Origin of the sequence: Noviherbaspirillum sp., assembly GCF_035944575.1 — a bacterium.
Classification (GTDB): Bacteria; Pseudomonadota; Gammaproteobacteria; order Burkholderiales; family Burkholderiaceae_D; genus Noviherbaspirillum.
In genome coordinates this window covers 1-49,218 of the sequence record NZ_DASZBA010000153.1, presented here as the reverse complement: position 1 = coordinate 49,218, position 49,218 = coordinate 1, and the positions used below count along the sequence as shown (strand labels likewise).

The window sequence follows — 49,218 nt, the reverse complement described above, 5'->3', positions numbered from 1 at the left end:
GCGATGCCGTCGATGACGCCGATGATGTCGACGATCTTCTTTGCCGACTCATTGATCGAACCCATCGTATCGACCACCTGCGACACCACCGCGCCGCCTTTCGTCGCCACCTCCGATGCCGACGTGGCGAGGCCGTTGGCCTGGCGCGCATTCTCCGCATTTTGCTTGACCGTCGATGTCAGTTCCTCCATCGATGAGGCGGTTTCCTCGAGCGAACTGGCTTGCTCCTCGGTGCGCGACGACAGGTCATGGTTGCCGGCGGCAATCTGACTCGACGCGGTCGCGATGGTCTCGGTGCCGGTGCGCACCTGGCCGACGATGTTGGCAAGGCTATCCCGCATCGCTTTCATCGCGTAGAGCATGCTGGATTGGTCACCCGCCTTGGTCTCGACCGCGACGGTCAGATCGCCGGTGGCAATCTGTGTCGCGATGGCGGCAGCGTAATCCGGTTCTCCGCCGAGTTGTTTCACCAGCGAACGGGCGATGAACAGGGCAAGACACACACCGATTACCACTGCACCGATCAGAAGCGTGATGATCCAGAAACGCGAGCTGTCATACAGTGTATCGCCGCGCCGGCTTGCTTCCTTGCCGCCCTCGATGTTCAGATCCATGATTTTCTGGAGGTTGACTTGCGAACCATCGAACAATTTTTGCGATTCGCCGCGGATCAATGCCTTGGCTTCATCGTTGCGGTTGGCGCGCGACAGGGAAAGTACCTGGGCATGCTGCGTCAGATACTGTTCCCAGTTCTTTCTGAAGTCGTCATACAGCGCACGCTCTTCGGGAGAGGAGATAAGTTTTCCGTATTCGTCCCGGCTTTTCTCCAGTTGCGCCAATACGTCTTTCAAGTCCTTTTCATATTTGGCGAACTCGGCTTCCTGCGTCGACAGGATGTGCTGCAATTCCTTGACCCGGAAGGTCGACATACCGGTATTGATCTCGCCGGCGAACCGAGTGCTCGGCAACCAGTTTTCTTCCATCTCCGTGGATGTTCCGTTGACCTTGTCCAGCTGTACGACGGAAAAGATGCCTAATACCGTGGTCAGTATCAGTACGGCGAAAAACGCCACCAGTAATCTAGTGGCAAGCTTGAGGTGGTTGAACCATTGCATATCGTGTCCCCTATTTCTTAGTTATGTTGTATGGCTGAATTCATTCGGACATGCTTGCGGCTTTATTCCTTTCGACCAAGGACATAGGGCGGAAGCAAACACATGAAACCTGCATCGTCGTCGGTGCGACCGCTGACGCAGTAAGGCGCGGGACATCGGCATTGCTATCGCTTTCCCTGGCGTGCCGTACGGTAGAGATAGCGTGATGAAAACCCTGCTCGCCTGTATGCGAAACGCAGCGGGAAACGCTGGGGGGATGGGACGGGAAAAGAACCGTATCGCTTGACTAACCGGCCTCATGGATACCTTCCGAACCTTGATGAGAGTGTCTGCTCAATCTAACACTCACCCAAAAATTGAACGATCGGAAGATTTTGAGTCAAGCCATATTGCTAAAAAAGCTTGGGTGGTTTGTCCAAAGCAAAGCCGGGTGGATATGGTCTCTTTCTAGGGGAAGGCCCCATGCTACGTCCATGACATCCGTAGCAATGTAGGACAAAGTCGGTACTGAAATATATAAAAAAGGAAGAGGGCAGTACGCAACAGTCTGACGAAATCAGGAACGCCCCGCCTTCGGCAAGCTTCGCACCGACGCATGTTTTTTGCGCCATTGCACCACCAGCTGCTCCAGTTCGGTCAGGGAGTCGATGGCCTGTACGCCTTCCGGCAGGTCCTTCAGGCGGCTGACACCGCTGCCGCCTATCCAGAGCGTCACCGACGGCGGCAGGGCAGCACGCAGGTCCGCGATCGTTTCGGCAATCTCCTGCGGCGGGTACGCTGCGGTAAACGACAAGGCGACCACGTCGGCGGCGGCATCGCGCGCCGCGTCGACGACGTCCTTGGCGGGTGTATTCGTGCCGAGCTGGAGGCATTTGACCTGATGTGCGCTCAGTACCGCCTCCACCATGAGAATGCCGATATGATGGGACTCGCCGGTCAGCGTGGCGGCGACAACCTTCGGGGCTTGAGGTGTATAACGCAATGCGGCCAGCGCGCCGTACAACACCAGATTGACCTGATGCGTGAACAGATGCTCGCCCGCCACCGATAGTTCACCCCTCTGCCAGGCATCGCCGACCGCCTGGGTCAGCGGCGCCAGCACTTCCTTGGCGAAGCGCGGCAATCCGAGGGTATGTAGCCGATGCTGCAAAATATCGCGGAATTCGTCGACTCGCTGCCGGCGCAGCAGGTTCAGCATCGACTCGTACCGGTTCAGCCGCACCAGGACGCCATCGTCGGATGGATGATGCAATTGAAGCTGCGCTTCGCCGCCGCTGAAAATTTTGCCGGGGCGCATGCCCGCATCGAGCATTTCCCGGACAATGCGCAGTTTTTCCACTTGGTGCAATGGATAAACCCGGTCGCCATGCTGGTCCCGCAACGGGCGTGGAAAGCCGTAACGCTTCTCCCAAACGCGCAATGTTTCCTTAAGAATGCCGGTTTCCTGCTCAACGACGCTGATAGGCACCAATTTGTCTTGTTGTAACGCCATATCGATATTCCGGTCTGTGTCGGACATAATGTTCCTCTGATAGCAGACTGACATTCTCTCCGATTATGATGGCAATTTGCGAGACCGGTTCTGACAAATTGCCACAAAACGGTGCTTAAAAAAACGCCCGTGACGAGCACGGGCGCATAAAGGGAGACGTGAAGGTCAGCCGGCCGGTGCCGGCATTTCCATCATGAAACTTGCTGAATGCCTGCCAGCACCCAGCCGCCGGAGCCGGACTGCGGCTTCGACAGATTCCATACTTCGACAAACTGCTCCGCAGGGGCACCTTCCGCCTCCCGAATCAGGCCGCTGAACCTGACGCTGGCAAGATACTCGCCATCGGTGGTCTCGATGCCAAGCAGCTCGGCATCCAGCGAAACCACATCGGTGTGGTTGCCCGAAGCGCCGCGTTCCTGCAACTGCAACCTCATCTCCGCGAACATTTCCGGCGAGGTAAATTCGCGTAGGTCATTGATATCTGCCTTGTCCCAGGCGGCCTGCAGGCGGATGAAGTAGGTTTTCGCATGACGCAGGAAACCTGCGGTATCGAAATCCGCCGGCACGCCGAACGGTGCGGCAGCCGCCCCGGAAGCGTAAGACGCCGACTGCAGTCCGGACGGCTGAGAGAACGATCCCGATCCAGCCGGTGCAGCGGGGCTCACCGGCTCAACCCGCGAACCGATTTCCGGTGTGCGCGCTGCGGGGCCGGCGAAGGCCGGTTCCATGCCACGGCGAGCCATGCCGGCATCACCGTTCTTGCGCCGCATGATCATCCGGTAGATGAAGAACGCCGCTCCTGCGAGCAGGGCGACCATCAGAATGGTGCTGATCATGCTTGCCAGTGCGCCGCCGATACCAAGGTGGGACAGCAACGCACCAAGGCCGAGGCCGAGTAGTGCGCCGCCCAGGATGCCTTTCCATGGGCTGGGCGGTTTGACGGCCGGCGCGGCAGCCGGCGCCTTCTGCGCGGCAGCAGGTGCTGCAGCCTGGTTCTGCTGCATCGGCGCCTGCGGCTGGCGGTTCACGCTCTGCGACTGCTTGCCGAACGATCCGCCGCCGCCAACGCGCTTGGCTTCCGCCTGCGGCACGGCGATGACCGACAGGGCGCTGACTGCGATCATCAATGTGACCAACATCTTCTTCATATTTCCTCCAGTGGTGGGTATGCGTGTGACCGGGATCGGACACGAGCGGTCCGGCCGATTCACAACGGCACCATCATACGCGCGCGCGTCAATTTGAAAAAGCGAAAACGTACGCTTATTCACTTCGTAAAAACCGAAGTTGAAATTTTCTACAGGCCGGGCGTACAGTCGGCGCAACGCTCGATTTCCGGCAATCCGTGGACCAGCTTGTCCTGCAGGTCGCGCAGGGCGGTGCGCAAGCCTTCCTCGATCACGGGATGATAAAACGGCATGTCGAGCATGGACGCGACCGTCATCCGGTTCTGCGCCGCCCATGCCAGCAGATGGGCGAGGTGTTCGGCGCGCGGGCCGACCATTTCGGCGCCGAGAAAGCGGTCGGTTCCGTATTCGCCGTAGACTCGCAGCACTCCCCTGTTCTGCCGCATGACCCGGCTGCGTCCCTGCGACGCGAACCGTACCTCGCCGATCGCAAAGCAGCCCGGCTTCAGCGTGCCGAATGCGCTTCCGGCAATCGCTAGCTGCGGATCGGTAAAACCGATGCCCAGTGGCGCGCGGCGCAAGCCGGGAATCACCTCGGGATACCGGCCGGCATTGTCGCCGGCGATGCGGCCCTGATCGGTGGCTTCATGCAGCAGCGGGCGCTCGTTGTTGACGTCGCCGGCGATGAAGACGGCGCTATCGCCGCAACGCATGGTGAAGGGATCGAAGAGCGGCATGCCGCGCGTATCGAGCTGCAGGCCGCTGTGTTTCAGGTTGAGGTGGTGCAGGTTGGGCGTGCGGCCGGTCGCCGCCAGCACGAAATCGAAGCGCTCGACGCGTTCCACGCCGTCGGCGCCCATGCTCGTGAGGGAAGCCGCATCGCCGTCCGGCGTGGCGGAAACCACCCTGGTCTGCACGCGAAGATCGAGCTCTTCCTTGATGCATTCCACCGCCTCGCTCACGACCGCCGGGTCCGACATATGCGCGATACCGCTGCCGCGGCCGAACACGGTCACGCGCACGCCCAGCCGGTGCAACGCCTGCCCGAGTTCCAGCCCGATCACGCCGCTGCCGACGACTGCGACCGACGCCGGCAGGTCATTCCAGTCGAACACCTCGTCGCTGGTCACCAGCCGCTTTCCGAGCCGGCTCAGCTCCGGCGGCACGTACGGCGTAGACCCGGTGGCGATGACGATGGTGGCGGCATTCACCAGAGTATGGTCGTCGACCTGCAGCCGGCCCTCGGCCACGAACCGCGCATATCCGTGCAACCTGTGTTCGTCGGGAATGCGATGGACGTTATCGACGACGAAGCCGACGAAGCGGTCGCGCTCCGACTGCACCCACGCCATCACGGCCTTGCCGTCGACGCGCACCGGTCCGGGATGGACCCCGAAGCCGGGCGCTTCGGCAACGGCGTGCGCGGCTTCGGCGGCGGCGATCAGCAGCTTGCTCGGCATGCAGCCTACCCGCGCGCAGGTGGTGCCGTAGGGCCCGCCTTCGATCAGAACCACATGCTTGCCGTGCGACTGCGCGGCGCGAAAGGCGGTCATGCCGGCACTGCCGGCACCGATGACTGCAACGTCAACATTGATGGACTTCATGGCTGCTCCAAAGCGGATAAGATGTGCGCGGGGCGCTCGCGATTGTTGGACCGGCTTCCATGGTAGAACAATCCGATACCGCATTTCCTGTTGACGTCATGAAAGCGAAAACAACATGAGCGACATCCTTCCCGACGGCGCATTGTCGACCGTCATCGTTCCTCCGACCCGCGACCTGGGCGACAACTTCACCGTGCGACGCGCGCTGCCGTCCGCACAGCGCCGCATGGTGGGGCCATTCATCTTCTTCGACCAGATGGGCCCGACCGTGCTTGCCGCCGGCAACGGGCTCGATGTCAGGCCGCATCCGCATATCGGCCTGGCAACGGTCACCTATCTGTTCGAGGGCGAGATCATGCATCGCGACAGCCTCGGCAGCCTGCAGCCGATCCGTCCCGGCGAAGTCAACTGGATGACGGCCGGGCGCGGCATCGTGCATTCGGAACGCACGGCGCCGGAATTGCGCAGGCAGGAGGTGCGGCTTTCCGGCCTGCAATGCTGGGTTGCGCTGCCGCGTGAGCATGAAGAGGCCGAGCCGGCATTCGCCCATATCGGCGCGGAGGAATTGCCGGTGGAACAGGGCGAGGGCATCGAGGCGCGCGTCATTGCCGGCAGTTTCTTCGGCAAGACATCGCCGGTGCACACTCTGTCGCCACTGTTCTATGTTGACGTGCAGTTGCAGCCCGGTGCAAGCCTGCCGGTATCGGTCGAGTACAGCGAACGCGCAATCTATCTCGTCAGCGGGCAAATCGACCTCGGCCGTGACGGCGTGTTCGACCCCGGAAGAATGATGGTGCTGAAGGAAGGCGCGCAACTCGTCGTCAGGAATGCCGGCAACGTCACTGCACGCCTGATGCTGCTCGGCGGCGAGCCGATGTCGGAAGCACGTTACATCACCTGGAACTTCGTCTCCAGTTCAGCGGAACGTATCGAGCAGGCAAAAGAGGATTGGCGCAAACGCAGGTTTCCTGAAGTGCCTGACGAAACCGAGTTCATTCCGCTGCCCGAGATCCAGGGAAAGCCGGTGCACTATCCCTGAATCGGCGCGCCGATACTCATTTTTTATGATCCAGCGTTTTCTCGCCGGGGTCTTTTCCTTGCGTCGAATTGTGTTCGATGACGGCATTGATCTCGGCCCCGAACAACAGCACCGCCGCTGATATGAAAAAGTAGGTGAGCAGCACGATGATGGTGCCGATGCTGCCGTAGGTGGCGTTGTAGTCGGCGAAGCTGGTGACGTAATAGTTGAACGCCAGCGAGGCAAGGATCCAGACGATCACGCACAGGGCTGCGCCCGGGCTGATGAAACGGAAGTCCTGTTCGACGTCCGGCGCGACGTAGTACACCACTGCCACTGCCAGTGTCAGCAACACCAGCACCACCGGCCAGCGCAGCCATGTCCACAAGGTCACGAACAGCTGTTCCATGCCAACCTGATGCGCCAGCCATTGCATGGCTTGCGGGCCGATCAGCAGGAAGGCTGCTGCTGCGATCAGCATGGCGGCAATGCCGAGGGTGTACAGGATGGAGAGCGGATACAGTTTCCAGGCGGGACGCCCTTCCTTCACATCATACGCAACGTTCAGCGCATTCATGATCGCGCGTATGCCGGCCGACGCCGTCCATAGTGCGACGATGACGCCGATGGACATCAGGCCTCCCTGCGGCTGTTGCAGCGTATTGATCACATCATTCACGGGACCCATTGCCTGCTGCGGAACGACCGCCTCCGCCTGCTGACGTAACCAATCGAAGAAGTCCGGCAGATGCAGGAAGCCAAGCAGTGCGACCAGGAAAATAATGAAGGGAAAAATTGAAAAAAATACCTGGTAGGACAGCGCCGCTGCGTACGTTGTCATATCGTCGTCAAGGAAGTCCTTGACCGCCTGTTTGAGAATTGTAAGCACGCTTAGTCCGCGCAAACCAGGAATATTCATTGGTATCTCCTTCTTGTTGAACTTCGCAAAGCTGCAAGAAGAATGCCAAATCGTTAAGTCCTGTCTTAGGCAAGTGCAAAAGAGATGGCGCAAGGTGCGACGCATGGAATGCGTTTACCATTTTGCGGTTGTCTTGCGGCCATTACTGCCGCGGGATCGGATCTTTTCCAGGAGGAAATGCATGAAGCAAATTCTGTGGCGTCGCCCGCTGTTGGCGGCAACCTTGTTCTCGATCTTGCCTTCGCTACTGTTGCCGGCGGTGGCGCAGACCACCAAGCTGCGCACGGAAGTCGTTGCGGACGGCCTTGAGAATCCATGGGCGGTGGCTTTCATTGGCGATGGGCGCATGCTCGTTACCGAACGTGCGGGACGCATGCGCGTGGTGGACGCCGGCGGCAAAGTCGGCCCGGCTCTCTCCGGCTTGCCGAAAGTGGATGTCGGCGGACAGGGTGGTTTGCTCGATGTCGTGGTCGACAGCGGCTTCGCGCGTAATCGCACCGTCTATTTCTGCTATTCCGAGCCGTCCGCCGTCGACGGCCAGCCGGGCAATTCCACTGCGCTCGCATCGGCGCGCCTGTCGCGTGATGCAAAGAAGCTGGAGGAGGTCAAGGTGATCTTCAGCCAGAAGCCGAAGTTCAGCAGCAATGCGCACTTCGGCTGCCGTATCGTCGAGAACACCGACGGCACGCTGTTCCTGACGCTCGGCGACCGCTACCAGCGCATGCAGGATGCGCAGACGCTGGATAACCATCACGGCAAAATAGTGCGCGTGAACAAGGATGGCACGGTGCCGGCGGACAATCCATTTGCCCGGAAAAGCCTGGCTCATCGTGGCGCACTGCCGGAGATCTGGAGCTACGGTCACCGGAATTCGCAGGGGGCGACCCTCGGTCCTGACGGCAAGCTCTGGACGCATGAACATGGCGCGCAGGGCGGCGATGAAGTGAACCGTCCGGAAGCAGGAAAAAATTACGGCTGGCCGGTGATCTCGCATGGACAGGACTACGGCGGCGGCAAAATCGGCGAAGGGCTCACCGCCAAGCAAGGCATGGAGCAGCCGGTGCATTTCTGGACGCCGTCGATCGCGCCATCCGGCATGGTGTTTCTGGGCAGCGACCGCTACGGCAAGGATTGGCAGGGAAACCTGTTCGTCGGCGCACTGAAGTTCCGCTATCTCGCGCGGCTTGAACTGAAAGACGGCAAGGTCGTGCGCGAGGAAAAGCTGCTGCAGGACGTCGATCAGCGCATTCGCGATGTGCGGGAGGGGCCGGATGGTTTGCTGTATGTACTGACCGATAACCGCAAGGGCCAATTGCTGCGGCTGCTGCCGAAGTAAGGGAGAACTCGCCCGGACGGGGCATGTCATATCGATAAGGTTTCCGTTACACCATATTGATACGAGGACGGCCATGCACCTGTCGATGCAGCAAAAGAAAGCGGTCAGGACGCCGCTGCTACACAACCGGGTGGAGGCGGTGACGATCACCCATCCGGAGCGCGTCATCGATGCGGCGAGCGGATTGACCAAGCTGGACCTGGCACAGTATTACGCTTCTGTCGCACCGCATATCCTGCCTTTCCTGCGCAACCGCCCGGTGTACCTGCTGCGAGCGCCGGAAGGCATCGATGGCGAGCGGTTTTTCCAGAAGCATCGCGGCCGCATGTCGATTCCCGGCATACGGGTATTTGATCGTTCTCTCGACCCGGAACACGCGCCGCTGATGGCCGTGGAATCGGCCCATGCGCTGGCGGGCGTCGCGCAAATGGGCGGCATCGAACTGCATGTCTGCAGCGCAACCGCCGACCGTATCGACCGGCCCGACTGCATGGTGTTCGATCTCGACCCGGACGCCGATCTTCCATGGAGCGCGATCGCGGAGGGCGCTCGGCACACCAGGGCGCTGCTGGATGAACTCGGCCTGCGAAGCTTTCTGAAGACCAGCGGCGGAAAGGGGTTGCATCTCGTCGTACCGCTGGCGCGCAGGCACGACTGGGATGCGGCGACGGATTTCTCCAGGGCGGTCGCGCAGCATCTGGCGAGCACTCTGCCCGACCGGTTCACCGCGACCATGGGCAATGACAACCGCGACGGAAAAATCTATATCGACTACCTGCGCAACCAGCGGCATGCCAGTACCGTCGCGCCCTACTCGGTGCGTGCGCGGCCGGGACTGCCGGTGGCGACGCCGCTCGCCTGGGAGGAACTGGACAAGGTCCGGAACGCGTCGATGTGGAATATCAGCACCCTGCCGGATCGTCTCGCCGGTCTGACGCACGATCCGTGGGAGGACTACTTCAGCACGCGGCAACAATTGACCGCGTCGATGAAAAAGAAAATCGGCATGAAGAAAAAATAGTACGCCGCAATGCAGTGAATGCATGGCGGCGCAATGGCCCGATCCGAATGGGAGAGAGTAATTTCCGTCTATGTGGCCCGCTGCGGATCAGCTGCCACCAGCAGGCTGCAGCGCACCTTTTCCACCAGCAGCGAATCGGTCGACCCGCGCCACCAGCGCAGCGAGAAGGGCTTGTGACGGGAGTGGCCGAGAATCACGAGATCGATGCCGGCGCGATTGACCATGTCGGCGATCACGGTGACCGGTTCGCCCACTTCGAGATGCGTGATGACCCTCAGGCCGGCTTCCATCAGCAGCTCCCTTCCGGTCGCGAGCACCGATTCCATTGCCTTGCGCTCGGCCTGCTCCTCCTCCACATTGAGGACCGCCGCTGCCACGAATTCGCCCGCCAGCAGCACCGGCTGCGGCATCACGACCGCAAGCAGATGAATCTCGGCCGACGGGCCCGGCGACAGGCGGATGCACTCCTGCAGGGCGAAGCGGCTTTCGGGCGTGCCGTTATATGCAACCAGGATTTTGCGGTACATGGTTTCCTCCTTATCAGCGATGAAACAGCGACGACACCTTCAAATAACTCACCCTACCTGGACAGCGCCTTTTCGATATCGGCCGCCATGCCTTTGTCATCCGGGGTCACGCGACTCGGATAATGGCCGGCAACCTTCCCGTTGCGGTCGATCAGGTACTTGTGAAAATTCCATTTCGGCGCCGTGCCGGTTTCCTTCGCCAGCGTGGCATGCAGCGGATTGGCGGCCGGACCGGTGACGGAGGTCTTGGAAAACATCGGGAACTTGACGCCGTAGGTATTGAAGCAGAGGTTGGCAATGTCCTTGCTGTTGCCGGGTTCCTGGTTGCCAAAGTCGTTGGAGGGAAATCCCAGCACCACCAGCCCTTTCGGGCCGTACTTCGCATACAGTTTTTCGAGGCCTTCGTACTGGCTGGTGAAGCCGCAGTAACTCGCGGTATTGACTACCAGCAGCACCTTGCCCGCGTACTGGCACAGGTGCTGCGGTGCTTCATCCTGCAGCCGGTTGAAGCGCTGGTCCAGCAATGCCGGGCAGGCGGCTTGCGCATGGGCCATGCCGCCGAGACCGGCCAACAGCGCAAGCATGACGACGTGCTTTTTCATGATCAGTTCCATCGCCCCGACGCGCCCGCGACGCTGTAGCGTCCCGCGCCGAGCAGCGCCACCGCAATGGCGGAAGCGAGGTAGAAGCCTTGCAGCTCCAGTGCCCAGCCGCCGGTCTTTGTCATGCTGAATAATTCGCCGGTATGCACGAGCAGGATGGCGACCACCATATTGATCGCAACGACGAGGGCAGCCGGCCTGGTCCAGACGCCGAAGAGGATAAGTAGCGGCGCGATAACTTCGCCGACGTACACGAGATAGCCGAGTTCCGCCGGCAAACCTGCCTTGGCGAGCATTCCGGTGATGAAACCGACGCCGCCGAAGATTTTGGAGACGCCGTGGAACAGCAGCAATACCGCCAGCACCACCCGCAGAATCAACTTGCCCAGATCGTCCGAGGAACCGGAACTGCCGTATGTCCTTGCCACCATGAGAAGCTCCTGTGTAGGTTGGGTTGCCGTATGGTTGAGTCAGCCGCTATCTTAGAGTGTGTGTTGATACTTCTGCAAGCCGCACCGCCGCATACGGACATAGATCAAACCGGCGCGGTTTTTCCTGTCATCCCCTGCCGATGTAAGGCATTTTCGTCGCCATGACCGTCATGAACTGCACATTGGCGTCCAGCGGCAGGCTGGCCATGTACAGCACCGCGCGGGCGACATGGTCGACATGCATCGTCGGCTCCGGCTCGATGCTGCCGTTGGCCTGCAGGATGCCGCGCCCCATTCTTGCCGTCATGTCGGTCGATGCATTGCCGATATCGATCTGTCCGCAGGCGATGTCGTACTTGCGGCCATCGAGGGACGTGGCTTTCGTCAGGCCGGTGACGGCGTGCTTGGTTGCAGTATAGGCGGAGGAATGCGGACGCGGCGCATGGGCGGAAATCGACCCGTTGTTGATGATGCGCCCGCCGCGCGGTTGCTGATCCTTCATCAGCCGGAATGCCTCCTGGGTACACAGGAAGACGCCGGAGAGGTTGATGTCGACCGCCGCCTTCCATTGCTCGTAGGGCAGTTCCTCCAGCGACACCGGCGCGGCGAACACGCCGGCGTTATTGAACAGCAGGTCGAGCCGACCGTAGGCATCCCGCGTGGCGGCGAACAGCGCTTTCACCGATGCCGGATCGCTGACGTCGGTCGGCACCACCAGTGTGCGTTCACCGGCAGGGTCGCCCTGCTGCGCGGTTTGTTCCAGCGCATCCCTGCGCCGGCCGGCCAGCACGACCGAATAGCCTTCCTTCATCAGTGCAAGCGCCACATGCCTGCCGATGCCCGACCCGGCGCCGGTGACCAGCGCGATATTGTTCGAAGCCATTGATGTCTCCTTGAAGAATTATGTGCGACGGATGTTGACCAGGATCACGCCGGTCATCACCAGCGCCGCGCCGGCCGCGAAACGGGCGTCGATCGGATCGTTCAGCAGCAGCACGCCGAAGCCGACGCCGAACAGCGGCGTCATGAACGAAAACACGGTCAGGCGCGACGCCAGGTAGCGGCGCAGCATCCAGAACCATAGCAGGAAGCTGAGGAAAGCGATGATCACCGACTGGAAAAACAGGCTGGCCCAGACCACGCCGGTCATGGTGACGGAAGCACCCTGGCCGAGGGCGAGCGCCACGCCGGTCATCACGATGCCGCAGACGCCGAGCTGGTAAAGCAGGGTTGCAGTCGGCGGCGCTTCCGACAGCGCGGAGCGGCGTATCCATACGGTGGTGGCGCCCCAGAACGCGCCGCCCATGACACCCAATGCGTCGCCGATCAGCATGTGTGTCCAGTCCCGCCCCTGGACTGCAAAACCGCCGGAGAACGCCACCGCGATGCCGGCGAACGCCGCCAGCACTCCGGCCCATTGCACCGGGCCGAGACGCTCGCCCGGCACCAGCCAGTGCAACCCCAGCACGGTGAAGACCGGCGCGGTGTAGAGGAATACCGACATGTGCGAGGCGGTCGTGAATTCCAGTCCGGCGGCAACGCAGATGAACTCGATTGCGAACAGCATGCCCGCGATGATGCCGGGGCGCAATGTGGCGGCTTTTAACGAGCCGCCGCCGTGCCACCAGATGACGACGCACACGAGCAAGGCCGCAATGGCTGAGCGCAAGCCGATCTGCATGATCGCGCCCATGTGCGGCAAGGCAAGTTTGACCGCGACCTGCTGCAATCCCCAGAACACGCAAAGGCCCAGCATCAAGGCAACAGCGGAGGCATCGAGCGGCTTGCGTTCCATCATCGTTCTTCCATGTAAAGGTGAGCGGCTATTGTAAGCGGTGGCGACGATTTGCATTTCCCGTCGGATACGCGCAAGCAGAAAGCCGATTTAGTTATGAACCAGTGGGCAAGCCCGGTCTCTAACCTTGGTATTTCGACATATAAATCCGGAGAAAAAGTGATGAGTGAAAAAAGTATCGATGCCGTCGAACTGCTTGTTTCCCAGCACCGCGCCATGGAGGCGCTGCTGAAGAAAGTTGCGGAAAGCGACAATCGTGAAGAGAAAAAGACGCTGTTTGCCGAAGCCGGCGATCATCTCGCAACGCATATCAAGTCGGAAGAAGAGCTGTTCTATCCGGCCGTCAAGGCAGCCCGCAACGAGGACCGCCTGCTTGAATCGCTGGAGGAACATCTGTCGCTGAAGCGGCTGCTGGCCGACCTGGTGGCGTTGGATCCGGACGATAAAACCTTCGAGGCCAAGCTGCAGGTGCTGACCGAGCAGGCGGAACATCATCACAAGGAAGAGGAAGAGCACCTGTTTCCGGAAGTGCCGAAGCTGATGAGCCAGGAGCAGCGCGAAGCGCTCGGACGTGAAATGCTGGCCTTGCAGAATAACCTCGATCGACAGGGCGATCCGCGGGAAGCGGTGGTCAATGAGACCGGTTCCGCGGCACCGCTCGACTAGGATGCGGGCGCGCATGCGCCTGATGCATCGAAAGGAGCAATGATGAAACCTCTACTGCTCAGCGTGATTGCGGCATGTTTTGCCGTCACGGCCCATGCGCAGACCGGCATGCCGGCCAAACCTCCCGGTTCGTCGCTGCCGACACCCTCCGAACCGGGCATGCGCAGCGCGCCGGATTCCTCGATGTCATCGGGAGGGAAGTCGGGCATGGTGGTGGAGCCGCCAAGCACCGGCACCGCCAAGGACATGGTGAAAACGCCGACAGCGCGCATCGATCCGGAAATCAACGAGGCAACCGGCGACATCGACCGGAAGAGGCGCGAGGAATTGCAGGAAAAGCGCAGGCAGGACAAATCGAAAATGCCTGCGCAATAAGGCTACGGAAACAGGACCATGCGTTGCGCCTTTTTCTGCCTGCTGATGTCGCTTTCGGCAGCAGCCCATGCGTGGCCGCCACACCAGGCGCTTTCCCCTGCCGCGCCAAGCGTGCGGCCGGTGAATGACATGGCGCTCGAGGCCGAGCCGCCGGCGGCCGGTGCGCCGGTCAGCCCGGAAATGGAAAAGAAAGTGCGGATGTTTCTGGATCGATTCGTCGATCCCGACAAGACGCCCGCCGAGCAGGCCGCATTGTTTGCCGAGGAAGCGGAGTACTACGAGCAGGGCGTGGTCGGCAAGAACGCGATCCGCCGAGATGTCGAACGCTATGTGAAGCACTGGCCGCACCGCAATTACCAGGTGTCGGAAATCTCGTACATCAACCCGGACCCGATGTCGAAGGACCGGGTATTCGTCGCCTACACCATCGATTTCGAAGTCGCCAACCGCACCCGCACGATCAGGGGAAAGGCGAACTACGGCGCGGTGATCAACAATCTGAGCGATGAACCCAAGGTCGAAGCGATCAAGGAGAGGGTCACCCGGAGAAAGTCGGGAACGTCGGAGTAGGTTGGCTCGGTATGCTGCTGAAAAGCGACTGCGAGCGCCGATGTGGACACGCTGCTACGACAGTGTCCTTGTATTTATCGCCACCCGCTCGACCAGCATCTGCCCCAAATCCGCAGTGAGCTTGGACGCGACACGATCAAGCGCAGACTGAATCCGGGCCAGCAATGCATCCAGATATCGATCAGCTTCTTCCGGATCGAGGAAACCGAAGCGAATGGCGTCGCCCAGAATCGCTGCGCGTGTAATGACGTTCGCGCCTGATGACAATTGCAGGGTCAGAGACTTTGGCGTTTCCTCCAGGTTCGGCACCACGTCGAAAGCCGGCGACAGCCGCCATCGCTGTTCGCGCGGATTGAATACGACTGCATGATTCCTGGGATGGTCGTCATCGTTTCCAATGACGGCATTGAACACCATCCGGCCGAACAATTCCTTGCGGTCCTCGTCCGGCGCGCCGATCCGGCGGAGTTCCTCCGCAAGCCGCGGGTAACTCCAGCGACTCGCCTCTGCCTGGGATGCTGCGGGATATTCAGTCTGCAGCAGTGACGCGCCACTCACTGCCATCCGGCGCCGGTCGCCGTCTCTGTCAAAGCGCAATATGCGAACCACGCTCAGGCCATCGCCCAGGCGATGAAGCACTGTTTTAGCGAAGTTAAGTCCTGCCAGTTCGCCGCACTCATGCGAGACATGTTCAAGCAGCGGGATATCAGCAATATCCGTGGGCAGGTAAGGCTTGACGAGCCAGAATGTTTCCCCGTCTTGAATTGTGGCCTTGGGACGCGCGCCACCTAGGCTCGGCGTGGCGACCAGACGCTTTCGCAGTTTCGCATCGATCGGCGGACGACGTTCGGCGATGGCAAGCAATTCTTGCGATAGTGCTTCAAGTTGTGGCAGGCGAGGGCTCTTCAACTTGTCGACCGACGGGGTCTTCGATGTGCCGAAAGCCAGGGCACCCCACCGGTCCGCATTGCTTGCCAGGAGCAGGTAACGCGATTCATGTGCGTCGGTTGGCAGTTGATGCGCCTTTTGAAGAAGCGATTTTCCCCATGCGTCGGGATTGGCATCCCGCAGCACATCATGCAGGCCGCCATAGCGCGGTGCGACGTAATCATGCCCGGCAATAAGAGGCAGATTGACCGGATCGACTGACCACGACAATCCGGCCTCGACATAGCTTGGCGCATAAAGAAAGGTGCCGATACCGCCTTCCCTGTCCAGGCGATACCGGCCGACAGTCACCCACTCGCCATTGTCAGGCCGCTGCAAATAAACGTAGATGGGTTTAGAAATGATCGTCGATGTCATGCGCATGCCTGATGCGAACCCGCTTGTTTGTGTTTGGCGAATGCAGCAAATGGCCGGGAAGCGAAGGCGCTGCCATTTCCAGCGCGCCCAGTATCATCAGGGCCGAAAGATACAGGCCTGCCCCTGCACCCGGATCGCCTTTTTCAAGCCGACGCAGCGTGGTATGCGTTATGCCCATCCGCGCACAGAGATCGCTGACGCGAACTTTTTGCTCAAGGCGCAAGGTTCTGATGCACGCTCCCCAGGTTTGGAGGCGCTCGGTGACGAGCGAGGGGACTTCATCGGCCTGCAAGCCCTTGTTGGGCATGATCGTCTCCCGGCGAGGTTAAATATAGATGCTCGATTATGGGGTCTAACGGAGCATCCATCAACCAAAATCCAGGGTAAATACCTAACATAGATGCTCTTTTATGCGATTTAAAAGAGCATCTATGTTAGGTATTGGGTCCCCGGCCGTTTCTGGCAAATGCGACGTCTGGAGATTTATGAGGCGTGGAACCAATGCGTCAGGCGACGTATTCGGTCGTCATGTCACCCACCTTCGGGGCGGAAGCGCACTGCATTCGTGCGCTTCCGTCCGGATTGTATTTACTGCGCCACCCGCTCGGAAATATAGGCCAGCGCTTCATCGATCTGGTCGATCAGTACCAGGCACAAATCGCCCGGCGCCAGGCTGGCGAGCGCCGTGTCGATGGCCTTGAACTCGCCCTGGATTTCCTTGATCGACGTCGTGCGCGATGCATGGCTAAGCCCTTCGCGCAGCAGGCCGATCACTTCACCGTCGGCGCGGCCGCGCTGGCATTGGTCTTCATACAGGATCACTTCATCGAATGCATCGCCGAGAATTTCGGTCTGGCGGGTCAGGTCGATATCGCGCCGGTCGCCGGCGCCGCTGATGACGACCGAGCGGCGGTGGGCGGGCACGCTGTCGATGGCCCGCACCAGCGCTTCGATCGCGTCCGGGTTATGCCCGTAGTCGGCGATCACGGTGGCGCCGCGATAGGAAAAGAGATTGAACCTGCCCGGCGCGCTGCGCACATCGCTGACGAACGTCGCCAATCCTGCGCGTATGGTTTCCCATGGAATGCCGAGCGCCCACGCCGCTCCGATGGCCGCCATCACATTCTCGACCTGGAAGCCGATCGCACCGTTGTGGGTGATGGGAATGTCGGCCAGCGCCACGCGATGCTCGCGCCTGCCAACCGATGCGACGATCACGTTGCCGTCGACGTACAGCACGCGGCGTCCCTGCGCCTGCTGGGTGAAGATGACCGGATGATGCCGGTCGCGGGCAAAGAAGGTGATGGAACCGGGACAGGATGGCGCCATATCGACCACCATCGGATCGGCCGCATTGAGCACCGCCATGCCTTTCGGCGCGACGTTGTGCACCACCACCCGCTTCAGCACGGCGAGGTCTTCGACGGTGTTGATGTAATTCAGTCCGAGATGATCGCCCACGCCGATGTTCGTCACCACCGCGACATCGCAGCGGTCGAAGCCGAGGCCTTCGCGCAGGATGCCGCCGCGCGCGGTTTCGAATACCGCCGCGTCGACGTCCGGGTGCAGCAGCACATTGCGTGCGCTGCGCGGGCCGCTGCAATCGCCGGTGTCGATACGCTGATGATTGACATAGACGCCGTCCGTGCTGGTCAGGCCGACGCGGTACTTGTTCTTTTCGAGGATATGGGCAATCAGTCTCGCGGTGGTCGTCTTGCCGTTCGTGCCGGTGACCGCCACCACGGGAATGCGGCCATCGTCGCCGTCGGCGAACATGTTGGCGATGATCGCTTCACCCACCGGGCGTCCCTTGCCGTAGGACGGCTGCAAGTGCATGCGCAGGCCGGGTGCGGCGTTGACTTCAACGATACCGCCGCCCTGCTCTTCCAAAGGAAGAATCACGGTTTCGCACACCAGGTCGACGCCGCAGATATCAAGACCGACGGTTTGCGCCGCTTCCACCGCGCGCGCCGCCATTTCCGGATGCACATCGTCGGTGACGTCGGTCGCGGTGCCGCCGGTGGAAAGGTTGGCATTGTTCCGCAAGGCCACCAGCGTGCCCTTGGAGGGAATGCTGCTGACGCTGTAGCCATGCTTGGCCAGCGTGGCGAGCGCTATATCGTCGAGCCGGATCTTGGTCAGCGAGGTGGCATGGCCTTCACCACGGCGCGGGTCGCGGTTGACCTGCTCGATCAGCTCGCCGATGGTGTGCTGTCCGTCGCCGACCACCTGCGGCGGGGCGCGCCGGGCGGCGGCAACGAGCTGATCGCCGACCACCAGCAGGCGGAAGTCATGGCCGCTGATGCAACGCTCTACGATGACGTCGGAACAGATGGTGGATGCGACCGCAAACGCGGCTTCCACTTCTTCGCGAGTCCTGATGTTGACTGCGACGCCCTTGCCCTGGTTGCCATCGCGCGGCTTCACCACCACCGGGCCGCCGATCTCCTGCGCGGCCTGCCAGGCTTCCTCCGGCGTCGTCACCGACCTGCCATGTGGCACCGGCACGCCGGCCGCGTGCAGCAATTCCTTGGTCAGGTCCTTGTCCTGCGCGATCGATTCCGCGATGGCGCTGGTGCTGCAGGTTTCAGCCGCCTGGATGCGGCGCTGCTTGCTGCCCCAGCCGAACTGCACCATGCTGCCTTCGGTCAGCCGCCGGTAGGGAATTCCGCGTGCGACCGCCGCCTGCACGATGGCGCCGGTGCTCGGCCCGAGCCGCACGTCCTCGTCCAGTGACTGCAACCGGTGCAATGCCGGCTCCAGCTCGAAAGGCGTATTCTCCTGCGCGCTGCGGATCAGCGCTTCGGCAAACTCGAACGCCAGCCTGCCGACCGCTTCTTCGGTGTATTCGACAACGACCTGGTACGTGCCGCGATCGACTGTCTCCACCACGCGGCTGAAGGTCACCGGGCATCCGGCCTGAGCCTGCAATCCGAGCGCCGCCGATTCGAGCACGTGGGCCAGCGAAAACGGATGGTCGGGGCTGGACGGCTCCAGGAAGCGGATCTCCGGAAAGCGGGCCCGCAGCCGTGTTTCGAAATCCGGCAGGCGCGTGATGTCCCGTTCGTCATCGGTGCAGGTCACGATCGCCTCGATCGACGTGTGCCGGCTCCAGAGATTAGGTCCGCGAAGGGCCCGGATGCGTGTGATTTCCATGAACTTGTATCCTCTGTTGCGCGCGTGGACAGGATGCTTTCGCAGGGGGCCTGACCCTTGGGCGTCTTGTTTTATTTTGTTGGTTTATTAGGGCAGGCGGCGATATACGCTTTGTGTCGCTTCTTTCCCGCAGGCGCCCTGCAAGGAAGAAGGGGCTTTTTCTATCCCGGAATAAATTTCGAGCCTGCCGGATTTTTCGAAACTCAAGCCACCGCCACCGCCTCCGCGTTGACGCCAAACTCGACACTTTTCACCCCCGCCCGAACCAGTTCCAGCGCAATTCCCAGCGCCCACGCCGCGCCGACTGCGGCCAGCATGTTTTCGGTCATGTGAGCGCGGTGCGCCGGTTCCGCGGCAGCGATGGCGCCGATCTCCGCCAGGTCGATCAGCGGCACTTCGGCGGCGCCTGCGGCCAGCACGATGCCACCGTGGCGCACGAACACCGCGCGGCCGCCTTCCTTCCTGTGGCGCGCTACGACCGGGATTTCAGGCGACAGGCCGAAGAAGATCACACCGCCGTCGCACAGCGATGCAAGTTCGGCCACCCGCGCATCCGCCGCGTTGAGCACTGCCACGCCGTCGGGGAGCACCACGTCGACCTGGGTGCGGACGACCTTGCCGGCCATCTGGTCGGCGTCGTCGATATGCCAGTCCGGCAGGCTGGCCTTTGGATCGATATTGGTCACCACGCCGACCTGGCAGCGGTCGTAGCCGAGGCCTTCGGCGAGGATGGCGCGGAACCCGGTCTCGACGACCGCGGCATTGATCGCGCGGTTCGTCATAATGCGGCGTGCAGTCTGCCAGTTGGCGCCGTCGCCGCGCTCGACCTGTCGACCGCGCAAGAAGAAACCATCGCTGCATCCGAGACCGACATGGGCGCCGTGCAGGTGCAGCAGGCGAGCTACCAGATGCGCCACCATGGTCTTGCCGTGGCTGCCGGTGATGCCGACGACGGGAATGCGGCCGTCGTCGTCGCCCGGAAACAGATGATTGACGATCGCCTCGCCGACCGGGCGCGGCTCGCCGTCGGCCGGTTTCAGGTGCATCAGCAAACCAGGGCCTGCATTGGCCTCGACGACCGCGCCGCCCTGTTCGTCGAGCGGACGGGATATATCTTCGGCCACGAGGTCGACACCGGCGATGTCCAGTCCGACGATGCGGGCCGCCAGCGCTGCGGCTGCGGCTACGCTCGGATGGACGAGGGGAGTGACATCGAAAGCGACGTTTCCGTTGCGCTGCACAAGAACCTGTCTGCCGGCTTCCAGCACCGTTTCCGGTGTGAGTCCCTGGCGCGTCAGTTCCAGCAGCACCGCCGGATCCTCATCGATCAGCACCAGATTCAGCGGGAATTCCTCGGTGGTGCCGCGGCGCGGATCGGTATTGATCTGGGTGTCGATCAATTGAAGAATGGTCGATGTGCCGTCGCCCGTCACGGTGGCAATTTCGCCTCGCGCCGCCGCTACCATCTTGCCGCCCACGACCAGCAGCCGGTGTTCGTCGCCGGGAATGAAGCGCTCGACGATAACTTCGCTGCCTTCTTCCTCGGCCAGCCGGTAGGCCGCCTCGATCTCTTCGCGCGTCGTCAGATTGGTCGATACGCCGCGGCCATGGTTGCCGTCGGACGGTTTCACCACGACGGGCACCCCGATATCCTGCGCTGCTTCCCAGGCATCGTCGATATCTGACACGATGCGGCCTTCCGGCACCGGTACGCCGCAGGAGCGCAGCAGGCTCTTGGTCAAATCTTTGTCACTGGAAATACTCTCGGCGATGGCGCTGGTCTGATCGGTTTCCGCGGTCCAGATGCGATGCTGGCGGGCGCCGTAACCGAGCTGGACCAGGTTGCCGCTGTTCAACCGCAGCGAAGGGATGCCCCGGTCGGCGGCGGCATCGACGATGCAGGCAGTGCTTGGTCCGAGGCTGACGGACTCGGCGATGTCGCGCAGCCGGCTTACCGCGTCGTCCACGTCGAAAGGCCGGTCCTCGATGCCTGCCATCACCATGTCGCGCGCCATCACAAGGGCTGCGCGGCTGACTTCCTCATAGCGCGCCCGTACCGCCACCTTGTAGACACCCGGCGTGGAGGTTTCGCGTGCCTTGCCGAACCCGGTCTGGACGCCGGCCAGGTTTTGCAATTCGATCATCACATGTTCCATGATGTGCGCCGGCCAGGTGCCTTCGCGCAGCCTCTGCAGGAACCCGCCACGCTCGCCGACGCCGCACCGGTGCTCCACCAGCGAGGGCAGCCAGGCGGTCAGGCGTTCATAGAAACCGGGGATTGTGTTGGACGGCGACGCTTCGAGCTCACCGATGTCGACCCAGGCTTCGAGGACCGGACGATAGGTCCAGATATTCGGCCCGCGCAGCGAGACCACATTGATGATCTCAATGGATTTTTTATTCATTTGACGTGTGAAGCTGAGGATTGGACTTGTGGACGACGAGTCGCTTTGAATTGAAGTTATGTCTGTCTTTAACGCGCCAACGGCGGGATGGTTTACTGATCGGCTGCAAAAATTATCTTACGGAATCAAATTCGGGCAAACAACAACATCGTAAGCGCCTGTATCTGGCTTGTAACGGAATATGCGGCGGTTAACGGCAGCGGTAATCGGTATACTTGCCGCCACAGCGAATCCTCCAACGGCGACGCGAAATTAACTTCTTGCAAACAGAATTGTTTGCCGTTTCGAAATCATCAGCCGTTTCAATGAAAACCGAATTTTCCGAAGTACCGCCGCAAAGGCAAATGATACCTGCTTCATGGCAGACCGATGTGCAGGCGCATCTCCAGCCAGGTGAGAACGTACTCGCCTGCCTGGAACTCGACCTCGACCTGCAGCTGCGTTTTTCCGCCGGCATTGTCGTTGTGACAAATTCGAGGCTCTTCACGAAAACCGCCGAATCCGCCGGCTGGCAGGAATGGCCGTATCGCCCGCATCTGTCGCTCGTTCACCACGATCACGCCGGCGTCGGCACGCTCGAGCTGCACGACGAAACCCGTCGCCTTGCCGCCTGGCGCTATACCCTGGGGCATAACCCGGATGCGCTGCGCCTGATCGGGCAGTTCGAGCAACAGTGCACGGCGGCGGTCGCCGGCCGTCCGGTGGTGCCGCCTGCCGATGCAACCTGTCCGAGCTGCCACGCGCCGCTGCCGCCCGACCAGGAGGAATGCCAGATCTGCGTGCGCGAGCTGCACACGCCGCCATCGACCTGGACCTTATTCCGGCTGTGGCGCTTCGCCAAGCCGTACAAGGGGCAACTGATCCTCGGCTTCCTGCTGACGCTGGCATCGACCGCCGCCACGCTGGTGCCGCCCTATCTCACCATGCCGTTGATGGACAACGTGCTGATCCCGTACCAGAACGGCCAGTCGATCGACGTCAACCTGGTGGTGCTCTACCTGAGCGGCCTCTTCGGCGCGGCCTTGCTGGCATGGGTGCTCGGCTGGGCGCGCACCTATATCCTCGCGCTGGTGAGCGAACGCATCGGCGCGGACCTGCGCACGACCACCTATGAGCATTTGCTGAAATTGTCGCTGGAGTATTTCGGTGGCCGGCGCACCGGCGACCTGATGACGCGCATCGGATCGGAGACCGACCGCATCTGCGTATTCCTGTCGCTGCACCTGCTGGACTTCGCCACCGACGTGCTGATGATCGGCATGACGGCGGTGATTCTCATATCAATCAATCCCTGGCTGGCGCTGGTGACGCTGCTGCCGCTGCCGTTCATCGCCTGGATGATCCATGTGGTGCGCGACAAGCTGCGCCACGGCTTCGAGAAAATCGACCGGGTGTGGGCGGAAGTCACGAACGTATTGGCCGACACCATTCCCGGCATCCGGGTGGTCAAGGCGTTCGCCCAGGAAAAACGCGAAGCGGTCCGCTTCCGTGAAGCCAATGCGCATAACCTGGTAATCAACGACCGTGTCAACAAGGTATGGTCGCTGTTCTCGCCCACTGTCACCTTCCTCACCGAAATCGGCCTCTTGGTCGTCTGGGCTGTCGGCATCTGGCAGATCTCGCAGGGCATGATCACCGTCGGCGTGCTGACCGCTTTCCTTGCCTATATCGGCCGCTTCTACACCCGTCTCGACTCGATGAGCCGCATCGTATCGGTTACGCAAAAGGCCGCCGCCGGCGCAAAGCGCATCTTCGACATCCTGGATCATGTCTCCAGCGTGCCGGAGCCTGCCAATCCGGTCCGGATGGAGCGTGTGCAGGGGCACATCCGGCTGCGCGACATCGGCTTCCGTTACGGTAATCGCGCGGTGCTGCGCGGCGTCGACCTGACCATCCAGCCCGGCGAAATGATCGGCCTGGTCGGTCACAGCGGCTCCGGCAAGAGCACGCTGGTCAACCTGATCTGCCGCTTCTACGACGTGTCGGAAGGCGCCATCCTGGTCGACGGCGTCGATATCCGTTCGCTGCGCGTCGCCGACTACCGCCGCCACATCGGCCTGGTGCTGCAGGAACCCTTCCTCTTCTTCGGCACCATCGCCGACAACATCGCTTACGGCAAGCCGGGCGCGAGGCGCGAGGAAATCATCGCCGCCGCGCGCGCGGCGAATGCGCATGAATTTATCCTGCGCCTGCCGCACGGCTACGACTCGATGGTGGGCGAGCGTGGCCAGACCCTGTCCGGCGGCGAGCGCCAGCGCATCTCGATTGCCCGCGCATTGCTGATCGATCCGCAGTTGCTGATTCTCGATGAAGCGACCTCGTCGGTGGATACCACGACCGAGAAGGAGATCCAGAAGGCGCTCGACAACCTGGTGCGCGGCCGCACCACGATCGCGATCGCGCACCGTCTGTCCACGCTGCGCCGTGCCGACCGGCTGGTCGTGCTCGACAAGGGACAGATCGTCGAAGTCGGTCAGCATGATGAATTGATGGAGCGGCAGGGCGCGTACTACCGGCTCTACCAGGCACAGGCGCGCCAGGCGGAGGACGAGGCGGCCGGGCTGGTCGAAGGCCAGCCGGAATGGAGTGAGAGCATCGCATGAATGATTTCCGATTGACCCGCAATGCGTTCGGCAAACTGGTATTCACCTCGGCCGACGGCAGCCTGACGCATGAAGGCGTGGTGCCGGTGCGCGCCTTCCCGATTGCCGCGCCCGACCAGGGCATCTCCCTGGTGACCGTCGACGGCCATGAACTCGCATGGATAGACCGGCTGGCCGATCTGCGCAGCGAGCTGCGGGATCTGCTGGAAGAGGAACTGGCGAACCGGGAATTCCTGCCGCAGATCAGCCGCATCGTCGCCGTGTCGACATTCGCCGTCCCGAGCCGCTGGCAGGTGGAGACCGACCGCGGCAATGCGGCGTTCATCCTGAAGGGCGAGGAAGATATACGGAGGGTGGCGCACTCGACGCTGCTGATTGCAGACAGTCATGGCGTGCAATACCTGATCCGCGATCTGGAGAAACTCGACAAGGCCAGCCGCAAGCTGCTGGACCGGTTTCTATAGCTGCAATACTTCAGTGCGGCGCCGCCTGGCCGGGGTGCCGCCAGGTTGGCCGCGCTGTCCGGCGCTCCTTGTTGCGAGGGCGCCCGACAGCGAAAGAAGCGCTTCAATAAACGGATTCCGCGTCAGCAGGAATCAGCGCAATCAGGAGCGGGCGTACACCAGCACCAGCCGCTTCGACTTTTCCACGGAAGGCCGTGCCGCCGCAACCGGACGAGGCATGCTCTCGTCCTTCATATTCAATGCCGTCTGCAATATGTCGAGCATGATCGCCCGTGCCTCGTCGTGCTCTTCCTTCAACGCGCGACGCGGAAACAATCCGGCTTCCACTGCCTTCGCCGTAGCGGCGTCAATCATTTCTGTGCTGATGTTCATGCAAGCTCCATCGATAAAACAATGTTATGCAGTGCGATGCACTGTCTTTGTAACGTATGAATAATGTCGCGGAGACATTGCTTTGTTGCCGGCTTTTACATCTTCTTACACCGGCATGAAATCGATGTCCTGTCGCCGATGTTTGACCAAACAGAACACAACGTCGAAATCCATCTGTTATTTGTTAAGGGCACTTAACAAAACACGTCCAACACGGTTGTCATGCTTGCTAAAAAGAATGTGTTGTCCATTTTGTCAGGCAGTGAAACCGGAACGGCAGCAAGTCGATGGGAGTAGGGGATGAATGAAGTACGTGCCGTGGTATGGGCGACGATACAAAAGGAGTTTTCAGATTTAAATGATGTGGAACAGGTCACCCAGGTATGCCTGCGCCTGATGGTGGCCATCATCCTGGGGGCAGTACTTGGATATGAGCGTGAACTGCGCGGCACTGCGGCGGGTCTGCGCACGCATATGCTCGTCGCCCTCGGTTCTGCGCTCTTCGTGCTCGTGCCGCTGCAGACGGGAATGGAAGTATCCGACCTGAGCCGCGTGTTGCAGGGGGTGGTGGCGGGCATCGGATTTCTCGGCGCCGGCGCCATCATCAAGCTGTCGGAAGACCGCGAGGTCAAGGGGCTGACCACCGCGGCCAGTGTCTGGCTGACGGCGGCCATCGGCGTTGCGGCCGGCATGGGGCGTGAAGCGACGGCGGTTCTCAGTACATGTCTTGCACTGTTTATCCTTCTGCTATCCCATCACGGATCGAAGCAGGTCAAGTTCGATGAATAGGCAGTCCGGCGATCCGCTTCGCTAATTCGGATTTTTCATCGCTGCGTCGATCGCCGCATCAAGCAAGTGCGGCGGCAGGCCGATGTTGCGGGCGACCCATGCAGGATCGGCGACATCGCGCAGGTAGCGGTAGCGCGACGCTTCCAGCTGCGCCGCCTGATCCGCAACCGGTGCCGGAGGCTGCGCGCGCAACTCCCGCACCATGACGGCGATCTCCGATTGCAGCCGCTCGATCACGTCGGCCGCACTTTCCACCAGCGGCACAATCTCGTCCAAGGCAAAACGTTTGCTGCGCAATTGCGCCAGGATTTGTTTATCCATCGCTTCTCCCCATTGGATGAGCCATTTTATTGACGTGCGCACAACGCGATATTGAGATTTCTCGCATTGTTGCGCTGTGGATCGAATCAGAGCCGCGCCAGCAACAGCTGTGTCAGCTCGTTGTCGTTCAGGACAATCGGATTGGTGCGCATGCTGCCGCCACGACTGTTGGCGACCACTTTCTGCAGATGATCCGCATGCATGCCGAATTCATTCAAACGAGGCAGGCGCAATTGTTCGACCCAGATGCGCAGCAGGTCGATCAGCGCATCGCAGGCGGCATGATCGTCGGGTTCGGCGGCGTCGTTCAACAGCCTTGCGACGGCGGCGTACTTTGCCAGCGCCGGCGATTGCGGATCACGCGCACGCAATGCATGGATGTTGGTCGCGGTTGCTTCCGCAACCAGCGTGCCGCAGACGACGCCGTGCGGCATCGGAAAATAGGCGCCCAGGGGCGATGCCAGGCCATGCACCGAGCCGAGCCCCGCCTGCGCGAGCGTGATGCCGGACATCAGGGAAGCGTAGGCAATGCGCGCCAGGCCCTCCTGCCGCTGCGGGTGCTTTTCCTCCCAGGCAGACCAGAAGCCGTCCCGGAATGCCTGCAGCCCGGAGAGGGCGAGCGCATCGGTAAACGGACTGGCATTGACCGATACATACGACTCCAGCAACTGGGTGAACGCATCCATGCCGTTGGCCGCGATCAGCGACAGCGGGCATGATTCCAGCAGCGCCGGGTCGACGATCGCTACCTGTGCCACCAGCGCATCGTGGCGAAAGGACTTCTTGAAGCCTTCATCGCCCTGCACGCTGAGCACCGCATTCTTGGTCGCTTCGCTGCCGGTGCCGGCGGTGGTCGGCACCGCGATGAAGGGCAATGACGGTCCTTTATAGGCGATGCCGCGGCCGACGCCTTCGAGATAATCCATGACCGAATGGCCGCTGGTCAGCAATCCCGCGATCGCCTTGGCTGCATCCAGCACGCTGCCGCCGCCGATGCCGACGACGACGCTGACGCCGGCATCGCGGAAACGGCGCACCGCTTCATCGACGACCTGCGGTGACGGCTCGCCGTCGACCTGCATCTGGTTCCAGGCGACGCCACGCTTTTCCAATCCCTCCTGCAAGGCGGGCCAGTGCGGCGTCGATAGGAAGGAACGGCCGCCGGTCACCAGCAGCGCCTTGCCGCCGAAGCGGGCGGCGGCTTCGGGAATGTCGGCCGCGCGGCCGGCGCCGAAACGGATCTCCGGCAACCGGGCGACGGAAAAGGTGCCAATGTCAGTCATGTGCATATTGAGGGTTGTGAAAACAGCCCACTTTATACATCGGATGCCTGAATTGCGTTGCCCATGCCGCGGACGATTGGAAAATCCGATCGACCGCCGGCTGCCGACTTATGCATAATGTGTCTATCTTTCCGGCAACCGATGAGGAGCTGTGCCGATGCTTAGAGCGGTCGTACTCGATAACAACGCGATTTCACGTGACCTGTTGAAAAGCGTTTTGGCCAATGGCGGTTACGACATCGTCGGCGATGCCAATATCAGCGCTTCCTCGATTGCCAGCATGATCCGGTTGCAACCGCAGATCGCCTGCATCGACATCGGCATGGCGGACGAAGCCGGATTTCAGAAACTGGATGAAATACGGGAATCATTGCCGAAAGCTATGATATTCGTGGTCTCCGGAAAGCTTGATTCCAGAGCGGTGCAAGGTGCGCTGCAGCGCGGCGTCCATGGCTTCATCGTCAAGCCGTTCAATGGCGTAACTGTGCTGGCAACCATCCGCAATGCAGTCATCAAGCTTGCCAGGCAACATCGTGCCGCCAACAGCCATACCGGCTCTGTGTAATTGAGGAAAGTGGCTCGCAAATTGCTAGCTTTGCGAATGTCTCCTCCAGTTGCGTAAGCGACTCTTGCCCCGTGCGAAAGCCGGGGCATTTTTTCTTCCGGTTCACAGCCTGCGCTTTTTCAGACCATCGCCGCTCCGGCATGGTGCATATGATGCGAATTTCTAAGGCACGGAAAAATATCGTGGGTCGGGCGACACGTAAGCCATGACACTGCGATCCAGCAAACCTGCCGGTGCCACTTCCTTCAGATCGAAGGCCGATACCGTACGTGCGACATTGAATCGCCAGGTGAACGACTTCCCATCGATGACGAACTGCACAATGTCGCCGCCGACGACATTCACATGGCGGGTATCCGGTCGAATTTCGATGGTTTTCTCGGCCGTTGCGGCCGGGGCAGGGTCGCCGTAGAGATGGACATAACTTCGTTGGGCATACGGGGTTTGCAGAGCGGAAATACCCATCCCCAGCAAAACCGGTACTAGAGCACGGCGTATCGGCAGTATTTTCATTATCGACTCCAATATCTGCACAAAATTTGCGCATAGTTTCCAATTTGACAGCGAAATCGACAAGTTCACAGTGTAATATTCGCCGGCATGTAAAAAAATCCATTCCCAGGATGATGGAGAGAGACAGGAACCCGCCGGACGAAAGCTCGGCGGGTTTTTATTTGGACTTACCAGCGTGTTATTTGTGCAAGATATTTAAAAATCAAATATCTGATATCACTACAATAAACGTGATAAATATGGTGCGCTGCGATATATTCTCTCCTGTCTCCTCCAACTCCCTGTGAATTGGATTAGCCCGCAAGCCGAAAGGTCTGCGGGCTTTTTTTTGCCCACGGGGCCGGAGTCCGGGCGGCTTTTCAGCCTGCCGACGTTTGTGCTCCTCTCCCCGCCTTCCAGAACCAGTTCTGCCCAATTACATATTCCATGCCGGTGGCTGCCGCCAGCATCAGCGACCCGGTCACCAGAAGCTGGGTGGATGACAACATGCCGGCCAAGCCCCAGAACAGCAGCAGCGACGTCATGCGCAGCAGCCAGAGCACGCATTCACGGGCGACAATCCGATCCGATAACTTGCCGGCGATGTCGAGCGTACGCTGGTTGAGGACCTGTTCACTCGCCATCAGGAACGGACTTCCGGCTGCTTTCAGCACCGAATAGGCGATAAACAGCGCCGGCATCCAAGCGCTCGCGCCAAGCAGAAGGAACGCGCTGCCTACCACCAGGCAGGAACCGCCTAGCCATTGCGCCCGGTTGCGGACATCGCGGTTTTTCCGGGTGAAATAGAGTGCGATCCCGCCGACAAGGCTCGCTGCCGTCGCCACCCAGCCGAATTGGCTGGCCGAACCGAGCGCCTTGACCGCACCGGCCGAGGACAGCGCCTGGCCGACGCCGAACAGCCCGGATTCGAGGAAAAACAGCGGCAGGCAGGCGATGAACTGGGGCTGGCGCATCACTGCCAGCGGCCGGTCGATCGACACCGGGTCCGTATCCGGTATCCACCGGCACAGCAACAGCCCGCCGATGACGGACAGTGCACCGTACAAATCGTACACATGGCCGCTGTGGTCGGCGGCGCCGGTCAGCACGAGTGTGGCCGCCAGCGTGGCGCCGATGCCGAAGACGACCGTCAGCGCGCCGGAATGCGCGGCGTAGCTGTCGCGCTGGGTGTCGCTGAAGAGCGACATCTCCAGCCAGTGACGTGCGCTCCAGGTTAGGCCGATGAATGCGCCATATGCAATTGCCATCATGTCGGGAGAGCGATCCGACAACAGGATCAGCAGGCCGGGAGCGATGAAGCCGATGATGAACAGGCGTTTGCCGGTCAGTCGCAATCGTGGCCCGAGCGAGTACGCCAGTAGGGTTGCCGCCAGTGCGGCGGTCATCATGCCGGCAGTGAAGCGGAGCATCGCATCGACATCCTGCGCGCGCATGATGAAAAAACCGATGAACCCGCCGAGGGTAGAAATGGCGCCTTGCAGGGCGATCGAGGGAAGCAGCGCACGTTCGTTGGCAGGAATGGTCATGCAGTGGTGTCTGCCGCGAGAGACGGCATGCTGAAAATGAATTTGGAAAATCCGGATATGGCGCGTTAAGCCATGCCGGGCCGGCTTGCGGCGATTAAGACATGCCTATCGGAAAGATGGTTCCGCATGGCAAATAACGGGTTGGAGATGCCAGGGGAAGAAGGCTATCGCTCTGGCGCGTTGGGACGAAGCGGGAAGCCGGACGCCGGGTGCCGGGCGCAAAGTGGCACTGGATGCGCCTGCCGCATGGCCATGCGCATCCAGCAAATGAAAACCTAGTTGATGGCGGGTGCGCCGGTATTGGCGATCGGGGCGCCGAAGCGGTTGGTGTCGGTGCCAGGCTGTACCAGGAAATAAATGATGGCGATCCAGCCAAGAATCGGGATCAGGGCGATAAGCTGGAGCCAGCCGCTGCGATCGGTGTCATGCAGCCGGCGGGCGGCGGCGGAAATCGATGGAACCAGGGTCGCGAGGTAAAACACCGATCCCAGCATGTCGCTGATCATCGAAATCCCGAAGCCTGCAAGTACGATGAAAAGCGCAAACCACCAATACTCGGACCGCGACGCTCGGCCGTTGAAATTAGCGTAATTGGCAAAGCATGCCTTGATCGATTCCACGAATGTCATGTATAGCTCCCAGTGATATTTTTTATTCAAGAAATGTTGACGCTGCGCAAGGTTTTCCAGCCAGCGTCACCGAACATTACTCTTACTCAATACCAAAATCCAGCAATGCCGCATATTCGCCGGTCCGGGATGACGTGGGTATGCCGCCGGTAGCGGGATGCGCTACTCATTCACCGATGGAACACTTTTTGCGCACTAGCGGACCATTCCTGCCGTGATAGAGCCGGCTAACGCGCCGGCTGTAGTCATTCACAAGCCGAATCTGCCGTTCGACATAGAGAAATTACACAAAGCCATGAACCAGAGTGAAGCTTTTACAAAAGGCTACGATCCCGACCATCTTCTGGATGCGCTGATCGAAGCGATGCAACTGACCAATGACCGTGCGCTGGCGCGCAGACTCAACGTTGCCGAAGCTGTCGTACGCAATATTCGCCGCCGCAAGTTGCCGGTAACCGGGTCGATGCTGATGTGGATGCATGAGGCGACCGGCATCAGCATCGCCGAACTGCGCCGGCTGATGGGCGACCGGCGCACCAAATTCCGCCTGAGCAGCCTACGTTCGTCCGTTCATTCCTGATCCCCGTCGGTCAGCAGATGCAGCACATATTGACGGTAATCGACCGATGGAACCGTCGCCGACTTGCGTTGCCAAAATGAACATGCCTGCCATCCCCGGCGCTCTTGATCGCCTCCCGCCATGCTGAAGCCCGGAACGCCTGTCGATCTTCCCAAGCAGCAGGAGGCCACAGCAGCCTCCGCAGCGGCACCGTCGGCGGCCGAGCCGCAAAATCAGACACCCGGCCTGAACGCGGTCACGGCCGCGATCATGCTGCTGACCATCGCCGCACTCTACTTCGGCCGCGACATCTTCCTGCCCTTCGCGCTCGCCGTGCTGCTCAGCTTCATGCTCGCCCCGCCGGTCGCATGGCTGCGCCGCCTGCATCTGCCACGGGTAAGCGCGGTGCTGATCGTCGTCACGTCGGCGTTCGCGCTGATCTGCGGCCTGTCGGTGCTGGTCGCCAGCCAGGCGGTGAACATCGCCGAGAACCTGCCGACCTACCAGAAGACCATGCAGCAGAAAATCCGCTCGATCCGCGCCGCCGCGCCGGGCGGCGGCGCAATCGATCGCACCACCGAGGTTATCCAGGCGCTGGGCGAGGAATTGTCGAAGGACTCGACACCCGCGCCTTCCAGCAAGCCGCGCAAGGCCCAGGAGAAGGAGCCGATTCCGGTACGGGTCGAGCCGCAGGAACGGAACCCGCTCGACACCGTGCGGGAAATGGTCGCGCCGATGCTCGGGCCGATCGGTACCGCCGGCCTGGTGATCATCTTCATTTTCTTCGTGCTGCTCGAACCGAGCGATCTGCGCGACCGTTTCATCCGGCTCGCCGGCAGCGACCTGCACCGCACCACCGAAGCGTTGAGCGAAGCGGCGCGGCGCGTCAGCCGCTACCTGCTGATGCAGCTGATCATCAACGCCAGCTACGGCGTGCCGATCGGCATCGGCCTTTACCTGATCGGCGTACCCGGTGCCTTCCTGTGGGCGTTGCTGGCCACGCTGCTGCGCTTCGTGCCCTATCTCGGCCCGGTCATCGCCGCGCTGTTTCCGATCACGCTCGCTTTCGCGGTCGACCCGGGATGGGACATGCTGTTATGGACCGTTGCGCTGGTGGCCACGATGGAGCTGATCAGCAACAACATCATCGAGCCGTGGCTGTACGGGGCGAGCACCGGTCTGTCGCCGGTTGCGGTGATTCTCGCGGCGATCTTCTGGACGCTGCTCTGGGGGCCGATCGGGCTGATCCTCGCCACGCCGCTCACTGTTTGCCTGGTGGTGATGGGGCGCTATGTGCCGCAGCTGGCCTTTCTCGACGTGCTGCTCGGCAGCGATCCGGTACTGCTGCCTGAGCAGCGGCTGTACCAGCGTTTCCTTGCAGGCAATGTCGAAGAGGCGATCGAGATCGCCGAAGCACAGGTGGCCGAGGAATCGCTGCTGTCGTTCTACGACCAGGTTGGATTGCAGGCATTGCGGCTGGCCGAAGATGACGGCGAGCGCGGAGTATCGCTGCAGGACCGCATCAAGGTGGCCGACGGCGTGAGGGCGGTGGTGCGCGACCTGCGTGAACAGCTGGAAAGGGAGGAGCCGGAGCAGGATGCGCGGCAGCCGGCGAGCTGGTTCGATACGCCGGTGCTTTGCATCGCCGGCCGCGGCGAACTGGATACGGCAGCCGTGGCGATGCTGGCGCACGGCCTGGAAAACAGCGGCATCGGGGTGCGCTGTGCACCGCCGTCGGCAGTCACACTGGAAGCGATCGGCGAGCTCGATCTAAGCAATACGGAAGTGGTCTGCCTCTCCTATCTGATCGGCAAGCCGCATGCGTATGCGCGCTTCGTCTGCCGCCGTCTCAAGCGCCGCATGCCGCATCTCAAGATCCTGCTGTGCGCATGGAACCTGTCGCCGGACAACGGCACCCCCGAGCAGCTGAGGGCAAACGCCGGTGCCGATGCGGTTGCAGCCAGCCTGTCCGACGCGGTGCGGATGGTTACGGAAATGGTGACGCAGAAAGCGCCGGCGATGGTGCCGCCGCCGCTGCCGACGGAAGAAAAGGCGCGCCTCGATGCCCTGCAACGGAGCGGCGCACTCGACGCCCGCAAGGGTGCGCATCTCGACCGGATCGCGCGCAAGGTGGCGGATGCGTTCGACACGCCGATCGGACTGGTGTCGCTCATCGACGAAAGCTGCCAGCTGTGGAAAGGCGCGGTCGGCTTGCCGCCCGAGCTCGACAAGACTCGCCAAGGCACGCGCGACACATCAATCTGCGGCCACGTGGTCGCAGCCAACGCGCCGCTGGTGGTGGAAGATACCGCCCGCGATCCGCGCTTCGCCGACAACGCTTTCCTGCGCGAGCAAAACATCCGTTTCTATGCCGGCGTTCCCCTGCGCGCGGCATCCGGCCATGTGATCGGCTCGCTCTGCGTGATCGACCGGAAACCGCGCACCCTCAGCCCGCGCGAAGTCAAGCTGCTGCAGGTCATCGCGGACGAACTGATGGCGGAACTGGAAGCGAAAGCGGATGCGGCGTCGGCGGCTCCGGCTGAGGACGGGGGCACTGTGGAACCCCGGCTTCCCCCGGGGCACATTTCCGCCGCCGGCGCGTGAACGCGGAGCAGCTTCCGGCGAGAATCGCGGGGCTTACCGCGCGTAAAAGCAGGTTCAACGCTGCGCCCAGAACGCCGCCATCTGCCTGCGCATTGCCGCATCCGGCAGCACGCCCATGCCGGCCCGGCAATTATCGACCATATGCTTCGGACGCGACGTGCCGGGAATGGCGCAAGTCACGGCGGGATTGCCGAGCACGTACTTGAGCAGGATCTGCGCCCAGCTGTCGCATTCGATGTCCTTTGCCCATCCGGGCAATGGCGCGTTGGCAAGGTCGCGCAGCAGGCGGCCGCCACCGAACGGCTGGTTCACCAGCACCGCGATGCCGCGCTCCGCCGCCAGCGGCAGCAGCCGAGCTTCGGCTTCCTTTTCGGCAAGCGAATAATTGAGCTGGACGAAATCCAGTGCTTCGGCACGCATGATCGCTTCCAGTTCGTCGTAGGCGCTGGCGGTGTAGTGCGTGATGCCGAGATAGCGGATGCGCCCCTCCTGCTTCCAGCCGCGCAGGGTCTTCAGGTGCGTGCGCCAGTCGACCAGGTTATGGATCTGCATCAGCTCGATGCGCTCGTCCTGCAGCAGCTTCATCGATTCGCGCATCTGCCGGATGCCGGCGTCGCGTCCGCGTGTCCATACCTTGGTGGCGACAAAGGCCTTGTCATGCATGCCGGCCTGTTTCAGCAGATCGCCGACCACTGCTTCGGAGCGGCCGTACATGGGCGAACTGTCGATGACCGAGCCGCCCGCCTCGAACAGGATGCGCAGTACCTCGGCCAGCGGCGCACGTTCATCGCTGCCCGTGCCGACATCGAAGGTCTGCCAGGTGCCGCACCCGATCACCGGGAGCGCCTCGCCGCTGGAAGGGATGGGACGGGTATGCATGCGTGGCGTATTCATCGCGGCTCCTCGGGTTGCGGACAGTGCCCTGCCACCGAGGCCGGTGCCCAGCACGAACGTGCCGGCCACGGCGAGGCGGAGGAATTCGGCGCGCGTCATCGGCGCGCGCGGCGAAAGGTCTTTCATCGGTTATCTCCTCATTCGATAGTTTCCTGCGCTTTTCGCATCTCCATGCCCGCCGCCAGCCGTTTCGATAGCAGCACCCATAATGCCGTCAGCGGCAGAAACAGCAGCGCGATGCCGGTGAAGCCGACACCGATGCCGGTGAGGGCGGCGGAGATCCAGCCGCTGACCGCATCGCCGCCGCGATAGACGACGGTTTCGATGACGCTCTTGGCCTTGTATTTTGCTTCCCTGCTGACGACCGTGAACAGCACCTCTCGTCCCGGGCGCACGATGGCGTAATCCACCGAGCGGCGCAGCGTCTGCACCGCCACCAGCATGGCCAGCGTCGGCCACATGGCGATGCCGGCAAATGCGAGCATGCCGGCCAGCGGCAGCAGGGCCAGGGCGGTCGCCACGCCGGCATATTTCAGGAAGCGGCCGGTAATCAGAAGTTGCAGCAGGATGGTCAGGCTGGACACGCTGAAGTCGACGACGGCAAACAGCCGGGTGCGCTCGGCGGTATCGGACAGCGACGCGGAAACGATGCGCGCCTGCTCGAAATACAGCAGCGTGGATGCGAAGGTGTGCAGCAGCAGGAACAGCACGATGCCCAGCAGATAGCGGTCGCGCAGGATCAGCTTCACACCGCCGAACATGCCGCCGCCCAGGCGGACATCGGCGAGTGTCGAGTCCGGTGCGCCGCGTTGAACATCCGATCCGGGACTCGACCGCCAGCCTGCGGTGGCGGAGAGCAGGCCGCGAAAACATTGCACCGCGAGTTCGAACAGCACCGCCGCGATCAGCGTCAGCACCGCGACGCCGAACTGCACCGCCAGCAATGCGGCGATCGCCGGTCCGGCCAGTGCGCCGGCGGTACCGCCGGCGGCGATGAAGCCGAACAGCCGCCGTCCCTGCGCATTGCTGAAATTGTCCGCCAGCACGCTCCAGAAAATACTGACCACGAACAGGTTGAACACGCTGATCCAGACAAAGAACACCCGCGACACCGCCACCTCCTGGACACCGGTGGCAAACAGCACGCCGAAAGCGAGGATGTTCAGCGCGAAGAAGCGGTAGACCACCGGGACGAAACGGCGCGGCGGCCAACGCGCCGCGATTGCGCCGAACACCGGCACCAGTAACAGCATTGCCACGAAAGTGGCGGTAAACAGCCATTGCAGGCGATTCGCGCCGCCCACCAGTCCCATCGCATCGCGCAACGGCCGCAGCAGGTAATAGCCGCTAAGCAAGCAAAAGAAATACGCAAACCCCCACAGCATTGCCGCGATCTCGTGCCGCCCTGCGCCGGTGGCGCGCATCAGCAATTGATGCAGGCGGGGAATCGCGGGATCGGTGGAACCGGGATTGGACGGGGGAGGCATGTATGGAAGAGGAAGGCTTGAGCGGCTTTGGAAATTGCATTTATGACCGCATGCCGCCGGCGGAAATCCTGAAGTGATGATTTTCCCGTCTAGCTTTTTCGGCAACCATTGCATGCAAGGCTAGACAGTGGGTTAACGAACGGCAAAAAAACGGCTTGAACGCGGACAATAATGTGCTGCGGAAAGCCTTCGTCAAATATAATGCCGCACGGTCACAACAGCGCATCAAGCATGCTGCAACACCCACGATGACGATATTGCACATTACCGTCAAAGAGCTGGCGGTGGGCACATTGCTGATTGGCATCGGTGCATGCCATGCAGCCCAGACATCACAGCCGCTATACAAACCTGCCCAGCACCTTCCGGATCTGTCCGGCAGCAACGGCGCCCCACGGCACATCCACATCGATAAACACAGCGCGGGTATCGGCTATACGGAGCGTGACAAGAAGTGGGACGCCAAGCTCGATGCGCATCACCAGATCAATCCCTCCCTCAACGTCGATTACGGCGCCCTGCTGACCGGCAAGCTCGGGGCAGGCATGGCGCTGTCCCGTCGCGACAACCAGACCGAAGTGCTGGTCAATGGTGTGTATGCGTACAAGCACAATGTGCATTTGCATCTGTCCAGCGGACAGCTTTGGTCGTCGGCTGATCAATCCGGAGGCGCGGTCTCGCAAAGCAGCCTGTTGCTGGCCGCCCGCAAGGTATGGAGCCGCGACCGTCTTCTCAGCGATGTCGGACTTGCCACCTATAGCGTGGAAGCGGGTGGCGGAACTGCCGCGCCGTCCCGTCTTCCCGATCTCGGCATTGCGTCCGGCGGAAGCAATATGGAAGCAGGCGGCGGACGGCTCGACGGCTACAGCCTGCAGCTCGGTCTTCGTCCGGAGCCCGGATCGCGCATCGAACTGCAGCGCGACTTCGGTCATTTCACCCACCAGGTCAATCGCGTCATGCGCAGCGAGGCAACGACGTCGTCCAACCGGATCAGCTATGCGCGACAACTCGACAACTGCGTCCGCCTGCATACCGGCCTGCATAACAATGCCGATAGCGAACGCGTGGATCTAGGCGTGGCGATGCGCAACTGGCACCTCAACGTATCGCACTCGCAAACCGATGGCGGCAACAGCGACACCACTTTCCACGTCGGCTACTCGATTCCCCTTGCCGGCAAACAGCAGCCCGCGGGATGCAAGCGGCCGCCGGAAGGGCCGACCGGGATGGAGCCAATCGTCAGCGCCGCCGTACGCCGGCCGGCGCAACTGCCCCAGGCGCCGCTGGTCAGGCCGCCGGCCACGGAAAACACCGGGCCGCAGTAAATACGGTTGCCCCGACAGCATGGTCGGGCACGCAAAGCAACGGCGCGCGATTCACGCCGACGTCAGCGGCGCTCTCCGCACACCAGTTCCACCGTGGTTTTCAATTGGAAGGCCTGGGAGGGCGGATGATAGTCCCAGCGCTCGACGGTACATTGGCGCGGCACGGTCGTTCCGTCATAGCGGATCAGGTTGACCGAATTGCCGGCATCGTTGCGGATACGCGAAGACAGCGCGGTGCCCGCCTGGACCGCCCAGACGCGGCCCGGAAAATCCGCGAAGCGTTCGTGCAATGCGCTGACGAAGGGCCGATGGATATGGCCCCCGAGTATCAGGTCGGCGCCGGCGAGCGCCCAGCGCCGTATTGCCTCATCGCGGCCATGCAGCAGGTTTTCCTTGTCCTCGGCATGCGTCACGAATACCGGCTGATGCGTCACCACGATACGAAGCTGACCGGGCGGGGCCTGCTGCAGCCGGTCCGCAACCCGGCCGATCTGCGCCCCCGATACCTCGCCGTCGATATGCCGGTAGCGGCGCGTGGTCTTCACGCCGATCACCAGCAGCGCGTCATCGTCGAACACCGGCTCCAGATCGTCGCCGAACACGCGCCGGTAGCGGCCATAAGGCGTGAACAGCCGGGCTCCGATCTGGAACAACGGAATATCGTGGTTGCCCGGAATGACCAGCCGGGCGGGTACATCCAGCCGTTCGATGAACCGCCGCGCCGCGTCGAACTCGGCTTGCTGCGCGCGCTGCGTGATGTCGCCCGACAGGATCACCAGTCCCGGCCGATGCTCCTGCGCCAGACGCGCCAGCGCCTCGACCACCGGCTGCACCTCGGTGCCGAAATGCGGATCGGAGATATGGAGGACGACCGTCATGACGCGTCCTTGTTGTCGTCATCCGCGGGCGGATCGGGTTTCAGCAGGTAAAGCGGTTCCGGCCCGACGCGGAATTCGAGCGGTGCATCCAGCCAGCCGATCTCGCCGTCGGTCGCCACTTTCACACGGCGGATGCGGTACAGCCGCGATGGCCTTACCGTCAGCCGCCGCACGCCGAAGCTGACGACATGATCCGCATCCCCGAGCTGCCCGAGCGCGCCCCGCACCAGCAGCCACAGCAGGGCCAGCGTGCCGACCGGCTTCAGCACCACGGCGGCGAGCTGGCCTTCTTCCAGCGCTTCGGCCAGCGGGATCCCGGTCTGTTCCATCTGCAGGCGATTGTTGCCGACGAAGACGGTAGGCGTGCGCATCTGGGTCACTTTTCCATGCCGCTCCAGCGTCAGGCGCAGTTGGCGGTGGTGTTTCAGAATCGTCGCCACGCCTGACAGCAGGGCCACGAAACGACTGCGCCCGTACTGCTGCTTGTAGGCCTCGCGGTCTTCCAGCAGTTTCGGATACAAGCCGAGGCTGGCATTGACAAGGAACAGGTGCTGGTTCACCAGACCGACCTGCACCGGATGCGGGCGGGCGGTCAGGAGCAGGCGCGTCGCTTCCTCGGTGTCTTCCGGGATGTTGTGGGTGCGGGCGAAGTAATTGAAGGTGCCAAGCGGCAGCACGCCGAACGCGCAGCCGCTGCCAAGCACCGCGTTGGCGACGGCATTGATCGTACCGTCGCCGCCGCCCACTACCACCACGCCGCCACAGGCTTTCGCTTCCTGCACGGTGCGGCGGGCGATCTCCACGATCTGCTTCGGGTTCTCCAACAGGATTAGACGGTGCTCGCGCCCTGCTTCGGTAAGTATCCGGGTAATCGTTTCCAGTGTTTCCGCCCTGTCCTTGCGTCCCGAGCCGGCATTCATCACGATCAGCAGGGGTGCATTGGATACATCCGGAATAAATGACATTGTTTCCTCTGGGCGATTTTTGAAGAGCGGTGGGGGCTGGAAAGCGCCGACATTGCGGCGGTCCAGTATAGCTTGGGGGTTGCATTGGCAATTTGATCAAAGCCGACGAGAGGGTTTTGCCGTAAAAAAAAACGGAGCCCGTGTCCGTGGCTCCGTTTTTATTGCGGCAATCGACAGCCGATGCTTGCCGCCTCGACGCACGGCATGACTCGCCGGCAATTAGCCTAGCGCAACACCCCCGGCAGCAGCCGACCTGCTGCCTTCGACCGGCGCATTGCTCGCTCCGTGGTACGCAAACACCACCGAGGTCTTCACCGACGAACCGGTATTCCTGCCGGCCGCATGAAACAGGCCGCTGTGAAACAGCACCACGTCGCCCTTTTCGAGATCAAGCGGGATGCCCATGTCGAACAGCGCCTGGTTTTCCGCGACGTCCGGCCGCAGGAAATCCAGGTCGTCGAGCTGGCTGCGCCTGATGTCCAACCGGTGCGAACCCGGAATCACCTTCAGGCCGCCGTTGGTTTCGTGTTCCGGTCCGAGCGCCAGCCAGACGGAAATCAGATCGGGCTTGGTGAACGACCAGTAGCGGATATCGCGATGCCAGCCGGTGGCGGTGCCGAAATCCGGGTGCTTGGTCATCACGCAGTTATGGTGTGCCAGGGTCAGCGTCACCGGTTCATCGAAGATTTGCCGCAGCATCGCCACCAGCCGCTTGTCTTCCGCCCACAGGCGGAAACATTCATGCCGGTGGTAGGCGTCGCGCAGACGGCGCGCGGTTCTGCCGCCGGGCGCATCCAGTGACGCCGGCGCGCCCGCATAGCCGACCTCGGCCTCGTATTCCAGCGGTGGCACGGCGGCGCGCAGATGTTCCCGTGCGACTGACAGCATCAGGTCGCAGGCGACCGGCGTCACCAGGCCTTTCAGGATCAGGTAGCCGTCGTTGGCGAATTGTTCTGTCTGGGTATCGGAAAGTGCGTTATCCATGTTTTGAATGCGTTATCGTCATGCGCCGCCTCGATACGGACGGTATGCGGAGATTGTGAAAATCATAAGGTAGCGCAAAACAGGGTAATGCATATTCCGCCGGCATGGCTTATTGCCCGAACAATTTCTTCACCACGCCGCCAAGGCCTTCGGCCGCGCCGCCGATGCCGCGCGCCACGCCTTCCAGGCTGATGCCGAGCCCGCCGGCGACCGCCGCGCCGATGCGCCTGGACAGGCTTTCATTAAGCGAAAACCGCGGGTCGCTCAGATTGCCGTCGAGGACGAAATCGATCGAGATCCGGTCATTGCGATCCTTCAGCGCCGCCACCACCAGCTGGCGCGGCGCACCCATGAAGGTGCTCATCGAACCGCTGCCGTTTGCGAGTTCCAGGCCGATGAGCGTCACGGTGCCGGGTGCATGCAGGCGGTTGTTGCGTACCGTCGATTTGATGCTCAGGTCGAGCGTGCCGCGCCGCACGCCGGTTTCGGAGGCCTTGATGAGGTAGGGCTGGAAGGCGACCAGATCCACGCCCTGCAGCCGCGTCCTGATCTCGGAGTTAAGCGACGCCAGTTCCGCCCAGCCGTCGATCTTCAGCGTGCCGTGGCGCTGCACGCCCTTGACGGTGCCGTTGAGACGGATGCGCGTGCGTCCATCGAGGGCGGGAACGCGCAGGTCTTCCACCCCGGCCGTGAGGTCTTCCAGCCTGATGCGGTGCGCCGGTTGCCGTACCGTCGCATCGAAGAAGTCGAGCGCGCCATCCTTCAATTCAATCTTGCCGATGGTCACGGTCGGGCTGGCAGCGGTATTGGCGGCATCGGTAGCGGCCGGCCTGTCCAGCAGGCTCGGCAGCAGTTTCAGCTTGCCGTCGCGCGACCGCAGCGCCGACAGGTAGGCCCTGTCGATCGTGATGGACGGGATATGGATGCGGGCGGAAAACAGGCCGAGCAGATCGGGCTTGATCACGATCCGCCGTGCCCGCAGGGCATCCTGCGCGGGCCAGCCCTTGGGGCCACGGATACGAACGTCGAGGACTTCGATGGCGGACCAGCCGACGACGATCTCGCCCACCTCGCTGTCGGCGCCAAGCGCCTGTTCCACCTGGCTCCTGAGTTCCCTGGTGGCGAAGTGCAGGGCGGCGAACAGCACGCCGGCCAGTACGGCGACGGCGGTGAACAGGATGAAAGCGATACGTCGAATGCGTTTGAGGCGGGTACTCATGTGAAGCGGTGACAGGATTGCGTGGAGGTAACAACTGTATGCGAAAGCCTTCAGTGCCGCAATCCGAACCGCAGCCGGTACTCGCGCGGCGTCGCCTGCACCCAGCGCTTGAAGACCTTGCTGAAGGTGGCCGGATCCTCATAGCCGCAGCGCTGGGTGATTTCCTCCAGCGACAGGCGGGTCGATTCCAGCAATGCCTTGGCGCGCTCGACGCTGAGCTGCTGCGCGTAGCGCACCGGAGTCATGCCGGTCGCCTCCTGGAAGCGCCGCAGCAGCGTGCGCGTACTGGTGTGGCAATGTTCCGCCAGTTGCGCCATGGTCCACGGCTGCCCGAGCTGGCGGTTCAGCCAGCGCCGCGCGCGCTCCACCACCGCATGGCCGTGGTCCTGCATCATCGCGGCGGCGACATAGGGCGCCTGGCTGGAACGATTGCCGTCCACTACCAGCACCTTGGCGGCGGTCTGTCGCAAAGCCTCGCCGCCGAAGTGGCCCACCAGCCACAGCGACAGGTCGAGAAAGGACGTGACGCCCCCGGACGAGATGAACTGCCCGTCCTGCACCACCAGCTCTTCCGCATCGAGCCGCACCTGCGGGAACTGCTTGCGGAAGTAATTGCCGAGCCACCAGCTTGTCGTCGCGCGGTGCCCGTCGAGCAGGCCGGCATGCGCGACGAGGCAGGTGCTGGAACAGCTCGATGCGAGCAACCGGCCACTCTTCGCGAAATTGCGGATGGCTTGCTGCTCCGGCAGGAGTCGATCGATCAGTCCCGCCAGCTCCTGGGTATCGCGGTGGTCGATCCCGGGCAGGATAAGCGCGTCGAGGCGGGCGCCGTGCAGTGGCCGGGTGGCGAAGCGCAGGCCGCCGATGTCGGCCTCTTCGTCACGCGCGCTGAACCAGTCGGCCTGGAAGTGCAGGCGCTGCACGGCGGGGCGGTACTGCATCAGCGTGTTGGTGATCCGGAATACGTCCAGCGGCCCGACTGCGCTGCTGCGCAGGCAACCTGGGTAGACGAGTACGCCGATGCGGATGGTTTGCGGGGTGAGCGGCATGTTGTTTTGTGTGGGGAGCGCTTTTTTTGAGCGGGGCAAATGATTCGATCATCGCTCTTGGCGAATTACACCATGAACTTGGCTTTTTAGCCAATGGGCAATTTCCCCATCTCTCCCCATACTTCCTGCTATCGATATTCAAACAAGGAGGAAATAAATGGACAACCTGCCCGGCCTCGCCGCATTCGCCATTGCCCTGGTTGCCCTGTTCGCCAAGACAACGCTGACAAGCATGGTGCAGGTTATCAGTCGCCTGCGATCGGGACAATTTCCATTGCCGGAAGATGCGGCGCTGATGGGTCGCAAGCCCGCACAGGCAGAGGCGGCTTTACCGCAGCGCTGCGCAAATATCTGGCGCAATGATGTCGAAAACCTGCCGCTGTTTCTGGCACTGGCGCTTTCCTATGTACTGCTTGGCGCATCCCGCGAATCGGCGCAGCTTTTGTTCGGCGTGTATGTGGGAGTGCGGTATGCACACACGGTTGCTTACCTTGCGGGCAGACAGCCATGGCGTGCCGTGTTTTATCTTGCCGGCCTGGGTGTGTGCTGGGTGATCGCTTTCCGTATCGTCGGCCTGGTCGGCATCGTGTGACTTATTTACTTCGGGGGACAAAGAGCATGCGAACCACAGTCGGCACCATGCAATGGGCCGCGGTCACGAACGGCCTGTTGACCAACCGTGACCGCCAGCGGCTGCTGGCGCAAGCCATGCTCACCCGCGCCGCCGCGTTGCCGGACAGGCTGAAAAGCCGCCTCGGCATTGCCCCGAAAGCGCTGGCGCGGATCGACCTGGCATCGTTGCGGATACCCGATTCCGGCGTGGCAAGGCAGGCCGCCGGTGTGATGCGCGGATTGAGTCCGCCGTGGCTGGCCAACCACTGCATGCGCACCTACCTGTGGGGCGCGATCTGCGCGCAGGGACGGCGGATCCGTTTCGATGAAGAACTGCTGTTCGTCGCCAGCGCGCTGCATGACCTCGGGCTGACGCCGCGCCATGCCTGCGACACGCAATGCGCCGTCTGCTTCGCGGTGGAGGGCGCACGGGCGGCGGCACGCTTTGCACTCGACGCGGGCTGGCCGGACGAGCGCAGGCAACGATTATCGGAAGCGATTTCGCTGCACTTGAATGTCCGGGTCGGATTGCGGCACGGCGCCGAAGCACACCTGCTGCATGCCGGTGCGGCGATGGATCTGGTCGGCGCCGGCATCCGCCGGCTGCACCCCGACACCGTCGGCCAGGTCGTCCATGCCTATCCACGCCTCGGTTTCAAGGAAAACATCGTGACGGCGATGAAGGCGCAATCGCAGCGAAGTCCGCAGTCCCGGGCCGGCTTCCTGATGGGGCTGGGATTCGCCGGCATGATCCGTGGCGCGCCGCTGGCGGATTGAAGGGCAGGGGGCGCCCCCTGCCCCATGCCGCATTGCGCGATTTGTTACGGTGCCACAGGCCGTTTCATCTGGCAGGACGTCGGTTGTGCCGCGATGTAAGGTTCCAGTTTCACATCGGTCTTCCAGCCATACCCGGTGTTTTCCTGGTCGAACTTCACATCGCTGTTATTTGTCTTGACCCAGGTGGCGATGTACAGCGGCTGCTGGATTTGATGGTCCGCCTTGCGCATTTCGATGTCGCCGTTCAGCCCTTTTATTTTCATGCCTTCCAGTGCAAGTGCGACTTTGATCGGGTCGCCTGAATTCGTTTGCTTGATTGCCTTGGACAGCATGGAAACAATCGTATGCGTCTGCATGACGTAGAAGTCGTCGTTGTAGCGCTTCTTGAATTCTTCGACGATTTCCTTGCCGGCGTAGGATTCGTTGTTGACGTTCCATAGTCCCGCATATTTCACACGGTTCTCGCCGGCTGCTCCCATGGCGGTAGGCACGCCGGTCGTGCTGCCGTAGTAGGTATAGAAGTTCGCGGTCAGGCTGGCATCCTTGGCGGCCTTGACCAGCAAGGCCAGGTCCGATCCCCAATTCCCGGTAATGACGGTATCCGCGCCGGAAGCCTTGATCTTGGCGACGTAAGGCGCGAAGTCCTTGACCTGGGCAATCGGATGCAGATCGTCGCCGACGATCTGGATGTCCGGGCGTTTGCGCTTCAGCATTTCCTTGGCGGCCCTGGCAACCTGATGGCCATGTGCATAGTTCTGGCCGATGATGTAAACCTTCTTGATGTTCTGGTCTTTCGCCATCAGCCCGGTCATCGCTTCCATTTTCATGTCGGAATTGGCGTCGAAGCGGAAGTGCCAGAAACTGCACTTGCTGTTGGTGAGATCCGGATCGATCGCGGAGTGGTTCAAGAACACGACTTCCTTACCCGGATTGCGCTCGTTGTGCTTGTTGAGCGCGTCGATCAATGCCGCCGCCACCGCGGAGCTGTTGCCTTGCGCAATGTAACGGTAACCCTGGTCGATGGCCGCCTTGAGCTGGGTCAGCGATTCCTGCGGGCTGCCTTTGTTGTCGAAGGCGACGAATTCAATCGTGTGATTGCCGGCCCATTTCTGCTTGTTTGCCTGCTCGGCGATCATCTGATAGCTGTGCAGCTGGTTCTGGCCGATCGGTGCGAATGTCCCCGACATGGTCTCGATCAGCGCGACACGGATATTCTCGGCATGTGCAACCGGAGCTGAAAGTGCTCCGCCTAACGATACCGTAAGCACGAGGGTGCGGATTGCGGTGTTCATGGTCTCATCCTTGTAATTGTGCGGATTTCAATATTGGAATTCAGCCACGCTGGCTTTGGTATGCAACCCTTGCAGCGGCTGGTCGTCGTTATATCGGAGACGTCAACCTTCAGGCGGATAGCTGAATGTGATTCCTGTCGTTTCCCTGATCCTGTTTTGAGGATCATGTCGGTCGCACCGATGGGCAGCGCGTCGATAAACGTCACGGCACCCGGAGCTCACCACGTGGCAATCTTGTCTCGCGGGGCATCGTAAACCCTCACGTAAGGTAAGGGTCAAGTGTCCTGCGGGGATACAGATCGCTCCCTTCCGGGAAAAGTGGAGCAATTGTTCCGTCGGTAGGGACACTATAGAATCCCCAAAAAACCCGCTCAGCCAACCGCAGGACTGGAGGAATCGTGTTGTTGAAGGTCGGAGAACTCGCAAAGCGCACCGGGCTGACTGTCCGGGCGCTGCATCATTACGACAGCATAGGCCTGCTCAAGCCGTCAGGCCGGTCGGAATCGGGATACAGGCTTTACAACCAGAGTGACCTTGCGCGCCTGCATGGCATTCAAGCGCTGCAGCAGCTCGGCTTGCCGCTGGCAGACATCAGCCGCTTGTTCGAGGAGGATGCCGCCACGCTGCCGATGATCATTTCACGGCAGATTCAGATGCTGGACGAAGAAATGGCAAATACCGCGGATCTGCGCAACCGGCTGGCGCTGATACAGGACCGGATTACGTCCGGCATCAACAGCGGGATGGAGGAGTGGCTATCGACCCTGAACCTGATGGCGACCTTCCGCAAATACTTCAACATGGACGAGCTGCGGGGAATTTTCAGCCGGTGGAACCAGCTGCTCGCCGAGTGGCATCCGCTGATCGCCGACATCAGGAGCGCGATGAATCGGGATATGCCTGCTTCGTCGAACGAAGCGCAAATCCTCGCAAGGCGTTGGATCGAACTTTCCCTGCAATGGATGGAAGGGGATTTCGAACTGTTGAAACGATGGGGAAACATGCGCAACAACGAACCCAACGCGCACCTGAGCGAAAGTATTGACGCCGAACTGTTCGGGTACATCAACAAGGCCGTCCATCTGCGGCTGGAAGCGTTTCATCGCCATCTCGAGCCTTCCCAGATCAGCCGTTTCAACATTGTGCCGGAACAGGAATGGACCCGCATTGGAGTTTCCGCCGAACGGCTGATCCGGCGGGGTGTTGCGGCGGAGAGCGATCAAGCCATGCGTCTGGCAAACCGCTGGAGCAAGCTCATTGATCGGCTCACCGACAACGACCCGCAAATCAGGGAGCGACTTCTGGCTGCAATAGAAAACGAGCCGGTACTCCAGGTCGCCATGACCGTCAGCCGCGAGGCGCAGGACTACATTCGTGAAGCGCATCTCGCGGCGCAATCATCGAAGCGCAAGGCGGGTGCAGTACCGGCGATCAAGCCATCAAGAAGATCCGCCGGATAGCCGGCCGAGCGGAAGGATGGCTGTGAAGGAGCGGCGGATCGCCCGGCATTCCGCACAGCCGGCAATACATCTCATTGCCAGCCTGTCGGCTAACGTCGCAGCATGTCCTGTATTTCATTGGCCATGATCTTGTGCACCCGCGTCGTCTTGTGCGCACCGTCCCAATTGATATAGGTGCTGGCAACGGGTTGCCCTGATCCGTAGGCGTCCGACGCGCATGCCGGCACGTTCACGCACAAGGTCTTCGGGTCGGAAAATCCGTATTTCGACGGATTGGTCATCATGTCGGCGATCCTTGCATAAGCGTCGTAGACGACGATATCCAGACCTGTCTTCGCCTGCACGCGCTTGATGGTCTCGCGCAGCGAGGCATTCAGGTCGACGCCGTTCAGGTCATTGTCGGTGCCGATCACGTCGCGCGGGGTGCGTGTGGAAAACACCACGCGCTTCGCACCGAGTGCATGCAGTCGCAGCAACGCCCTTTCCACATTGCTGCTGGCGGTGTCGATGCGCCTGGCCAGGTCGGCCTTGTCCTGCCGCTGGGCGCCGAAGATGTCGTTGGAGCCCGCCCAGAGCACCACGATGTCCGACGGGCCCAGCTTCCCGCCGGCCTTGGTGAATTCCGCCAATTGCCAGCTCACGCCGGTCGTGGCCACGTTGGTGTACTTGGGTACGATGCGCGGGACGATATTCGATTCGCCCGTGGTCGCTCCGCTTACCGCATAGTTTTCCAGCTTCGCGTTCATGCTCTCGGAAAGATATTCCACGACGACCGGACCATTGGAGTCGCGGCCTTTCCACCTGGGGGCGGCCGGAAATTCGCTGGACGTCATGCGATACAGATTCCCGTTATCGACATTGCTGTCGCCGAATACGACGATGCGCTCGGCGCTGCCTGTCCCGGCGGCTTGCCGCGGCGACGTCGAGCATCCGGCAAATACGGCAAGCGCCGCTGCGAGTGTGGTGAATTTAAATACAAGGCGCCTGTTTTTTTGATGCATGTTTTCTCCCTTAGGTTTATTGGATTATTGCGCTGCGTATTCGGCTTGCTCAGAATTGCGTCGCCGCCGTCCTGAGGTTGCCAGGCGAAAGCGTAGCGACCCACTTCTGGAAGGACTCGCTATCCTGCTGCTGCCATAAGCGCGCGAGATGGGTCGCGGCAGTCGTTTGCATATCGGGGTCACTCATGGACGGCAGGATCTTCGCCACCTCCTGCGGTCTGACGTACGACCATCGATAGACGAGGTTCATCGCCGCTTCGGAATACAGCGGATCATTACTGTATTGATTCAGCCAGTTCCACGCCGCACCCAGGTCATCCTGGCTTTTCGTGACGGCGATTTCGCTCATCAGGCTTTTTTTGATTTCCGCATCGGACGCGCGGTTCATGTAGTCGATCGCTTTGCTCATGTCCTGCGCGGCCAGAGTGCTGCTGACTTCGTTGAGCACCTGAGACGGCGAGGCGTCGGGCTTGTCCCGGATGATTTCGCCGACCCAGCGGTAAGCCTGGTCGGGATCCTGTTTGCCATAGGTAGCCGCCACCTGCTGGATCAGCGCAACCGGCGCCTCGCCCTTCATCGACGCCACGACCTTGGCAGCGAGCCCGACATCCGCACGGAGCAGTTCGGGCACGACGGCGGCGGTCAGCGCGCCATTCTCATCCAGCGAGGGATTCTGCCGGATCCAGTCGAGCGCTTCGGCGGGGCGTTTCTCCGCCAGCGCGCCGAGGCTGGCGGCGAGGATCGCGCCGGTGTCCTTTCCAAGCAGGGTTGCATAACGCTGAAACTTGTCGGGCTGCTGTTCCGCGAGGACCGCAATCGCCGTCGCCGTCAGGTGCTGGCGGTCTTCCTGCGGAATCTGGTCGATGTGCGCAAGCGCCTCTTCCGGCGCCTGGAGCACCCAGCGGATGAAAGCGCCGCGCATGGCTGCCTGGCGCGGTTCGCCCGGTTCCTGGGACATCGCGGTCCGGAATGCGGCTTGCAGTTCGGGCGCGGATACGACGGCCGAGCCGCTGCGCATGATAGACATCAACTCGTTGAACGCCATGTTCCGTCCGGCTCCGCCGCCGGGCGCCATGGCCTGGGCGCCGGGCTGCTGACCTTGAGCGGATTCCGTCGTCCGGGCTTTCCCGGCCGGTTCGTCGTCGCCTTCCACATGCTGATAGAGCTGAATGCCGATGCCGATCCCAAGTACCGGCGCAAGCAGGAAAGGAAGCAATATTCCGAACTTCATGCGGTTATCTCCGGGGCTGTGCTGTTGCAAGCCCGCCAAAAACGACTGCGCGGACTGCCTTTCGGCAGCCCGCAAAAGTGAGGAACAGGACGAAGCGCGGCAGATGCACCCCATGTACCACCGGCACAGCGCTTCGCCGGGGCTTCATCAATACGGGCAGGTCTCCCGGTATTCCGAGATCGCGGTCAGCGAGAGATCGGATTGATGCGGTGTTCCGCACAGGTAAGGACTGTAGCGGGTATCGTTGTCGATGAAGCGCTTCATCCACGACACGCCGTACTTGCCGATCAGCCCGGCATTGCTGTTGCCGCTATTGGCGCAGCTGTGGCTGCCGTTGTTGATTTCCAGATAC

46 protein-coding genes and 1 pseudogene are annotated in these 49,218 nt (G+C 61.6%); 16 read left to right on the top strand and 31 right to left on the bottom strand.

The features are described 5' to 3' along the window. The 4 genes from VGU61_RS11010 to VGU61_RS10995 all read right to left on the bottom strand — a co-directional run. Nucleotides 1-1,115, bottom strand: a 1,115-nt coding sequence (locus VGU61_RS11010) for an MCP four helix bundle domain-containing protein (RefSeq protein WP_326859170.1), incomplete at its 3' end; no start/stop codon positions are given. 556 nt (nucleotides 1,116-1,671) lie between these two features. After that, nucleotides 1,672-2,634 carry a MerR family transcriptional regulator gene (locus VGU61_RS11005; protein WP_326859169.1) on the bottom strand — a complete coding sequence of 321 codons (963 nt, stop codon included), beginning with the start codon at nucleotides 2,632-2,634 and terminating at the stop codon, nucleotides 1,672-1,674. A 164-nt stretch (nucleotides 2,635-2,798) separates the two neighbouring features. Continuing rightward, nucleotides 2,799-3,755, bottom strand: a complete 957-nt coding sequence (locus VGU61_RS11000) for a Tim44-like domain-containing protein (RefSeq protein WP_326859168.1) — start codon at nucleotides 3,753-3,755, stop codon at nucleotides 2,799-2,801. A 149-nt stretch (nucleotides 3,756-3,904) separates the two neighbouring features. After that, nucleotides 3,905-5,338: a dihydrolipoyl dehydrogenase gene (locus VGU61_RS10995; protein ID WP_326859167.1), complete on the bottom strand. Its 1,434-nt coding sequence runs from the start codon at nucleotides 5,336-5,338 to the stop codon at nucleotides 3,905-3,907. A 115-nt stretch (nucleotides 5,339-5,453) separates the two neighbouring features. Here VGU61_RS10995 and VGU61_RS10990 point away from each other — a divergent pair, with 115 nt between their 5' ends. After that, nucleotides 5,454-6,377: a pirin family protein gene (locus VGU61_RS10990; protein ID WP_326859166.1), complete on the top strand. Its 924-nt coding sequence runs from the start codon at nucleotides 5,454-5,456 to the stop codon at nucleotides 6,375-6,377. 16 nt (nucleotides 6,378-6,393) lie between these two features. On the opposite strand, the gene VGU61_RS10985 is transcribed toward VGU61_RS10990, so the two are convergent. Next, the gene (locus tag VGU61_RS10985) at nucleotides 6,394-7,275 is read right to left on the bottom strand and encodes a YihY/virulence factor BrkB family protein (RefSeq protein ID WP_326859165.1); all 882 of its coding nucleotides are present in this window, start codon (nucleotides 7,273-7,275) and stop codon (nucleotides 6,394-6,396) included. A gap of 181 nt (nucleotides 7,276-7,456) precedes the next feature. On the opposite strand from VGU61_RS10985, the gene VGU61_RS10980 reads away from it, so the two are divergent. Both VGU61_RS10980 and ligD read left to right on the top strand, forming a co-directional pair. Next, nucleotides 7,457-8,611: a PQQ-dependent sugar dehydrogenase gene (locus VGU61_RS10980; RefSeq protein ID WP_326859164.1), complete on the top strand. Its 1,155-nt coding sequence runs from the start codon at nucleotides 7,457-7,459 to the stop codon at nucleotides 8,609-8,611. Between the two features lie 73 nt (nucleotides 8,612-8,684). After that, entirely contained in the window at nucleotides 8,685-9,632 is a 948-nt protein-coding gene (gene ligD / locus VGU61_RS10975) for a non-homologous end-joining DNA ligase (protein ID WP_326859163.1), read from the top strand. Between the two features lie 68 nt (nucleotides 9,633-9,700). Here ligD and VGU61_RS10970 read toward each other — a convergent pair whose 3' ends face one another. From VGU61_RS10970 to VGU61_RS10950, 5 genes are all read right to left on the bottom strand, one after another. Then, nucleotides 9,701-10,159: a universal stress protein gene (locus VGU61_RS10970; protein WP_326859162.1), complete on the bottom strand. Its 459-nt coding sequence runs from the start codon at nucleotides 10,157-10,159 to the stop codon at nucleotides 9,701-9,703. Nucleotides 10,160-10,212: 53 nt separating this feature from the next. Beyond that, nucleotides 10,213-10,761 carry a glutathione peroxidase gene (locus tag VGU61_RS10965; RefSeq protein WP_414691621.1) on the bottom strand — a complete coding sequence of 183 codons (549 nt, stop codon included), beginning with the start codon at nucleotides 10,759-10,761 and terminating at the stop codon, nucleotides 10,213-10,215. Between the two features lie 2 nt (nucleotides 10,762-10,763). Next, a complete protein-coding gene (locus VGU61_RS10960) occupies nucleotides 10,764-11,192 on the bottom strand; it encodes a DoxX family protein (protein ID WP_326859161.1) in 429 nt (142 codons plus the stop codon). 127 nt (nucleotides 11,193-11,319) lie between these two features. Then, nucleotides 11,320-12,075 (bottom strand): SDR family oxidoreductase, encoded by a 756-nt coding sequence (locus tag VGU61_RS10955; RefSeq protein WP_326859160.1) that lies wholly within the window; start codon nucleotides 12,073-12,075, stop codon nucleotides 11,320-11,322. Between the two features lie 18 nt (nucleotides 12,076-12,093). Further along, nucleotides 12,094-12,990: a DMT family transporter gene (locus tag VGU61_RS10950; RefSeq protein WP_326859159.1), complete on the bottom strand. Its 897-nt coding sequence runs from the start codon at nucleotides 12,988-12,990 to the stop codon at nucleotides 12,094-12,096. Between the two features lie 159 nt (nucleotides 12,991-13,149). Between VGU61_RS10950 and VGU61_RS10945 the strand changes: the two genes are divergently transcribed. Genes VGU61_RS10945 through VGU61_RS10935 form a run of 3 tightly spaced genes read left to right on the top strand, consistent with a single transcriptional unit; the run spans nucleotide 13,150 to nucleotide 14,598 of the window. Continuing rightward, on the top strand, nucleotides 13,150-13,653 hold the full coding sequence (locus VGU61_RS10945; protein ID WP_326859158.1) for a hemerythrin domain-containing protein: 504 nt from the start codon (nucleotides 13,150-13,152) through the stop codon (nucleotides 13,651-13,653). A gap of 42 nt (nucleotides 13,654-13,695) precedes the next feature. Continuing rightward, the gene (locus tag VGU61_RS10940) at nucleotides 13,696-14,028 is read left to right on the top strand and encodes a hypothetical protein (protein ID WP_326859157.1); all 333 of its coding nucleotides are present in this window, start codon (nucleotides 13,696-13,698) and stop codon (nucleotides 14,026-14,028) included. 18 nt (nucleotides 14,029-14,046) lie between these two features. After that, nucleotides 14,047-14,598, top strand: a complete 552-nt coding sequence (locus VGU61_RS10935; protein ID WP_326859156.1) for a hypothetical protein — start codon at nucleotides 14,047-14,049, stop codon at nucleotides 14,596-14,598. A 54-nt stretch (nucleotides 14,599-14,652) separates the two neighbouring features. Here the strand turns inward: VGU61_RS10935 and VGU61_RS10930 are convergent, their stop codons facing one another. From VGU61_RS10930 to cphA (VGU61_RS10915), 4 genes are all read right to left on the bottom strand, one after another. Then, a complete protein-coding gene (locus VGU61_RS10930; RefSeq protein ID WP_326859155.1) occupies nucleotides 14,653-15,903 on the bottom strand; it encodes a HipA domain-containing protein in 1,251 nt (416 codons plus the stop codon). After that, on the bottom strand, nucleotides 15,881-16,210 hold the full coding sequence (locus VGU61_RS10925; protein WP_326859154.1) for a helix-turn-helix transcriptional regulator: 330 nt from the start codon (nucleotides 16,208-16,210) through the stop codon (nucleotides 15,881-15,883). Before VGU61_RS10925 ends, VGU61_RS10930 begins: the two co-directional genes overlap by 23 nt. A 281-nt stretch (nucleotides 16,211-16,491) precedes the next feature. After that, nucleotides 16,492-19,059: a cyanophycin synthetase gene (cphA, locus tag VGU61_RS10920; RefSeq protein ID WP_326859153.1), complete on the bottom strand. Its 2,568-nt coding sequence runs from the start codon at nucleotides 19,057-19,059 to the stop codon at nucleotides 16,492-16,494. 203 nt (nucleotides 19,060-19,262) lie between these two features. Then, a complete protein-coding gene (cphA, locus tag VGU61_RS10915) occupies nucleotides 19,263-21,464 on the bottom strand; it encodes a cyanophycin synthetase (RefSeq protein ID WP_326859152.1) in 2,202 nt (733 codons plus the stop codon). A gap of 344 nt (nucleotides 21,465-21,808) precedes the next feature. Here cphA (VGU61_RS10915) and VGU61_RS10910 point away from each other — a divergent pair, with 344 nt between their 5' ends. Further along, nucleotides 21,809-24,067 carry an ABC transporter ATP-binding protein gene (locus tag VGU61_RS10910; protein ID WP_326859151.1) on the top strand — a complete coding sequence of 753 codons (2,259 nt, stop codon included), beginning with the start codon at nucleotides 21,809-21,811 and terminating at the stop codon, nucleotides 24,065-24,067. Further along, the gene (locus tag VGU61_RS10905) at nucleotides 24,064-24,531 is read left to right on the top strand and encodes a DUF1854 domain-containing protein (protein ID WP_326859150.1); all 468 of its coding nucleotides are present in this window, start codon (nucleotides 24,064-24,066) and stop codon (nucleotides 24,529-24,531) included. The genes VGU61_RS10910 and VGU61_RS10905 overlap by 4 nt, the downstream gene beginning before the upstream one ends. Nucleotides 24,532-24,672: 141 nt before the next feature. On the opposite strand, the gene VGU61_RS10900 is transcribed toward VGU61_RS10905, so the two are convergent. Then, nucleotides 24,673-24,903 (bottom strand): hypothetical protein, encoded by a 231-nt coding sequence (locus VGU61_RS10900; protein ID WP_326859149.1) that lies wholly within the window; start codon nucleotides 24,901-24,903, stop codon nucleotides 24,673-24,675. 300 nt (nucleotides 24,904-25,203) lie between these two features. On the opposite strand from VGU61_RS10900, the gene VGU61_RS10895 reads away from it, so the two are divergent. Beyond that, entirely contained in the window at nucleotides 25,204-25,692 is a 489-nt protein-coding gene (locus VGU61_RS10895; protein WP_326859148.1) for an MgtC/SapB family protein, read from the top strand. Between the two features lie 21 nt (nucleotides 25,693-25,713). Here the strand turns inward: VGU61_RS10895 and VGU61_RS10890 are convergent, their stop codons facing one another. Then, nucleotides 25,714-26,013 (bottom strand): hypothetical protein, encoded by a 300-nt coding sequence (locus VGU61_RS10890; RefSeq protein ID WP_326859147.1) that lies wholly within the window; start codon nucleotides 26,011-26,013, stop codon nucleotides 25,714-25,716. 86 nt (nucleotides 26,014-26,099) lie between these two features. Further along, nucleotides 26,100-27,296 (bottom strand): iron-containing alcohol dehydrogenase, encoded by a 1,197-nt coding sequence (locus tag VGU61_RS10885; protein WP_326859146.1) that lies wholly within the window; start codon nucleotides 27,294-27,296, stop codon nucleotides 26,100-26,102. 157 nt (nucleotides 27,297-27,453) lie between these two features. Here VGU61_RS10885 and VGU61_RS10880 point away from each other — a divergent pair, with 157 nt between their 5' ends. Beyond that, nucleotides 27,454-27,861: a response regulator gene (locus tag VGU61_RS10880; RefSeq protein ID WP_326859145.1), complete on the top strand. Its 408-nt coding sequence runs from the start codon at nucleotides 27,454-27,456 to the stop codon at nucleotides 27,859-27,861. Nucleotides 27,862-28,023: 162 nt separating this feature from the next. Here the strand turns inward: VGU61_RS10880 and VGU61_RS10875 are convergent, their stop codons facing one another. The 3 genes from VGU61_RS10875 to VGU61_RS10865 all read right to left on the bottom strand — a co-directional run bounded on the left by VGU61_RS10875 (nucleotide 28,024) and on the right by VGU61_RS10865 (nucleotide 30,529). Beyond that, nucleotides 28,024-28,374 (bottom strand): CzcE family metal-binding protein, encoded by a 351-nt coding sequence (locus VGU61_RS10875; protein ID WP_326859144.1) that lies wholly within the window; start codon nucleotides 28,372-28,374, stop codon nucleotides 28,024-28,026. A gap of 359 nt (nucleotides 28,375-28,733) precedes the next feature. Further along, nucleotides 28,734-29,900, bottom strand: coding sequence for a hypothetical protein (locus VGU61_RS10870; protein ID WP_326859143.1), 1,167 nt, complete (start codon nucleotides 29,898-29,900; stop codon nucleotides 28,734-28,736). Between the two features lie 275 nt (nucleotides 29,901-30,175). Continuing rightward, entirely contained in the window at nucleotides 30,176-30,529 is a 354-nt protein-coding gene (locus tag VGU61_RS10865) for a DUF805 domain-containing protein (protein WP_326859142.1), read from the bottom strand. Nucleotides 30,530-30,824: 295 nt separating this feature from the next. Between VGU61_RS10865 and VGU61_RS10860 the strand changes: the two genes are divergently transcribed. Then, nucleotides 30,825-31,109 carry a hypothetical protein gene (locus VGU61_RS10860; RefSeq protein WP_326859141.1) on the top strand — a complete coding sequence of 95 codons (285 nt, stop codon included), beginning with the start codon at nucleotides 30,825-30,827 and terminating at the stop codon, nucleotides 31,107-31,109. 120 nt (nucleotides 31,110-31,229) lie between these two features. Continuing rightward, on the top strand, nucleotides 31,230-33,692 hold the full coding sequence (locus VGU61_RS10855) for an AI-2E family transporter (RefSeq protein WP_326859140.1): 2,463 nt from the start codon (nucleotides 31,230-31,232) through the stop codon (nucleotides 33,690-33,692). A 54-nt stretch (nucleotides 33,693-33,746) separates the two neighbouring features. Here the strand turns inward: VGU61_RS10855 and VGU61_RS10850 are convergent, their stop codons facing one another. Together VGU61_RS10850 and VGU61_RS10845 are read right to left on the bottom strand one after the other, a co-directional pair. After that, nucleotides 33,747-34,712, bottom strand: coding sequence for an aldo/keto reductase (locus VGU61_RS10850; RefSeq protein WP_326859139.1), 966 nt, complete (start codon nucleotides 34,710-34,712; stop codon nucleotides 33,747-33,749). Between the two features lie 11 nt (nucleotides 34,713-34,723). After that, complete coding sequence (locus tag VGU61_RS10845; protein ID WP_326859138.1) at nucleotides 34,724-36,073, bottom strand: MFS transporter; 1,350 nt, start codon at nucleotides 36,071-36,073, stop codon at nucleotides 34,724-34,726. 248 nt (nucleotides 36,074-36,321) lie between these two features. On the opposite strand from VGU61_RS10845, the gene VGU61_RS10840 reads away from it, so the two are divergent. After that, a complete protein-coding gene (locus tag VGU61_RS10840; RefSeq protein ID WP_326859137.1) occupies nucleotides 36,322-37,398 on the top strand; it encodes a hypothetical protein in 1,077 nt (358 codons plus the stop codon). Nucleotides 37,399-37,460: 62 nt separating this feature from the next. On the opposite strand, the gene VGU61_RS10835 is transcribed toward VGU61_RS10840, so the two are convergent. From VGU61_RS10835 to VGU61_RS10815, 5 genes are all read right to left on the bottom strand, one after another. Next, nucleotides 37,461-38,276: a metallophosphoesterase gene (locus tag VGU61_RS10835; RefSeq protein WP_326859136.1), complete on the bottom strand. Its 816-nt coding sequence runs from the start codon at nucleotides 38,274-38,276 to the stop codon at nucleotides 37,461-37,463. Beyond that, complete coding sequence (locus VGU61_RS10830) at nucleotides 38,273-39,241, bottom strand: diacylglycerol/lipid kinase family protein (RefSeq protein WP_326859135.1); 969 nt, start codon at nucleotides 39,239-39,241, stop codon at nucleotides 38,273-38,275. The genes VGU61_RS10835 and VGU61_RS10830 overlap by 4 nt, the downstream gene beginning before the upstream one ends. Nucleotides 39,242-39,460: 219 nt before the next feature. Beyond that, nucleotides 39,461-40,225 (bottom strand): phytanoyl-CoA dioxygenase family protein, encoded by a 765-nt coding sequence (locus tag VGU61_RS10825; RefSeq protein WP_326859134.1) that lies wholly within the window; start codon nucleotides 40,223-40,225, stop codon nucleotides 39,461-39,463. Between the two features lie 109 nt (nucleotides 40,226-40,334). After that, nucleotides 40,335-41,444, bottom strand: a complete 1,110-nt coding sequence (locus tag VGU61_RS10820; RefSeq protein ID WP_326859133.1) for a DUF748 domain-containing protein — start codon at nucleotides 41,442-41,444, stop codon at nucleotides 40,335-40,337. A gap of 50 nt (nucleotides 41,445-41,494) precedes the next feature. Then, complete coding sequence (locus VGU61_RS10815; RefSeq protein ID WP_326859132.1) at nucleotides 41,495-42,493, bottom strand: GlxA family transcriptional regulator; 999 nt, start codon at nucleotides 42,491-42,493, stop codon at nucleotides 41,495-41,497. Nucleotides 42,494-42,650: 157 nt separating this feature from the next. Between VGU61_RS10815 and VGU61_RS10810 the strand changes: the two genes are divergently transcribed. Together VGU61_RS10810 and VGU61_RS10805 are read left to right on the top strand one after the other, a co-directional pair. After that, nucleotides 42,651-43,085, top strand: a complete 435-nt coding sequence (locus VGU61_RS10810) for an MAPEG family protein (RefSeq protein WP_326859131.1) — start codon at nucleotides 42,651-42,653, stop codon at nucleotides 43,083-43,085. A 26-nt stretch (nucleotides 43,086-43,111) separates the two neighbouring features. Then, entirely contained in the window at nucleotides 43,112-43,882 is a 771-nt protein-coding gene (locus VGU61_RS10805; protein ID WP_326859130.1) for a hypothetical protein, read from the top strand. 44 nt (nucleotides 43,883-43,926) lie between these two features. Here VGU61_RS10805 and VGU61_RS10800 read toward each other — a convergent pair whose 3' ends face one another. After that, complete coding sequence (locus VGU61_RS10800) at nucleotides 43,927-45,174, bottom strand: branched-chain amino acid ABC transporter substrate-binding protein (protein ID WP_326859129.1); 1,248 nt, start codon at nucleotides 45,172-45,174, stop codon at nucleotides 43,927-43,929. 398 nt (nucleotides 45,175-45,572) lie between these two features. Between VGU61_RS10800 and VGU61_RS10795 the strand changes: the two genes are divergently transcribed. Continuing rightward, entirely contained in the window at nucleotides 45,573-46,634 is a 1,062-nt protein-coding gene (locus VGU61_RS10795) for a MerR family transcriptional regulator (RefSeq protein ID WP_326859128.1), read from the top strand. 89 nt (nucleotides 46,635-46,723) lie between these two features. Here the strand turns inward: VGU61_RS10795 and VGU61_RS10790 are convergent, their stop codons facing one another. The 3 genes and pseudogenes from VGU61_RS10790 to VGU61_RS10780 all read right to left on the bottom strand — a co-directional run. Beyond that, complete coding sequence (locus VGU61_RS10790; RefSeq protein WP_326859127.1) at nucleotides 46,724-47,635, bottom strand: SGNH/GDSL hydrolase family protein; 912 nt, start codon at nucleotides 47,633-47,635, stop codon at nucleotides 46,724-46,726. A gap of 49 nt (nucleotides 47,636-47,684) precedes the next feature. Then, on the bottom strand, nucleotides 47,685-48,866 hold the full coding sequence (locus tag VGU61_RS10785) for a hypothetical protein (protein ID WP_326859126.1): 1,182 nt from the start codon (nucleotides 48,864-48,866) through the stop codon (nucleotides 47,685-47,687). Between the two features lie 147 nt (nucleotides 48,867-49,013). Next, nucleotides 49,014-49,218: pseudogene (locus VGU61_RS10780) on the bottom strand (alpha/beta hydrolase); the annotation flags it as partial.

What these genes read in the sequence shown, in the direction of transcription:
- VGU61_RS10870 (WP_326859143.1), bottom strand. Translation starts at nt 29,900, where the DNA reads ATGACCATTCCTGCCAACGAACGTGCGCTGCTTCCCTCGATCGCCCTG.
- VGU61_RS10880 (WP_326859145.1), top strand. Translation starts at nt 27,454, where the DNA reads ATGCTTAGAGCGGTCGTACTCGATAACAACGCGATTTCACGTGACCTG.
- VGU61_RS11005 (WP_326859169.1), bottom strand. Translation starts at nt 2,634, where the DNA reads ATGTCCGACACAGACCGGAATATCGATATGGCGTTACAACAAGACAAA.
- VGU61_RS10995 (WP_326859167.1), bottom strand. Translation starts at nt 5,338, where the DNA reads ATGAAGTCCATCAATGTTGACGTTGCAGTCATCGGTGCCGGCAGTGCC.
- VGU61_RS10955 (WP_326859160.1), bottom strand. Translation starts at nt 12,075, where the DNA reads ATGGCTTCGAACAATATCGCGCTGGTCACCGGCGCCGGGTCGGGCATC.
- VGU61_RS10925 (WP_326859154.1), bottom strand. Translation starts at nt 16,210, where the DNA reads ATGCCCAACAAGGGCTTGCAGGCCGATGAAGTCCCCTCGCTCGTCACC.
- VGU61_RS10860 (WP_326859141.1), top strand. Translation starts at nt 30,825, where the DNA reads ATGAACCAGAGTGAAGCTTTTACAAAAGGCTACGATCCCGACCATCTT.
- VGU61_RS10815 (WP_326859132.1), bottom strand. Translation starts at nt 42,493, where the DNA reads ATGCCGCTCACCCCGCAAACCATCCGCATCGGCGTACTCGTCTACCCA.
- VGU61_RS10790 (WP_326859127.1), bottom strand. Translation starts at nt 47,635, where the DNA reads ATGCATCAAAAAAACAGGCGCCTTGTATTTAAATTCACCACACTCGCA.
- VGU61_RS10965 (WP_414691621.1), bottom strand. Translation starts at nt 10,761, where the DNA reads ATGAAAAAGCACGTCGTCATGCTTGCGCTGTTGGCCGGTCTCGGCGGC.
- VGU61_RS10875 (WP_326859144.1), bottom strand. Translation starts at nt 28,374, where the DNA reads ATGAAAATACTGCCGATACGCCGTGCTCTAGTACCGGTTTTGCTGGGG.
- VGU61_RS10810 (WP_326859131.1), top strand. Translation starts at nt 42,651, where the DNA reads ATGGACAACCTGCCCGGCCTCGCCGCATTCGCCATTGCCCTGGTTGCC.
- VGU61_RS10930 (WP_326859155.1), bottom strand. Translation starts at nt 15,903, where the DNA reads ATGACATCGACGATCATTTCTAAACCCATCTACGTTTATTTGCAGCGG.
- VGU61_RS10850 (WP_326859139.1), bottom strand. Translation starts at nt 34,712, where the DNA reads ATGAAAGACCTTTCGCCGCGCGCGCCGATGACGCGCGCCGAATTCCTC.
- cphA (WP_326859152.1), bottom strand. Translation starts at nt 21,464, where the DNA reads ATGAATAAAAAATCCATTGAGATCATCAATGTGGTCTCGCTGCGCGGG.
- VGU61_RS10830 (WP_326859135.1), bottom strand. Translation starts at nt 39,241, where the DNA reads ATGTCATTTATTCCGGATGTATCCAATGCACCCCTGCTGATCGTGATG.
- cphA (WP_326859153.1), bottom strand. Translation starts at nt 19,059, where the DNA reads ATGGAAATCACACGCATCCGGGCCCTTCGCGGACCTAATCTCTGGAGC.
- VGU61_RS10935 (WP_326859156.1), top strand. Translation starts at nt 14,047, where the DNA reads ATGCGTTGCGCCTTTTTCTGCCTGCTGATGTCGCTTTCGGCAGCAGCC.
- VGU61_RS10845 (WP_326859138.1), bottom strand. Translation starts at nt 36,073, where the DNA reads ATGCCTCCCCCGTCCAATCCCGGTTCCACCGATCCCGCGATTCCCCGC.
- VGU61_RS10900 (WP_326859149.1), bottom strand. Translation starts at nt 24,903, where the DNA reads ATGAACATCAGCACAGAAATGATTGACGCCGCTACGGCGAAGGCAGTG.
- VGU61_RS10840 (WP_326859137.1), top strand. Translation starts at nt 36,322, where the DNA reads ATGACGATATTGCACATTACCGTCAAAGAGCTGGCGGTGGGCACATTG.
- VGU61_RS10885 (WP_326859146.1), bottom strand. Translation starts at nt 27,296, where the DNA reads ATGACTGACATTGGCACCTTTTCCGTCGCCCGGTTGCCGGAGATCCGT.
- VGU61_RS10985 (WP_326859165.1), bottom strand. Translation starts at nt 7,275, where the DNA reads ATGAATATTCCTGGTTTGCGCGGACTAAGCGTGCTTACAATTCTCAAA.
- VGU61_RS10945 (WP_326859158.1), top strand. Translation starts at nt 13,150, where the DNA reads ATGAGTGAAAAAAGTATCGATGCCGTCGAACTGCTTGTTTCCCAGCAC.
- VGU61_RS10940 (WP_326859157.1), top strand. Translation starts at nt 13,696, where the DNA reads ATGAAACCTCTACTGCTCAGCGTGATTGCGGCATGTTTTGCCGTCACG.
- VGU61_RS10820 (WP_326859133.1), bottom strand. Translation starts at nt 41,444, where the DNA reads ATGAGTACCCGCCTCAAACGCATTCGACGTATCGCTTTCATCCTGTTC.
- VGU61_RS10910 (WP_326859151.1), top strand. Translation starts at nt 21,809, where the DNA reads ATGATACCTGCTTCATGGCAGACCGATGTGCAGGCGCATCTCCAGCCA.
- ligD (WP_326859163.1), top strand. Translation starts at nt 8,685, where the DNA reads ATGCACCTGTCGATGCAGCAAAAGAAAGCGGTCAGGACGCCGCTGCTA.
- VGU61_RS10970 (WP_326859162.1), bottom strand. Translation starts at nt 10,159, where the DNA reads ATGTACCGCAAAATCCTGGTTGCATATAACGGCACGCCCGAAAGCCGC.
- VGU61_RS10980 (WP_326859164.1), top strand. Translation starts at nt 7,457, where the DNA reads ATGAAGCAAATTCTGTGGCGTCGCCCGCTGTTGGCGGCAACCTTGTTC.
- VGU61_RS11000 (WP_326859168.1), bottom strand. Translation starts at nt 3,755, where the DNA reads ATGAAGAAGATGTTGGTCACATTGATGATCGCAGTCAGCGCCCTGTCG.
- VGU61_RS10895 (WP_326859148.1), top strand. Translation starts at nt 25,204, where the DNA reads ATGAATGAAGTACGTGCCGTGGTATGGGCGACGATACAAAAGGAGTTT.
- VGU61_RS10890 (WP_326859147.1), bottom strand. Translation starts at nt 26,013, where the DNA reads ATGGATAAACAAATCCTGGCGCAATTGCGCAGCAAACGTTTTGCCTTG.
- VGU61_RS10800 (WP_326859129.1), bottom strand. Translation starts at nt 45,174, where the DNA reads ATGAACACCGCAATCCGCACCCTCGTGCTTACGGTATCGTTAGGCGGA.
- VGU61_RS10950 (WP_326859159.1), bottom strand. Translation starts at nt 12,990, where the DNA reads ATGATGGAACGCAAGCCGCTCGATGCCTCCGCTGTTGCCTTGATGCTG.
- VGU61_RS10825 (WP_326859134.1), bottom strand. Translation starts at nt 40,225, where the DNA reads ATGGATAACGCACTTTCCGATACCCAGACAGAACAATTCGCCAACGAC.
- VGU61_RS10960 (WP_326859161.1), bottom strand. Translation starts at nt 11,192, where the DNA reads ATGGTGGCAAGGACATACGGCAGTTCCGGTTCCTCGGACGATCTGGGC.
- VGU61_RS10855 (WP_326859140.1), top strand. Translation starts at nt 31,230, where the DNA reads ATGCTGAAGCCCGGAACGCCTGTCGATCTTCCCAAGCAGCAGGAGGCC.
- VGU61_RS10990 (WP_326859166.1), top strand. Translation starts at nt 5,454, where the DNA reads ATGAGCGACATCCTTCCCGACGGCGCATTGTCGACCGTCATCGTTCCT.
- VGU61_RS10865 (WP_326859142.1), bottom strand. Translation starts at nt 30,529, where the DNA reads ATGACATTCGTGGAATCGATCAAGGCATGCTTTGCCAATTACGCTAAT.
- VGU61_RS10805 (WP_326859130.1), top strand. Translation starts at nt 43,112, where the DNA reads ATGCGAACCACAGTCGGCACCATGCAATGGGCCGCGGTCACGAACGGC.
- VGU61_RS10835 (WP_326859136.1), bottom strand. Translation starts at nt 38,276, where the DNA reads ATGACGGTCGTCCTCCATATCTCCGATCCGCATTTCGGCACCGAGGTG.
- VGU61_RS10905 (WP_326859150.1), top strand. Translation starts at nt 24,064, where the DNA reads ATGAATGATTTCCGATTGACCCGCAATGCGTTCGGCAAACTGGTATTC.
- VGU61_RS10785 (WP_326859126.1), bottom strand. Translation starts at nt 48,866, where the DNA reads ATGAAGTTCGGAATATTGCTTCCTTTCCTGCTTGCGCCGGTACTTGGG.